At 67.2% G+C, this 57,671-nt stretch carries 44 protein-coding genes, 1 tRNA gene, 2 rRNA genes and 1 riboswitch (2 of these 48 running past the window's edge); of the genes, 19 read left to right on the top strand and 28 right to left on the bottom strand.

Annotation, left to right across the window (positions count from 1 at the left end; genetic code table 11):
• Positions 1–1,697, top strand: partial view of an AMP-binding protein gene (locus R5O87_RS15390; protein ID WP_410556234.1) — the 3' portion only. The gene continues 871 nt to the left of window position 1, outside the view; the window shows 1,697 of its 2,568 coding nt (coding positions 872–2,568); the start codon falls outside the window, past its left edge; its stop codon occupies positions 1,695–1,697.
• Positions 1,698–1,729: 32 nt separating this feature from the next.
• Here R5O87_RS15390 and R5O87_RS15385 read toward each other — a convergent pair whose 3' ends face one another.
• Together R5O87_RS15385 and R5O87_RS15380 are read right to left on the bottom strand one after the other, a co-directional pair.
• Positions 1,730–2,965, bottom strand: coding sequence for a glutamate--cysteine ligase 2 (locus R5O87_RS15385; RefSeq protein WP_410556233.1), 1,236 nt, complete (start codon positions 2,963–2,965; stop codon positions 1,730–1,732).
• 136 nt (positions 2,966–3,101) lie between these two features.
• Positions 3,102–4,625, bottom strand: a complete 1,524-nt coding sequence (locus R5O87_RS15380; RefSeq protein WP_410556232.1) for a UDP-N-acetylglucosamine 1-carboxyvinyltransferase — start codon at positions 4,623–4,625, stop codon at positions 3,102–3,104.
• 330 nt (positions 4,626–4,955) lie between these two features.
• Between R5O87_RS15380 and R5O87_RS15375 the strand changes: the two genes are divergently transcribed.
• Both R5O87_RS15375 and R5O87_RS15370 read left to right on the top strand, forming a co-directional pair.
• A complete protein-coding gene (locus R5O87_RS15375; RefSeq protein ID WP_410556231.1) occupies positions 4,956–5,900 on the top strand; it encodes a glycoside hydrolase family 25 domain-containing protein in 945 nt (314 codons plus the stop codon).
• Positions 5,901–6,069: 169 nt separating this feature from the next.
• The gene (locus R5O87_RS15370; protein ID WP_410556230.1) at positions 6,070–6,417 is read left to right on the top strand and encodes a GNAT family N-acetyltransferase; all 348 of its coding nucleotides are present in this window, start codon (positions 6,070–6,072) and stop codon (positions 6,415–6,417) included.
• A gap of 3 nt (positions 6,418–6,420) precedes the next feature.
• Here the strand turns inward: R5O87_RS15370 and R5O87_RS15365 are convergent, their stop codons facing one another.
• Genes R5O87_RS15365 through R5O87_RS15355 form a run of 3 tightly spaced genes read right to left on the bottom strand, consistent with a single transcriptional unit; the run spans position 6,421 to position 9,517 of the window.
• Complete coding sequence (locus R5O87_RS15365; RefSeq protein WP_410556228.1) at positions 6,421–7,224, bottom strand: energy-coupling factor transporter transmembrane component T family protein; 804 nt, start codon at positions 7,222–7,224, stop codon at positions 6,421–6,423.
• Entirely contained in the window at positions 7,221–8,897 is a 1,677-nt protein-coding gene (locus tag R5O87_RS15360) for an ABC transporter ATP-binding protein (protein ID WP_410556227.1), read from the bottom strand. The genes R5O87_RS15365 and R5O87_RS15360 overlap by 4 nt, the downstream gene beginning before the upstream one ends.
• Positions 8,897–9,517 (bottom strand): ECF transporter S component, encoded by a 621-nt coding sequence (locus tag R5O87_RS15355; RefSeq protein WP_410556226.1) that lies wholly within the window; start codon positions 9,515–9,517, stop codon positions 8,897–8,899. Before R5O87_RS15355 ends, R5O87_RS15360 begins: the two co-directional genes overlap by 1 nt.
• A 72-nt stretch (positions 9,518–9,589) precedes the next feature.
• Positions 9,590–9,733, bottom strand: a riboswitch (TPP riboswitch).
• A gap of 119 nt (positions 9,734–9,852) precedes the next feature.
• On the opposite strand from R5O87_RS15355, the gene R5O87_RS15350 reads away from it, so the two are divergent.
• The 3 genes from R5O87_RS15350 (at position 9,853) to R5O87_RS15340 (ending at position 13,123) form a co-directional block, all read left to right on the top strand.
• Positions 9,853–10,404 carry a heme-degrading domain-containing protein gene (locus R5O87_RS15350; protein ID WP_410556225.1) on the top strand — a complete coding sequence of 184 codons (552 nt, stop codon included), beginning with the start codon at positions 9,853–9,855 and terminating at the stop codon, positions 10,402–10,404.
• A 57-nt stretch (positions 10,405–10,461) separates the two neighbouring features.
• Entirely contained in the window at positions 10,462–10,725 is a 264-nt protein-coding gene (locus tag R5O87_RS15345; RefSeq protein WP_410556224.1) for a DUF4235 domain-containing protein, read from the top strand.
• 409 nt (positions 10,726–11,134) lie between these two features.
• Positions 11,135–13,123, top strand: coding sequence for a hypothetical protein (locus tag R5O87_RS15340; RefSeq protein ID WP_410556223.1), 1,989 nt, complete (start codon positions 11,135–11,137; stop codon positions 13,121–13,123).
• 63 nt (positions 13,124–13,186) lie between these two features.
• On the opposite strand, the gene R5O87_RS15335 is transcribed toward R5O87_RS15340, so the two are convergent.
• From R5O87_RS15335 to R5O87_RS15300, 8 genes are read right to left on the bottom strand one after another with little or no spacing between them, the layout of a single operon-like run.
• The gene (locus R5O87_RS15335; RefSeq protein WP_377992737.1) at positions 13,187–13,393 is read right to left on the bottom strand and encodes a helix-turn-helix domain-containing protein; all 207 of its coding nucleotides are present in this window, start codon (positions 13,391–13,393) and stop codon (positions 13,187–13,189) included.
• On the bottom strand, positions 13,393–13,872 hold the full coding sequence (locus R5O87_RS15330; protein ID WP_410556222.1) for a DUF2975 domain-containing protein: 480 nt from the start codon (positions 13,870–13,872) through the stop codon (positions 13,393–13,395). Before R5O87_RS15330 ends, R5O87_RS15335 begins: the two co-directional genes overlap by 1 nt.
• A 39-nt stretch (positions 13,873–13,911) precedes the next feature.
• Positions 13,912–14,328 carry a monovalent cation/H(+) antiporter subunit G gene (mnhG, locus tag R5O87_RS15325; RefSeq protein ID WP_410556221.1) on the bottom strand — a complete coding sequence of 139 codons (417 nt, stop codon included), beginning with the start codon at positions 14,326–14,328 and terminating at the stop codon, positions 13,912–13,914.
• Positions 14,318–14,596: a monovalent cation/H+ antiporter complex subunit F gene (locus tag R5O87_RS15320; RefSeq protein ID WP_410556220.1), complete on the bottom strand. Its 279-nt coding sequence runs from the start codon at positions 14,594–14,596 to the stop codon at positions 14,318–14,320. Before R5O87_RS15320 ends, mnhG begins: the two co-directional genes overlap by 11 nt.
• On the bottom strand, positions 14,593–15,138 hold the full coding sequence (locus R5O87_RS15315; RefSeq protein WP_410556219.1) for a Na+/H+ antiporter subunit E: 546 nt from the start codon (positions 15,136–15,138) through the stop codon (positions 14,593–14,595). The genes R5O87_RS15320 and R5O87_RS15315 overlap by 4 nt, the downstream gene beginning before the upstream one ends.
• The gene (locus R5O87_RS15310; RefSeq protein WP_410556218.1) at positions 15,135–16,802 is read right to left on the bottom strand and encodes a Na+/H+ antiporter subunit D; all 1,668 of its coding nucleotides are present in this window, start codon (positions 16,800–16,802) and stop codon (positions 15,135–15,137) included. Before R5O87_RS15310 ends, R5O87_RS15315 begins: the two co-directional genes overlap by 4 nt.
• Entirely contained in the window at positions 16,799–17,422 is a 624-nt protein-coding gene (locus tag R5O87_RS15305; protein ID WP_410556217.1) for a Na(+)/H(+) antiporter subunit C, read from the bottom strand. The genes R5O87_RS15310 and R5O87_RS15305 overlap by 4 nt, the downstream gene beginning before the upstream one ends.
• On the bottom strand, positions 17,419–20,526 hold the full coding sequence (locus R5O87_RS15300; protein ID WP_410556216.1) for a Na+/H+ antiporter subunit A: 3,108 nt from the start codon (positions 20,524–20,526) through the stop codon (positions 17,419–17,421). Before R5O87_RS15300 ends, R5O87_RS15305 begins: the two co-directional genes overlap by 4 nt.
• Positions 20,527–20,716: 190 nt before the next feature.
• Here R5O87_RS15300 and R5O87_RS15295 point away from each other — a divergent pair, with 190 nt between their 5' ends.
• The 3 genes from R5O87_RS15295 (at position 20,717) to R5O87_RS15285 (ending at position 23,936) form a co-directional block, all read left to right on the top strand.
• A complete protein-coding gene (locus R5O87_RS15295) occupies positions 20,717–22,120 on the top strand; it encodes an MFS transporter (RefSeq protein ID WP_410556215.1) in 1,404 nt (467 codons plus the stop codon).
• Positions 22,121–22,263: 143 nt separating this feature from the next.
• The gene (locus R5O87_RS15290; RefSeq protein WP_410556214.1) at positions 22,264–22,746 is read left to right on the top strand and encodes a cation:proton antiporter regulatory subunit; all 483 of its coding nucleotides are present in this window, start codon (positions 22,264–22,266) and stop codon (positions 22,744–22,746) included.
• Between the two features lie 5 nt (positions 22,747–22,751).
• On the top strand, positions 22,752–23,936 hold the full coding sequence (locus R5O87_RS15285) for a cation:proton antiporter (protein WP_410556213.1): 1,185 nt from the start codon (positions 22,752–22,754) through the stop codon (positions 23,934–23,936).
• A 68-nt stretch (positions 23,937–24,004) separates the two neighbouring features.
• Here R5O87_RS15285 and R5O87_RS15280 read toward each other — a convergent pair whose 3' ends face one another.
• Positions 24,005–24,679 carry a hypothetical protein gene (locus R5O87_RS15280; protein WP_410556211.1) on the bottom strand — a complete coding sequence of 225 codons (675 nt, stop codon included), beginning with the start codon at positions 24,677–24,679 and terminating at the stop codon, positions 24,005–24,007.
• A gap of 420 nt (positions 24,680–25,099) precedes the next feature.
• Positions 25,100–25,675 (bottom strand): dCTP deaminase, encoded by a 576-nt coding sequence (gene dcd / locus R5O87_RS15275; protein ID WP_003803277.1) that lies wholly within the window; start codon positions 25,673–25,675, stop codon positions 25,100–25,102.
• A 106-nt stretch (positions 25,676–25,781) separates the two neighbouring features.
• Between dcd and R5O87_RS15270 the strand changes: the two genes are divergently transcribed.
• Positions 25,782–27,614, top strand: coding sequence for a CAP domain-containing protein (locus tag R5O87_RS15270; protein ID WP_410556210.1), 1,833 nt, complete (start codon positions 25,782–25,784; stop codon positions 27,612–27,614).
• 106 nt (positions 27,615–27,720) lie between these two features.
• On the opposite strand, the gene R5O87_RS15265 is transcribed toward R5O87_RS15270, so the two are convergent.
• Positions 27,721–28,167, bottom strand: coding sequence for an SRPBCC family protein (locus tag R5O87_RS15265; RefSeq protein ID WP_410556209.1), 447 nt, complete (start codon positions 28,165–28,167; stop codon positions 27,721–27,723).
• A gap of 244 nt (positions 28,168–28,411) precedes the next feature.
• Between R5O87_RS15265 and R5O87_RS15260 the strand changes: the two genes are divergently transcribed.
• A tRNA-Gly gene (locus R5O87_RS15260) sits at positions 28,412–28,485 on the top strand.
• Positions 28,486–28,507: 22 nt separating this feature from the next.
• On the opposite strand, the gene R5O87_RS15255 is transcribed toward R5O87_RS15260, so the two are convergent.
• Positions 28,508–29,836, bottom strand: coding sequence for an MFS transporter (locus R5O87_RS15255; RefSeq protein WP_410556208.1), 1,329 nt, complete (start codon positions 29,834–29,836; stop codon positions 28,508–28,510).
• A gap of 133 nt (positions 29,837–29,969) precedes the next feature.
• On the opposite strand from R5O87_RS15255, the gene R5O87_RS15250 reads away from it, so the two are divergent.
• Positions 29,970–30,824 (top strand): LysR family transcriptional regulator, encoded by an 855-nt coding sequence (locus R5O87_RS15250; protein WP_331570848.1) that lies wholly within the window; start codon positions 29,970–29,972, stop codon positions 30,822–30,824.
• A 146-nt stretch (positions 30,825–30,970) separates the two neighbouring features.
• Positions 30,971–31,225: a hypothetical protein gene (locus R5O87_RS15245; protein WP_387098981.1), complete on the top strand. Its 255-nt coding sequence runs from the start codon at positions 30,971–30,973 to the stop codon at positions 31,223–31,225.
• Between the two features lie 88 nt (positions 31,226–31,313).
• On the opposite strand, the gene R5O87_RS15240 is transcribed toward R5O87_RS15245, so the two are convergent.
• Both R5O87_RS15240 and R5O87_RS15235 read right to left on the bottom strand, forming a co-directional pair.
• Positions 31,314–34,838, bottom strand: a complete 3,525-nt coding sequence (locus R5O87_RS15240; RefSeq protein WP_410556207.1) for a bifunctional proline dehydrogenase/L-glutamate gamma-semialdehyde dehydrogenase — start codon at positions 34,836–34,838, stop codon at positions 31,314–31,316.
• 569 nt (positions 34,839–35,407) lie between these two features.
• On the bottom strand, positions 35,408–36,868 hold the full coding sequence (locus tag R5O87_RS15235) for an amino acid permease (protein ID WP_410556206.1): 1,461 nt from the start codon (positions 36,866–36,868) through the stop codon (positions 35,408–35,410).
• A gap of 157 nt (positions 36,869–37,025) precedes the next feature.
• Between R5O87_RS15235 and R5O87_RS15230 the strand changes: the two genes are divergently transcribed.
• From R5O87_RS15230 to R5O87_RS15215, 4 genes are all read left to right on the top strand, one after another.
• Positions 37,026–38,012, top strand: coding sequence for a LysR substrate-binding domain-containing protein (locus R5O87_RS15230; RefSeq protein WP_410556205.1), 987 nt, complete (start codon positions 37,026–37,028; stop codon positions 38,010–38,012).
• 57 nt (positions 38,013–38,069) lie between these two features.
• Complete coding sequence (gene panD / locus R5O87_RS15225) at positions 38,070–38,498, top strand: aspartate 1-decarboxylase (RefSeq protein ID WP_410556204.1); 429 nt, start codon at positions 38,070–38,072, stop codon at positions 38,496–38,498.
• A gap of 113 nt (positions 38,499–38,611) precedes the next feature.
• Positions 38,612–39,538 (top strand): AEC family transporter, encoded by a 927-nt coding sequence (locus R5O87_RS15220; RefSeq protein WP_410556202.1) that lies wholly within the window; start codon positions 38,612–38,614, stop codon positions 39,536–39,538.
• Positions 39,539–39,602: 64 nt separating this feature from the next.
• Positions 39,603–40,724 carry an FAD-dependent oxidoreductase gene (locus tag R5O87_RS15215; RefSeq protein WP_410556201.1) on the top strand — a complete coding sequence of 374 codons (1,122 nt, stop codon included), beginning with the start codon at positions 39,603–39,605 and terminating at the stop codon, positions 40,722–40,724.
• Between the two features lie 2 nt (positions 40,725–40,726).
• Here the strand turns inward: R5O87_RS15215 and R5O87_RS15210 are convergent, their stop codons facing one another.
• The 3 genes from R5O87_RS15210 to R5O87_RS15200 all read right to left on the bottom strand — a co-directional run bounded on the left by R5O87_RS15210 (position 40,727) and on the right by R5O87_RS15200 (position 45,965).
• Positions 40,727–43,354 (bottom strand): trehalase-like domain-containing protein, encoded by a 2,628-nt coding sequence (locus tag R5O87_RS15210; RefSeq protein ID WP_410556200.1) that lies wholly within the window; start codon positions 43,352–43,354, stop codon positions 40,727–40,729.
• Between the two features lie 130 nt (positions 43,355–43,484).
• The gene (locus R5O87_RS15205) at positions 43,485–44,807 is read right to left on the bottom strand and encodes a right-handed parallel beta-helix repeat-containing protein (RefSeq protein WP_410556199.1); all 1,323 of its coding nucleotides are present in this window, start codon (positions 44,805–44,807) and stop codon (positions 43,485–43,487) included.
• A gap of 168 nt (positions 44,808–44,975) precedes the next feature.
• A complete protein-coding gene (locus R5O87_RS15200) occupies positions 44,976–45,965 on the bottom strand; it encodes an LLM class flavin-dependent oxidoreductase (protein ID WP_410556198.1) in 990 nt (329 codons plus the stop codon).
• Positions 45,966–46,116: 151 nt separating this feature from the next.
• On the opposite strand from R5O87_RS15200, the gene R5O87_RS15195 reads away from it, so the two are divergent.
• Complete coding sequence (locus tag R5O87_RS15195; protein WP_410556197.1) at positions 46,117–47,835, top strand: helicase HerA-like domain-containing protein; 1,719 nt, start codon at positions 46,117–46,119, stop codon at positions 47,833–47,835.
• Positions 47,836–47,964: 129 nt separating this feature from the next.
• Positions 47,965–48,957: a hypothetical protein gene (locus R5O87_RS15190; RefSeq protein WP_410556196.1), complete on the top strand. Its 993-nt coding sequence runs from the start codon at positions 47,965–47,967 to the stop codon at positions 48,955–48,957.
• Positions 48,958–49,014: 57 nt separating this feature from the next.
• Here the strand turns inward: R5O87_RS15190 and R5O87_RS15185 are convergent, their stop codons facing one another.
• From R5O87_RS15185 to R5O87_RS15160, 6 genes are all read right to left on the bottom strand, one after another.
• Positions 49,015–49,491 carry an endonuclease domain-containing protein gene (locus R5O87_RS15185; RefSeq protein WP_410556195.1) on the bottom strand — a complete coding sequence of 159 codons (477 nt, stop codon included), beginning with the start codon at positions 49,489–49,491 and terminating at the stop codon, positions 49,015–49,017.
• Between the two features lie 588 nt (positions 49,492–50,079).
• Positions 50,080–52,065 carry an NHL domain-containing thioredoxin family protein gene (locus R5O87_RS15180; RefSeq protein ID WP_410556193.1) on the bottom strand — a complete coding sequence of 662 codons (1,986 nt, stop codon included), beginning with the start codon at positions 52,063–52,065 and terminating at the stop codon, positions 50,080–50,082.
• Positions 52,065–54,239 carry a cytochrome c oxidase assembly protein gene (locus R5O87_RS15175; RefSeq protein WP_410556192.1) on the bottom strand — a complete coding sequence of 725 codons (2,175 nt, stop codon included), beginning with the start codon at positions 54,237–54,239 and terminating at the stop codon, positions 52,065–52,067. Before R5O87_RS15175 ends, R5O87_RS15180 begins: the two co-directional genes overlap by 1 nt.
• 116 nt (positions 54,240–54,355) lie before the next feature.
• Positions 54,356–54,640, bottom strand: a complete 285-nt coding sequence (locus R5O87_RS15170; protein ID WP_003803320.1) for an HU family DNA-binding protein — start codon at positions 54,638–54,640, stop codon at positions 54,356–54,358.
• A gap of 331 nt (positions 54,641–54,971) precedes the next feature.
• Positions 54,972–55,088 (bottom strand): 5S ribosomal RNA (gene rrf / locus R5O87_RS15165).
• Positions 55,089–55,248: 160 nt separating this feature from the next.
• Positions 55,249–57,671 (bottom strand): 23S ribosomal RNA (locus R5O87_RS15160); it runs 699 nt beyond the window's last position.

The following is a 57,671-nucleotide window of genomic DNA, read 5'->3' as shown; positions in this document are numbered from 1 at the left end:
CCGCCGAGCACCCCGGCGCCATCGGCATCCCGGTGCCGGGCGGCGCCTTCCGCATCGAGCCCGTGCCCGGCCTGGAGCACGGCGAACTCGTCTACACCGGACCCAATGTCATGCTCGGCTACGCGGAGACACCGGAGGATCTCGGCGCCGGCCGCACGGTCCACGAGCTCCGCACCGGGGATCTGGCCAGGAAGCACCCGGCCGGCGTCTATGAAGTGGTGGGGCGGCGCAGCCGGTTCGTCAAGATCGTCGGCCTCCGCGTGGACCTCGGCCAGGTGGAGCGAATCCTGGCCGACCTCGGCGTTGAGGCGGCGAGCGCGGGCACGGACCATGGCCTCGTCGTCGCCGTCGAGGGCAGCCACGATACGCAGCTGCTGGCCAAGGTCCTGGCGCAGGGCATCGGACTCCCCCGGGCGGCCCTGGAGCTGCACGCCGTCGAGCATCTCCCCCGCCTGGCCACCGGCAAGGTGGACTATCCGGCGGTCCTGGCACTCTCAACACCGGCGCTGTCCCACACGGGACCCGCACGCCAGCAGCCGTCCGCCGCCGGACCCGGCAACGGACCGGACACCGTGGAGCGGATCTTCCGCGACACCCTGGAGCGCACGGACATCGGCGACGGCGATACCTTCGTCTCGCTCGGCGGCGACTCGCTGTCCTACGTGGCCACGTCCGTCCGCCTCGAGCAGCTGCTCGGCCATCTTCCGGCGAACTGGCACGTGACGCCAATCCGGGACCTGGAGCAGAGCGCGGGGAAGAAGCCTGCCCGGAAGATGCGGCGGTTCTTTGCCCCGCTCGAAACCAGCATCGTGCTCAGGGCCGTGGCCATTGTGCTCATCGTCGGCACCCACGTGGGGCTGATGAAGTGGCCGGGAATGGCCCACGTGCTCATGGCGGTGGCGGGATACAACTTCGCCCGGTTCCAGCTCAGCGGGGAACGGGTCCCCCGGTTCAGGCGCCAGCTCAGCAGCCTGGCGCGGGTGGCGGTGCCCAGCATGGCCTTCATCGGCGTGGCCTATCTGCTCACCGACCGGTACACGCTGGCCAACATCCTGCTCCTGAACTCGATAGTCGGCCCCGAAGCCGTGACCACGCAGTGGCATTTCTGGTTCATCGAGGTGCTGGTCTACATCCTCCTGGGCATGACGGCGCTGCTGGCCATACCGTGGGCGGACCGGGCGGAGCGGCGGTTCCAGCTGCTCTTTCCGCTTGCCCTCACCGGCCTCGCGCTGCTCTCGCGCTATGACATCGTTGATCCCGGCATCCCCCATCCGTCGCCCACCCTCTGGCTGTTTGCCCTGGGCTGGGCCATTGCCCGGACCCGGACGTGGGTCCAGCGGTGTGCGGTATCGGTCCTGGCGATGCTCACGGTCCCCGGCTACTTCTTCGGGGACACCCACCGCGAGCTGACGCTTGTTGCCGGAATCCTGCTGCTCACCTGGCTGCCGGTCATCCCCGTGCCCAGGGGCCTGCAGCGGATCACGGTCCTGCTGGCCAGCGCCTCCCTATACGCCTACCTCGTGCACTGGCTGGTCTATCCGGTGCTGGTTGCCTTCAGTCCGGCACTGGCGGTGGTGGCATCCCTGGCGGCGGGGGTGGCCTACTGGGCGCTGTGCACGCGCGTCATGGGGCTGCTAAGCCGGAGCAGCTGGGCGTCGCTCCGCCGCCGGTTCAGCCGGTCTGCGGCCCGCTCCTGAACCGGCGGCCTGAAGCCCGCGGGATACGCGGGTCAGAGCTGGCGGACGCGCAGCAGTTCCGGTGCGTCATCGGCGTCGGGGCCGACGTACCCTTCGTCACCCTTGTGGGTGGCCCGCACGGCATGCGCGACAACGGCACCCAGCCCGCCGTCGTCGGGCTCTGCCTTGTCCAGCACCACCTGGCGGACGGTGCGCTGCTCGGCGGCGCCGGTGCCCCGCGCGAAAATCTCCCCGATGCCCTGCCGCGCCAGGTCCAGCTCCCCGTTCTCGGCCAGCACCGGTTCCAGGTAGTCCACCAGCGAGCGCACCACATCCTCGGCGGGCGCCGGCCGGAAGCTGCCGAAGTCGAGCAGCTCGCCGCGCAGGCCGAAGTTGCTGGCCTGCCATGCCGCCATGCGCAGCAGCACCGTCGGCACGGGCGCCGGCTCCACACCCTCGCGCCATTCCCGGCACGCCGATTCCACGAGGGCACGGACCAAGACGGCGATCAGGGCCGCATCCTCGGCGCGGAGGCAGACGTCCGCCACCCGCACCTCCACGGTGGGATGGTTCCGGGAGAGGCGTGCATCGAAGTAGATCATGCCCTCGTCCAGCACCACGCCGCTGTCCAGCAGCCGGGTCACCACGCGGCGGTAGGAGGACACGCTGCCGTAGATGCCGGACGGGCCCGACGACGGCCAGCGGTTCCACGCCTGCGTCCGGTAGCTCTCGAAGCCGGTTTCCAGGCCGTTCCAGAACGGGGAGTTGGCGCTGAGCGCGATCAGGACGGCCAGCTTGTCCCGGATCCTGTCCAGCACGGCCACGCCCTCGTCCGGGGATTCGATGTAGGTGTGGACGTGGAAGCCGCAGGTGAGCTGTTCCTGGGCGGTCAGGCCGAACCGTTCCAGCATCCTGGCGTAGCGCGGATCCGGCGTGGTGTGGCTGGAGAGAGCCAGCGGCGAGGTGGCGAGGGCGGCGATCCGCGCGCCGTGGCCCTGCGCGGCCTCGTCGGCCAGGGCGCGGCCGGCGCGGATCTGGCGCAGCAGTTCCGCGTGGTCCAGGCACGGGCGGGTCTGTGTCTCGATCTGCTCAAGCTTAAGCTCGGCGCTCAGGCCCATTTCGTCGTCGTCGCACGTGGTTTCGGGCTTTTTCTTCACCAGCCGGGGCTTGCCCGGGGCGTCGTCGGCGGCGAGTTTGCGGCCCGCCAACAGGGCATCGGCGAGCGCCAGCGGTTCTCCGCTGACCGGATCAACGATCAGGAGCTCTTCCTCCACGCCAAAAGTCCGCATGCCTACATTGTGCGCCAGGCCAGCGAAAACGTCCCCGACATGACGAAGCGCGAACGGACACTTGTGGCCCTTAACCGGGTGATTAAAGGGGCCGCAAGTGTCCGTTCGCGCTTCGAATCGGCGCTGCGAGGAAGGGTCAGTCCTGGAAGTACTCGATCTTGGCGCCGATGGTGTTGAGCCGCTCGGCGAGGTCCTCGTACCCGCGCTCAATGACGTAGATGTTGCGCAGTTCGGACACGCCGCGGGCGGCCAGCATGGCCAGCAGCAGGCAGGCGGCGGGGCGCAGCGCGGGCGGGCAGCCCACCTCCGCGGCACGCCAGCGCGTGGGGCCGTTGACGTAGATGCGGTGCGGGTCCAGCAGCTGGATCCGGGCGCCCAGCTTGTTCAGCTCGGTCAGGTAGATGGCGCGGTTCTCGTAGACCCAGTCGTGGATCATGGTCTGGCCCTCGGCGTTGCCGGCGATCACCGCGAAGAACGGCAGGTTGTCGATGTTCAGCCCCGGGAACGGCATCGGGTGGATCTTGTCCTCCGGTGCGCGCAGCTCGGAGGGCTTGGTGGTCACGTCCACCAGCCGGGTGCGTCCGTTGCGGGCCATGTACTCCCCGGAGACCTCCAGCTGCTGGCCCATCTGCTCCAGCGTGGCCAGTTCGATCTCCATGAATTCGATGGGCACGCGGCGGATGGTCACCTCCGAGTTGGTGACAATGCCGGCGGTGATGAGGCTCATCGCCTCGATGGGGTCTTCCGAGGGGAAGTATTCGATGTCGACATCGATCACCGGCTTGCCGGTGATCTTCAGCGTGGTGGTGCCGACGCCGTCGATCTCAACGCCCAGCCGCTGCAGGTAGAAGCAGAGGTCCTGGACCATGTAGTTGGGGCTGGCGTTGCGGATGACCGTGGTGCCGCAGCGGTGGGCGGCGGCCATGATGGCGTTTTCGGTCACGGTGTCGCCGCGCTCGGTCAGCACGAAGGAGCGGTCGAGCTCGTCGGTGGGCGGTGCCTGCACGGAGTAGAACCCTGAGCTGGCCTCCACGGACAGGCCGAACTGCCGCAGTGCCTGCATGTGCGGCTCCACGGTGCGGATGCCCAGATCGCAGCCGCCGGCGTACGGCAGCCGGTACTCTTCGGTCTCATCCAGCAGCGGGCCCAGCAGCATGATGACGCTGCGGGTGCGGCGTGCGGCCTCAACGTCCATGGACTCGAGGTCAAGGTCGGCAGGGCGGCGAAGCTGGAGGTCGTTGTCGTTGAGCCAGGTGCATTCGACACCGATGCTGCTCAGCACCTCCACTATGCGGTTGACTTCCTCGATGCGGGCAAGCCGGCGCAGCGTCGTGGTGCCGCGGTTGATAAGGCTCGCGCAGAGCAGGGCCACCCCGGCGTTCTTGCTGGTGTTGACGTCAACGGAGCCGGAGAGCGTCCGGCCGCCCTCCACGCGAAGGTGGGTCATCTGCGACTTGCCGAGCTGGACGATGCTCCGGCCGAAGATCGCCTCCAGCCGCTGGATCATCTTCAGGCTCAGGTTCTGTTTGCCCTGTTCCATCCGGGCCACGGCACTCTGGCTGGTGCCTAGTTCCGCGGCCAGCTGCCCTTGGGTCCACCCCTTCTGGCCGCGGGCGTCGCGGAGCAGGAGGCCGACATGTTCAGCGGTCTGTTGAGTCATGGATAAAAATATATCAGTTATGAGTTATTTCGTCGCCTTCTGCGGCCCATATCCGGGCGAGAAGCCCTTGACATACCCGTTACATGCATAAACTTTCAGTAACGGGTCAGCGCCGTGTGACAGAATCCGTCTCGGCCTTCCCGATCCGAGTCAAGCACCCGGCGCCCGCCTTGACCTCGGCGCGTATCCGGGAGCAAGCTAGCGGTACCTGTTGCGGCCATAAGGGAACGGGAGGCCGCCCTGTCCATTTTCAGCTCCGCTGTACTGATCGGGAGGCGCCCGGCAGGGCGCCGGGCTTCAGCGCTGCTGTCATTTGCCGTCGCAACCGCCGTGGGTTTTATCCCGGGTCCAAGGCTCGACGACGGCGCGCCGCCGGCACCCGAATCAGCGGTCGCCCAGGCGTCGCCCACGGCTACCGCCACCCCCGGCGGCGCCCCGCAGGCGCAGCCGCCCGCGCCCCGGCAGTCACCGCAGCCGGCAACCCGGAAACCCGCGCAGCAGCCAGGGTCCGGCCCCGCCCGGCCTGGCACCGAAGCGTCCGGCAACGAAGCATCCGGCACCGAAGCGTCCGGCAACGGAAGACTCCTGGGCAACGACGTTTCCTGGCCGCAGTGCAGCGACGACCTGCCCGATGACCCCGCGTTTGCCATTGTCGGGGTCAACAACGGCCTGGCAAACACCACGAACCCGTGCCTCCACCAGCAGCTTGACTGGGCGGACGGTTCGGCCGGCGGGACGGGCCAGCCACGCCTGGCGCTCTACGTGAACACGGCCAACCCCGGACTGCGGGGCTCCTGGTGGCCGACGAACAACGAATACGGCGGCCAGACCGTGTCCAACCCGTACGGCACGTGCCAGGGGCAGGAGGACGCCGCGTGCGCGTACATGTACGGCTATGCCAAGGCCTTCGACGACGCCTACCTCCGCACTATCTCCGAACCTGGGACCTACCTCTGGTGGCTGGACGTGGAGACTGGCAACAGCTGGTCCGGCGACAGGAATGCGAACCGGGCGGACCTCGAGGGCATGGCGGACTTCTTCCACAGCATCGGCGCCAGGGTGGGCATCTACTCCTCCGCCCGGCAGTGGGGACAGATCGTCGGCGAGGTGGGCTCGGCCAGCAGCCTCTACTCCCTGCCAAGCTGGCTTGCCGGGGCGCACACCGCCGCCGAGGCCGAGGACATGTGTTCGGCGGAGCCCCTCACCGCGGGTGGCAACGTGGCCCTCACGCAGTTCGTGGCCGACGGTTTCGACCACAACCACTCCTGCCTCTGAGGCGCAGCACTAGACTCGGCCCACGGATCACACCTGCCACGTCCGCCGGGCCGCACCCGGAGACGCTGAGGACCTGGCCCGGCTCCATCTGGAATGCTGGCGCGAGACCTACGCGCACCTGCTCTCACCGGGCTTCATGGCCAGCCAGGGCGTGGAAGGGCGGCTGGCTATGTGGCGGCATCTTCTGGCCGGTCCGCATGCGGCCCGGCAGTTCGTAGCGGACGACGGCGGGAAGCTGGTGGGGTTTGCCGGCTCGCTTCCGGCCGAGGACGGCGTGCGGGAGCAGACCGAGCTCTGGGGCATCTATGTCCTCGCCTCCCACCATGGCAGGGGGCTGGGCCAGGCCCTGCTCGATGCCGCGCTCGGGAACGAGCCGGCCGGGCTGTGGGTTGCCGAGGAAAACCCGCGCGCCCAGGCCTTCTACCGGCGCAACGGCTTTGCCTTCACCGGCGCCAGGGACACAATCGACGACTGGGAGGGACTGGCCGAGGTCCGGATGGCCCGGCCGGCAGCTTAACTCCTAGGAGCCTTCCAGCCACACCATGTGCCAGGTGCCGGCCCACAGCGCGGCGGCCACGGCGCCGGCGGCGATGAGGACTCCGCCGAGCACCACCCAGATGTCCAGCACGCTGTACGTGGACACACGCGCCCAGGTCCGGCTGGCGCCGCCGAACCCGCGGGCCTCCATGGTCACCGCAAGCCGTGTGGCGCGGCGGATGGCCTGGACCAGGAGGCCGAAGCTCTGCCCGAGGGTGGCCCGCACCCGCTGCCACGGATTGCCGCGCGATCCCACCCCGCGGGCGCGCCGGGCCATGCCGATGGTCTGCCATTCCTCCGCCATCAGCCCGACCAGCCGCATCGCGGCCAGGGTCCCCAGCACAAACCGGTGCGGCAGCCGAGCCTTCTGGGCCAGGGCGTCCGCCAGGTCGGTGGGATCGGTGCAGCTCATCAGCAGCACCGCGGGCAGGGCGATGGCCAGTCCCCGGAGCAGGAACCCAAGCCCCAGCTGGAGGGAACCTTCGCTCATGGACCAGAGGCCGACGTCGAGCAGTATCCTTCCGCTGTCCGGCGCCAGGATGGAAGTGCTCCACCCGCCCACGGCGGCAGCCAGGATCAGCGGCCAGCCGCGCTGCCAGAGCAGCGAGAAGGTCAATCCGGCCAGTGGAAAGACCAGCAGTTCACAGGCCAGCGCCACGGACGCTGACATCCAGTCGATGGACAACGCCAGGGCCAGGGTGATCAGGAAGACCGCGGCGAACTTGGCCAGCGGATTGGCACGGGTCAGCACCGCCCGGTTTCCGGCGAGTGCCAGTGCTTCCCTCATGTCGCCGCCTGTTCTGATGTCGGTGCGGCTTCTGATGTCGGCACGGTGTGTGATGTCGGCACGGTGTGTGATGTCGGCACGGGCCGTGGCTCGGGCCGGCCGCGCGACCCCAGCCTGAGCTCGGTGCCGCCGAGCACATGGGTGAACTCCTCGTCGTGGGTCACGGACACCACGGCCGTGCCGGCGTCGAGCAGTTCGGAAAGGAACGAGGCGAGCTCCGCCCAGGTGTTGGCGTCCTGGCCGAAGGTGGGCTCGTCCAGGACCAGCACCTGCGGGTTCGCGGCCAGGACCGTGGCCACGGACAGCCGGCGCTTCTCCCCGCCGGACAGGGTGTAGGGGTTGGCGTCCACCAGGTGCGTGAGGCGCAGGCGCTCCAGCAGCTCGTCGACCCGCTCCTTTCCGTGCCCCAGGTGGCGGGGGCCGAAGAGCAGTTCGTCCAGGACGCGGCCGGTGACGAACTGGTGCTCGGGCTCCTGGAACACCGTGCCGATCCGGGAGATCAGCTGCTCGGCCTTCCACTTGTACGGGTCGATGCCGGCGCCGCCGCTCAGCTCCACGGCCGCGGAGACCTTGCCGTCCACGGGCCGCAGCAGCCCGGCGAGGGTCAGCGCGAACGTGGACTTGCCGGCGCCGTTGGGACCGGTGACGGTCAGCGCCTCCCCCGCCCTGACCTGTGCCGTGACGTCGCGGAGGACGGGCTCGGGCGGCACCGAGCGGAAGCCGCGTCGCCGGGGCCGTTCCCGTGACACGGCGAGTTTTTCGGCGGCGAGCAGCAGCTGGCCGCCGTTTCCGCTGGACGGACCGGCGGCCGAACGGCGCCGGGTTTCGGGAACGTAGCCCGGGACCCACACACCGGCGGCAGTGAGCATCCCGCGGGCCTGTTCGAGGACCTCGTCAGGCGTCCCGTCGATCAGCACCGCGCCGTCCGTGGCGGATCCCGGCTGCAGCACCACGATGCGGTCCACCAGGTCTTTCCACGCGGCCACCCGGTGCTCCACCACCACCAGGGTGGCCCCGGTCTTGTCGAGGCAGCGGCCCACGGCATCCCGGACCTCCAGGACGCCGGCGGGGTCGAGGTTCGCGGTCGGCTCGTCCAGCAGGATCAGTCCCGGCCGCATCGCCAGGATGCCGGCGAGCGCCAGGCGCTGCTTCTGGCCGCCGGACAGGGCCGACGTCGGGTGGTTCAGCGGCAGGTGGGCGAGTCCGACGTCGTCCAGTGCCTCGTGCACGCGGCGCCAGATCTCGTCGCGGGGCACCGAGAGGTTTTCGGCGCCGAACGCGACGTCGTCGCCCAGGCGGGAGAGCACCACCTGGGTTTCCGGGTCCTGCTGCATGAGTCCGGCACGGCCGCGCTGGGCGCGCGGCGGCGCACCGTCGATGAGCAGCTCGCCGCTCTCGTCGGCGTCGTCAGGGTCCGGCGCCCCGGTGCCCCGCGGACCGCGGTCGTCCGCCGGACTGCCGCCCGAGTCGCTGTCCCCCAGCACGCCGGCCAGGGCATGGAGCAGCGTGGACTTGCCGGCCCCGGAGGGGCCCAGCAGCAGGACCCGCTCGCCGGGGCGGATGTCCAGGTCCAGGGCGTGGACGGCGGGCTTGGTGCGGCCGGCGTGGCGCCAGCCCCAGCCGCGGGCGTGTACCGCGGCGGGGCGGACGCCGCCGTCGTAATGTGCCGGCATCAGGAGAAGACGGGCTCCGTGGCTGCCTTGCGGGAGGCGAAGGAGCTCAGGACACCGGTCTTGGCCAAGCCGCGGGTGGCGACCCAGGACAGGGCACCGGCGATGACAGCGCCGGAAATGGCGCAGAACACGATGTACGCGAGCTTGTCACCGGCGGTGTACGCGATGTTCCAGCCCCACGGCGCGAAGGAGTCGTTCAGGCCGCAGAACAGGCCGGCGCCAGCACCCGCAAGCAGCGATGCCGGGAGGTTGAACTTCCGGTACACCAGGGCGGCGAACACGAGCTCCGCGCCCAGGCCCTGGAGGACGCCGGAAATCAGCACGGTGGTGCCGTACTGCGAGCCCATAAGGAGCTCGCCGGTGGCTGCGACGGTTTCGCAGAACAGGGCAGCGCCGGGCTTGCGGATGATGAGCATGCCCAGCACCGCCGGGATCATCCAGCCGCCGGCGTACAGGCCGCTCAGCGGCGGGTAGACGGCGTTGACGGGAGTGGAAATGAGGTTGGCGCCCTGGGACCACGCCCAGAAGATGACGCCGCCGGCAACGGCAATGAGTGCCGCGACCACGATGTCCGCCACGCGCCAGTTATAACTGGTCTTCTTGATTGCTGCAGTTGTCATGATGGTCCTCCTGAGGAACAGGAGGGGAAAGCGTTCCCCCGGCTGCCGGTGGCTGGACCACCTGCTGCCGGGCGCTCTGAGAACTCGACTCCCTTGCGCCGGTACTAGCCGGATCAGGTTCGAGGGTCTGCGGCTGTCCGCACTCTCAGCGCCCATCCGCGGTTGCGCTGGCAGTTGCCTTTGCATCCCGACGGCGGCGCTCCCCTGTCGTGATAAATCTGCCCTTGTGGGCTGGTCCAGTTTACACCCCGGCGGTCCCGGAATCCCGGGGCTGCCGTCACAATCCGGGACTCTTCCTGCGCCGCCCGGACTGCCGCCCGGAGTACATTGGGGCCATGACGCTACAGGACTCCGGCAGCGCTGCCCTGCCCGCCTTTGACCCCGATTCCGCCGAGGACCAGCCGGCGGGATCCCTGGAAGCCCTGATCGGTCGGATCGAGGGTGAAATCGCCGAGCTGCAGTTCCCGAGGTTCAGCAAGGACGACGCCCTGGCGCTCGGCCTGGAACTGGTGGAGCGCGGCAAGGAGGACAACCTGCCCATCGCCATCGACATCACCAAGGGCGAACAGGTTCTCTTCCACGCGGCCCTCGAGGGTGCCACCCCGGACAACGAGGGCTGGGTGCGGGCCAAGCAGCGGACTGCCGTGCGCTACGAGGAACCGTCACTGCTGGTGGGCCTGCGCGGCCGGACCGGCGGCGGGCGGATCGAGGACAACGCCTGGTTCGACCAGTCCGCCTACGCTGCCCACGGCGGGGCCTTCCCCATCTATGTCAAGGATGTCGGAGCGGTGGCCGTGGTCACGGTGTCCGGGCTGCCGCAGAAAGCGGACCATGACCTCGTGGTGCAGGCCTTGCGGGAAATCCACCGGTCCATGCGGACAGGCTAGCGCTGCATGCGGATAGGCTAGGGAAAGACCAGTGTTCACCACGCGAGGAGTTCCGGAATGAGTTTCTTGATCAAGCTGCTTGGCACGGGCATCAGCCTGCTGGCAGGATTCGCCGGCACCAAGGCCGTCGACACCATCTGGGAAAAGGTCACCGGGCAGAAGCCTCCCAAGGGGGACAAGGACGACGTCCCCACCACGCTGCGCACAGCCCTGACGTTCGCCCTCATCTCGGCGTCCGTAAGCGCGGTCATCCAGGTGCTCGCCAACCGCGGCACACAGCGGGCCATCACCCGCTTCGCCAAGACCCAGGACATCGTCTAACTGCCGGACCTGAAACGGCCTGTGGGCCCGCAACCCCCAACCGGGGTGGGGTGTCTGCCGCCACGTTTCGTGTCCGGACCGGGTTTCCCCCAGGACCGGACCGGGATTCCCCAAATTCGGCAGACCATACTGTTTTTTGTTCTGAACCCGGCAGTGCTGATGACCTCGGCCGGACTCACAACAGCCGGACCCGGCGCCGCAGACCCGCGGTGCCGGGTCCGTTCGCATCCTGCACCGCAGGCGGCCGGCCCGGGCCGCCTGGCACGCCTTGGCAAGGACAACACGGGTCCCCCCACACCGCCGTAGAAAGCCTTGGATTCCAAGGTTTTTCCAGCCTCCTGCCCGAACGTTTTTCCAACCCCCGCCGCCTTTAGTGGATGCCATCAGCGTTTCTTCGAGGAGACACAAGATGGTATCCACCCCACATTTCCTGTCGGCCCGGCGCCTGACCCCACGACATCGGGCCCCCCGCCCGGCATCCCGCCGGCGTGCAGTTGCCGCCGCCACCGCCCTGCTCCTGGCAGCGTCCGGTGCCGGAACATCCCTGGCCGCCACACAGGTGACCGTAAAGAACCCCGGCGGGCTGACCGGCGTCGGGCCCGTCAACACCGAGTACGGCTTCCCGTCCTGGTACGAGGACAGCAACAAGACCCGGGTCGAGCTCTGCCTCGACGCGGAGAACCCGCTGTGCGGGTTCCTGCCCGGTGACATTCCGGACGGGACCGCCCCCATATCCTTCCCGGACAACTTCCCGGAGGAGGCGTTCTACATGCTTGCCGGCTCCGAACTGACGCTGCCCGGCGGCGGACGCGCCGTTCTGGTCCTCGGCCTGGAGGCGGCTTTCGCCAACACGGTCACCCAAGGCGACCAGGTGGTGTTCGGCCGGCAGCGCATCGTGGTCAAGGGCGGCCCGGCCAACAGCACCCTGACGTTCCAGCACCCCTACGGCACCATCAGCATCGACACCGACGGCGCCGGCGACGGCAAACTCGTCGAGGACATCTCGCCCGCCGTGGGCAACTTCAGCACGGCACTGAAGAGCAACATCGGCCCGTTCCTGAAGTGGGATCCGGCCGCGGCACCGGCAGCCCCCGAGGGGTACCTCGGCGACCCGGCCCAGGACCACACCGTCGTCGGCAGCCCGTTCAACTACAACAAGTTCTCGGTCAGCGGCGGCGGCCTGTCCCTGGAGACGGACCAGTTCACCGTGCAGGGCAAGATCTCCACCAACCAGGGCGTCAGCGGCGACAGGGCCGTCCTGAACGGCAGCATGATCGACGTGTTCGCCAGCAGCGGTAACGGCGCCCAGCTCCAGGTCGACGGCCAGGCCGGCGTTTTCGAGACCACGCCCATGCTCAGCGACCCCGACACCGGCCGGTACTACGCCCGCGTCCAGTTCACCGGGTCCGCTCCTTCCACCGTGAAGGTCACCAACATCGGCGACAAGCCGGCCAGCAGCAGCCAGATCAGCGTCACCAAACCGAGCGGGATCATGGTCACCAAGGCGGTCTACGACGGAACCACCCTGACCGTCGGTGCCGTCTCCAGCGTCGGCTACCCGCTGACCGTCACCGGGCTGGGCACCCTGGAGGCACCGGCGACCGCCGGAGCGCCGGCTGAAAAGTCGTTCGCAGTGCTGGCTCCCCCGGCCTCGGTAACCGTGAAAACGGCTGACGGCGGTGCGGCTTCCCTGCCGGTGACCGTCTCCGGCGGCGCCGCAACCCCGGCGGGGCTGGACCCGGTAACCCCCGCACCGGACCCAGGTCCCGTCGTCGATACCGGCAGCGGTTCCGTTCCCGGCCAAACGCAGCCGACGACGGCGGTAGCCACCGCCGCTTCGACCTCCGTGACCCGCGGCGGAACCGTCCAGCTGGACGGCAGCGCCTCCACCGGCGCCGCCAGCTACAAGTGGCTCCAGGTCAGCGGACCGGCCGTCACCTTCTCCAGCGACACCGCCGCCAAGCCCACCATCACCGTCCCGTACTACGCCAGGACCACGGATACGGCACCGCTGACGGCCAAGTCCAACGATCCCATCCAGCTCCAGCTGATCGTCACAGACGCCAACGGCATCGGCAGTGCCCCGGCAACCGTGAACCTGACGGTCCAGACGGACACCGTCGCCGTCGCGGGATCCCGCCACCGGCTCGGCACCGAGCTGCGGGTCACGGGCACCTCAACACTGGCAGGCAACACCGCCGTCCTGATCCCCGCCCCCACGGTGATCATCTACGACACCACTCCCGGCCGCGCCGTCAGCAAGATCGGCACGGCCCAGGTGGACACCCTCGGCGCCTGGTCCTACCGGGCCAAGCCGGGACCGAACCGGCAGATCACCAGCGTTCTGGTCCAGTCCAGCCGCGGCGGTACCGCCACCGGGGTGCTCGCAACCCGGTAAACCCAGCAATCCGCCGCTACCGGCCAGGGCCCCGCCTGCACAGCAGACGGGGCCCTGGCTCTTTCAGTCCTCGACCCACTCGAGCAGGTCGCCGGGCTGGCAGCCGAGCACCCGGCACATCGCCTCCAGCGTGCTGAAGCGCACGGCCTTGGCCCGGCCGTTCTTCAGCACGGCCACGTTTGCGGGCGTCAGGCCCACCCGGTCTGCGAACTCGCCCACGCTCATCTTCCGTTTTGCCAGCTCGACGTCGATGCGCACCACGATCGGCATCAGATCACGGCTTCCATGTCGGTCCGCAGCACCGTGGCCTGCCGCAGCAGCGCGCGCATCACCACCATGAGCAGCCCGATGACAGCACCGCCGACCAGCATCAGCATCAGGATCATCGGCACTCCGGGATCGTCGGCGTTCAGCACGATGAAGAGGAAGAGGCCGGCCAGCAGGACCCAGGCGGTGAGCACCGCCCACACAATCGCGTCCACCCAGGCCAGGGCCGCCTTGCTGAAGATGCGGTCCCGCTTGACCATGGTGAGGAGTTTCCAGGTGCTCACGATCACCACCTGCACGCAGGCCACCTCCACGACCGCGAAAATTGTCAGCGGCCACCGCAGGGGCGCATCGGCGGGGTTCTCCTGCGCCATGTGGGCGAACTGTCCGGGCAGGGACAGGGTCTGGAACACCAGCAGCAGGCCGAAGGCCATGACCAGCAGGATCCGAAGCGCGGCTACCGCCAGGTTTGTCTTATGCATGCATCGAGTATCGCTGGCTTCCTATCGATTTTCAATCGCTTACGACGGCGGGTGATGACCGCCGTCGTCCTCGTCCGAACCCCGGGCCGCCTTGGCGGCCTTCAGCACCACGGCCTCCAGATCGTCGGTACTGAGCAGTTCCTTGTGGAGGTGTTTGGTGCGGTAGCCGGCGCGGCCCACCATGTGGGCAGAGACAGGCACGGTGAGCAGCTGGAAGATCCAGGCCACCAGCAGCACGGGCCACACCCACCACGTGCGCAGCTGCAGCCCAACCGCTGCCAGCAGCAGGAACAGCCCCAGCACCTGCGGCTTCGTGGCGGCGTGCATGCGGCTCATCAGGTCCGGGAAGCGGAGCAGGCCAATGGCGGCGGCGAGGGACATCAGGGCGCCCACCACCATGAAGACCGCCGAAACGGCATCGATCACGGTATCCACGGCGTTGGGCTCAGGACTCATTGGGCTGCTCCCGCCTGTCGGCGACGAAGCGGGCCACCGTCACTGAGCCGATGAACCCGATCACGGTGATGGCCACCACCAGCATCAGGTTGTTCAGGTGCCGGTTCACGGCCATGTCGATGCACAGCGCCGCGCCGAGGATGGCCAGCAGCACGTCCGCCGCGAGGACCCGGTCCAGCAGCGAGGGGCCACGGGCAATGCGGATGATCGCGCCCGCGGCGGCGAGGGCCAGCGCCACGGCCGTGACGGTGAGGACCAGCTCCATCATGCGGCAACCTCCTGGTTCAGGGCGGCAAGCTCTTCCTTCGTTCCCATGATCCGGATGAGCCCCGCCTCGGTGTCGCGGACCTCCTTGCGCAGCTTGAGGACGTCCTCCCCGTTGCGGACGTTCAGTCCATGGATGTAGAGCGTGGAGGTGGACCTGTCCACCTCCACCACGAGAGACCCCGGGATCAGGGAGATCACGTGGCCGGTCGCCGTCACCATCAGGTCCGAATGACTGCGCAACGGAACGGCGACGACGGCGTTGGTCACCCTGGGCCCCTGGGTCAGCGCCAGGTAGAACACCTGGCAGCTGGCGGCCACCACCTTGCCGAGGAACACCGCCGCGAACGGAACAGCGCGCAGCACGTTGAAGCGGCCGCTGAGCTCCACCGGCGGCAGGTAGAACAGGCGTGCCACCGCAATCGCCAGCAGGGCGCCGAAGAGCAGGTTGCCTGGGCTGAAGTCCTGCCAGAGCGCTCCCCAGACGATGACCAGCCAGACCAGCAGCGGCAGTTCCTGCCGCAGGGACACCCTTTGCCGGCTCACTTTTCGCCTCCGCCCAGGGCCAGGGCCGGGACCGGCGCGCCGTCACCGAGCACCGCCTGGATGTAGGCGGACCTGTCCAGCATGGCCGCGGCGGACTGGTCCGCCACCTGGAAGAGCGGGCCGGCGAAGACCGTGAGCGCCACTCCCAGCACCACCAGGCCGAGCGTGGACCCCACCATGGTCCGCGGCAGCAGGCGCACCGCCGTCGTGCCGGTTACCGGTGCCGTACCGGGTTCCGATGCCGTCCCGGGAGCGGCTTCCGGGCTCGATTCCCGGCTCGACTCCCGGCTCGACTCCAGGGCGGGGACCGCCAGCAGGACGGGGTCGGGGTGCTCCGCGTCCTCGGCCTTGCGCCAGAACGCACGGTTCCATACGCGGGCAACGGCCAGGAGGGTCAGGAGGCTCGTCAGCACACCGCCGATCACCAGCGCGTAGGCCAGCGGCGTGCCCAGGCCGATGCCGGCCTGCATCAGGCCCAGCTTGCCCAGGAAGCCCGAGAACGGCGGGATGCCGGCCAGGTTCATGGCGGGCACGAAGAACAGCAGCGCCAGCAGCGGGGACAGCTTGGCCAGCCCGGCCAGCCGGTCCACCGAGGAGCTGCCGCCGCGGCGCTCAATCAGCCCGGTGACCAGGAACAGGCTGGTCTGGATGGTGATGTGGTGCGCCACATAGAACACCGCGGCGGCGAGGCCGGCCACGGAGGACATCGCCAGGCCGAACACCATGTAGCCGATGTGGCTGACCAGGGTGAAGGACAGCAGACGCTTGATGTCGCTCTGGGCGAGCGCACCCAGGATGCCGACCACCATGGTCAGAAGCGCCACCACCATCAGGGGCGTGTTGAGGCTGTCGCCGGGGAAGAGGAGGGTTTCCGTGCGGACCATGGCGTAGACACCCACCTTGGTGAGCAGGCCGGCGAACACGGCCGTGACGGGCGCCGGAGCGGTGGGGTACGAGTCCGGAAGCCAGAAGGACAGCGGGAACACGGCGGCCTTGATGCCGAAGGCCACCAGCAGCATGACGTGCAGGAGCGTCCTGGTTCCCTGGTCCAGTTCGGACAGCTTGATGGCAAGGTCCGCCATGTTGATGGTGCCGGTGGCGCCGTAGACCATGGCGATGGCAATCAGGAACAGCACCGATGAGACCACCGAGACCACCACGTAGGTGACGCCCGCCCGGATGCGCGGGCCGGTGCCGCCGAGGGTCATCAGCACATAGCTTGCCGTCAGCAGGATCTCGAAGCCGACGTAGAGGTTGAACAGGTCCCCGGAGAGGAACGCATTGGAGACGCCGGCCACGAGGATCAGGTAGGTGGGGTGGAAGATCGACACCGGGGCGTCCTGGTCGCCGTCGGCCATGCCCTGCCCGGTGGCGTACACGAGGACGGCGAGGCTCACCGCGGAGGACACCACGAGCATCAGCGAGGAGAACTGGTCCACCACCATGACGATGCCCCACGGCGGCACCCAGCCGCCGATGTTCACCGCGGCCGTGCCGCCGTTCCAGACGGACGCCAGGAGCAGGCACTCCAGCAGCAGGGTGAGGGAGAGCAGGCCAATGCTGACGGCGCGCTGCGCGCGCGAGTGCCGGATCAGCACGAACGTCAGGGCGGCGCCCAGGATGGGAAGTACGACGGCGAGCGGGGCAAGGCTTGCGAGGTTCACTTCGCGCCTCCGTCCGTAGCCGTGCCTTTTTCTGTGCCCGTGTTCGTGTCGGTGGGGATGTTGCCGGATCCCGGTTTTTCCTCCAGCGCCGCGTGCTCGGCCAGGAGCGTCCGTCCGCCCGCCTCGACGGTCGCCGTCGGCCCGTCCGTGGCGGAACGGTCTGCGGCAGTACCGTCCGCTCCGGCACCGTCCGGCCCGCGCATGGGCAACGGGAACTCGGAGGTTTCCACGGGGATGACGGCGTCGTCCTCGGCGTCGAAGCTGGGGGTTTCGGCCACGCGGCGGTCCTCGATGTCGTCCTGGATGTCGTCCTGGCGGGCAAGCACCCAGGTCCGGTAGATGATGCCCAGCATGAAGGCGGTGACCGCGAAGGATATGACGATGGACGTCAGGATCAGCGCCTGCGGCAGGGGGTCATTGTAGGACGCAGGGTCCGTGTCCTTGCTGAAGAAGGGGGCCAGCCCGGCGTAGCCGCCGGTGGCGAGGATCAGCAGGTTGGTGGCGTTGGCCAGCAGCATCAGCCCCAGCAGCACCCGCGTGAGGCTGCGTTCCAGGATCAAATAAATGCCGCAGGCGTAGAGGGCGCCCATGACGGTCAGCAGGGTCAGGTTAACGGTCATGCGGTGCCGCCTCGGGTTGATCCGGCCGGAACGCCGCCGGGCACCTCTTCGCTGCCCCCGTCGCCTTCCTGCGCGTCCTGCTGCGCCCCCTCCTGCAGGGGGCGTTCTTCGAAGTGCTCGTCGATCTCGGCGCCCAGGCTGCGGAGCACATCCAGCACCAGGCCGACAACGACGATGTACACGCCGGTGTCGAAGATGGTGGAGGTGACGAACTTGATGTCGCCGAAGACCGGCAGCCAGAACTCGATGATGGCGCTCTGGAACACCTGGCCGCCCAGCAGGACGGGGGCGGCGCCGGACAACGCGGCTGTGGCCAGGCCGATCCCGAGCAGGGTGCCCGCGCTGATGGGGGTGGCTTCCCGCAGTTCGAAGCGGCCGCCCGCAAGGTAGCGCAGGGTGAGGGCCAGTCCGGCCATGAGGCCGCCGGCAAAGCCGCCGCCGGGGAGGTTGTGTCCGGCCAGCAGCAGGTAGAGGGAGAAGATGATCATCGAGTGGAAGACCAGCCGGGTGACCACTTCGAAGATGATGGAGCGGCGCTCCGGCGCGAGCGTGCGCCCGGCAACGAGCCACGGGTCCCGCGCGGCCGCGGCGAACTTCCGGGTCAGCGCCAGGGCGGCGCCGTCCCGCGACGACTTGTCCACGCCGTGCCGGCGCCCGACGGTCCCTTCAGCCACGGCGGACGCCGTACGCAGCCGGTCCCCGCGTCCCCGGACGAAGATGAGGCTTGCCACGCCGGTGGCGGCCAGCGCCAGCACGGAAATCTCACCGAAGGTGTCCCATGCGCGGATGTCCACCAGGGTGACGTTGACGATGTTGAGGCCGCCGCCGCCCTCGTACGCCAGCTTGGGGAACTCGAGGGAGACCGGCGTCGCGATGCGGGCGCCCATGGCGTGGATGGCGGCGAAGACCATGGTGACACCGAAGGACAGGCCGATGATCACGCGGACCACCCGGTACTTGCCCCGGGTGCGGTCCCGCAGCTCCGCCGGAAGGCTGCGCATGGCCAGCACGAACGCCACCAGGATGATGGTTTCGACGAGCATCTGCGTCAGGGCCAGGTCCGGGGCGCCCTGCAGCGCGAACATCAGCGCAATGCCGTAGCCGGTGACGGAGACCATGAGCACGGCAAGGAAGCGCTTGTTGGCCCGGACGGCGGCGAGGGCCCCGATCACGATCCCGGCTCCCGCCACCAGCTGCAGGGGCGAGTTGGGGTCGACGAAGTACAGACCCTCGGGAAGGGGCTTGTTCGCGGCGATCAGGGCGGACAGGGGAAGCACGAAGGCGACGCTGAGGATGACGGCCAGGTAGAAATACAGCGAACCACGCTGCGTGCGGCCGGTGATCCAGACGGCGGCGTCGTCCAGGGCGCCGATGGTCAGCTGGTAGCCGCGGTCGGCGTCGAACCAGGCCGGAACGGCGCTCTGGATCCGGTCCACCGCCGCCCGCCCGTAGAACATCGCCGCGCCGGCGGCGAAGGTGACGGCGGTCAGGCCCAGGGCGGGGGTCAGCCCGTGCCACAGCGCAAGGTGACCTGCGGCGCCCGCCGCAGTGCCGGCGTCGTGCGTTCCCTCGGTGAGCGGTCCCCCGGTGAACAGCGCCGCGTACGGCTGGATCCAGGCATCCACCGGAACCGGCCACAGGCCGTAAATGATGGTGAGACCGCTCAGGACGGCAGGGGCTGCGAGGAAGGACGGCCGGATGGCCTTGAACGGGGTGCGCTCGACTCCCGGCTTCACGGCGAAGGCGCCCCACATGAAGCGCGCGCTGTAGGCGAAGGTCAGCACGGAGCCGAGCACCGTGCCCGCCAGGACCACCGCACCCCAGGGCCCATAACCGGGCTCGGCGGCGAAGTGCACGAACGCCTCGAGGACCGACTCCTTCGCGACGAACCCGCCCAGCAGCGGGATGCCGGCCATGGAAGCGGCGCCGATGCCGGCCACGATGCCGAGGGCCCGGGAGGAGCGGAAAACACCCGAGAGCTGGCGGATGTCGCGGGTGCCGGACTGGTGGTCGATGATGCCCACCACCAGGAAGAGCGTTGCCTTGAACAACCCGTGGGCGAGGAGCATGGCGAGGCCGGCCAGCGCGGCGTCGGGCTTGCCGAGCCCCACCACCATGGTGATGAAGCCGAGCTGGCTCACGGTGCCGTAGGCCAGGATGAGCTTGATGTCCGTCTGGCGCAGTGCCCGGTAGCCGCCCACCAGCATGGTGGCGAGCCCCAGACCGAGGACCACCGGCAGCCAGTAGGCCGTCTCCGTGAAGCCCGGCGCGAGGCGCGCCACGATGTACACGCCGGCCTTCACCATCGCTGCGGCGTGCAGGTACGCGCTGACGGGAGTCGGCGCTGCCATGGCGCCCGGAAGCCAGAAGTGGAAGGGAACCAACGCGGATTTGGTCACCGCACCGGCCAGGATGAGGACGACGGCGGCTCCCACGGCTCCCGCCGCCGGCCCGGACACCAGCTGCGCTGCCTGCTCGAGGATGGCCGAGATCCGGTAGGTGCCGGCGCTGGCGCCGAGCATGATCAGGCCGACGAGCATGGCCAGGCCGCCGGCGGTGGTGACCATGAGGGCCTGCAACGCGGAGCGGCGGGCGGCAAGCCGTGTCCGTGCGTAGCCGATCAGGAGGTAGGACAGGACCGTGGTGAGTTCCCAGAAGATGAACATCATCAGCAGGTCATCCGCGGTGACCAGCCCGAACATTGCCCCGGCGAATGCCAGCAGTTGCGCGCCGAAGCCGCCGAGGTAGCTGTCCTTGTCCTTGAAGTACCGGGCGCAGTAGACCAGCACCAAGGCGCCGACCCCGAGGACCAGCAGCGACATGACCCAGGCCAGGGCGTCCATGCGGAAGGCGAATTCGATGCCGAGGCTTGGGATCCACGGGACTGTTTCGGCCGGGGCTCCGCCTGCTGCGGGGGCTCCGGTGTTTGCAGCTCCAGTGTTTGCAGCTCCGGTGCCGTAGACGGCGGCGTGCTGGAACAGGAGCCAGATGAATGAACCGGCAGGTACCGCGGCCAGCGCATAGAACGAGTTGCGGCCGAACTTCCGGAAGATGAACGGCGCCACAGCGGCAACCGCAAAGTGCACGGCAAGGACTGTGATCACTGGTATCTCCGCAAAGTCAGAATTCGGTTATCAAAAGTTGGAGCAGGCGGTCATGCGTTGGGTTCGGTTCCGACAGTTTATCAAGGGGGTAATGACAGTTTTCCCAGTGATGGCGGGCCGGAAGGCAAGTTTCGCCAGTCTGCGGGAGAGTTTCCGTTCCATGTTCGCTCCGGGCGGATAGCATCGGCCTATGAACTCCGCAGCCGCATCCGAGGCGACGCAGCCGTCGTCGGACCTTGAAGCAGGCCAGCAGGCCTCCAGCAAGGGCCGCGTCCTGGCCTGGGCGGCGTGGGACTGGGGGTCCGCGGCGTTCAACGCGGTCATGACGACGTTCGTCTTCACGGTCTACCTGACGTCCCAGGCGTTCGGCGGCGAAGACCGCGCCTCGGCGGTGCTCGGCGGAGCGCTGGCCATTGCGGGGGCGGCCATCGCGCTGCTCGCGCCCGTCACGGGCCAGCGGTCCGATACCGGCGGCCGACGCAAGCTCTGGCTGGGAGTGAACACGGCCGCCGTCGCGGTCCTGACAGCACTGTGCTTCTTCGTGTTTCCGCGGCCGGAGTTCCTCCTGCTGGGGGTGTCCCTGATCGCCCTGGCCAACATCTTCTTCGAGTTCGCCGGCGTCAACTACAACGCCATGCTGGCGCAGATTTCGACGCCGCGGAACATCGGCAAGGTCAGCGGGTTCGGGTGGGGCATGGGCTACCTCGGCGGCATCGTGGCCCTGCTCATCGTGCTGCAGCTTTTTGTGCAGCCGCACTTCGAGTGGTTCGGCGCCTCAACGCAGGACGGCCTCAACATCCGGCTGGTGGCGGTGTTCTCCGCCCTGTGGTTCTTCATCTTCGCGCTGCCGGTCATGTTCGCGGTGCCGGAGCTGCCCAAACCGAAGCGCGCGGCGAGGCTCGGGTTCCTGGCGTCGTACGGGCTGCTGGCGCGGAGGATCAAGGCGATCTACCGGACCAGCCCGCACACCATCTTTTTCCTGCTGGCCAGTGCAATCTTCCGGGACGGACTGGCTGCGGTCTTCACCTTCGGCGGGATCATCGCGGCCGGCACCTTCGGCTTCGCACTGCCGCAGGTCATCTTTTTCGCGATTTTCGGCAACATCGTGGCAGCCGTGGGCGCGATCATCGGCGGCTTCCTGGACGACAGGGTGGGGCCCAAGACCGTGATCATCGGATCCCTCACCGGCCTGCTGGCAGCCGGGACAGTGATCCTGGTGCTCGGCAACGACAACCACACGTTCTTCGGCGTGGCCTGGTCCGGGGCCACGACATTCTGGGTCTTCGGCCTGTTCCTATGCCTGTTCGTCGGGCCTGCCCAGTCCTCCTCGCGCGCCTACCTCGCCCGGCTGGCCCCGCAGGGCGAATCCGGCGAACTCTTCGGCCTGTACGCGACCACCGGCCGCGCGGTCAGTTTCCTCGCCCCTGCGCTGTTCACGCTGTGCATCACCGTCGCCACTCCCCTGGTGGCCCAGGGGGAAGCGCAGCGCTGGGGCATCCTGGGCATCATGGTGGTGCTGCTCGCGGGGCTCCTGGTCCTGCTGCCGGTCAAGGCCCCGAGCGAAGCCGAGATCGCCGTCGTCCCGCAGTCCTGACCGGCCCCGCCCCTGCTCGTCCCTCAGTCCTGAGCGCGAACGTACACTTAAGCCCCGCCTGCGGGCGCGAACGTACACTTAAGCCCCCGGCAGGGCCCCGCAGATTCAATCGAAATCGCAGGTTCGCGGACTAGGCTGATGTTATGTACATGGAAGAGACAGACCTCCCGGGCTTGGGCAGGCGCAAGGACTTCATGACAGCATCCGGCCGGCGCATCGGGGTGGTGGAACTGCGCGAGGGCCAGACCGAGCTGTTCGTGTCCACGTGGGATGACCCGGACACGTGCCAGGCCTCGATTCCGCTGACCGGCGAGGAAGCGGCCTGCCTGGGGAACCTGCTGGGAGGCCAGCACATTGCCATGACACTGACCGAGGCCCACCGGGAAGTTCCCGGCATCGCCACCCGGCAATTCTCCATTGCCGCGGACTCCCCGTTCCAGAACCAGCCCATGGGCAAAGCCCGCATCCGCACACGGTGCGGCGTTTCGATTGTGGCGATCATGCGTGAAGGCGAGGTGATTCCTTCGCCGGGTCCCGACCTCCTGCTTCACCCCGGCGACCTGCTCGTCGCCGTCGGCACGCAAGAGGGGCTGGACGCTGCGGCCGACATCCTGCGCAACGGCTGACCCTCATGGACCGCGTGGCCCTGTCCCTCATCGAACTGGGGGCAGTTGTGTTCTGCCTCGGCCTGCTGGCGAGGCTGGCGGGTCGGATCGGGATGTCCCCCATTCCGCTGTATCTCGTGGGCGGGCTGTGCTTCGGCGCCGGTGGCGTCGTGGAGCTGAGCGGCATGAAGGAGTTCTCCCACCTCTCGGGTGAGATCGGCGTCATCCTGCTCCTGCTTATGCTCGGACTGGAATATACGGCGACGGAGCTCGTGACGGGCCTGCGCAGATCGTGGAAGGCCGGCATCCTCGACTTCGTCCTGAACTTCATTCCCGGCGCCGCGTTGGCTGCCCTTCTCGGGTGGGGAGTCGTGGGCGCCATGGTTATGGGCGGCGTCACGTATATATCGTCGTCGGGCATCGCGGCCAAGGTCATCACGGACCTTGGCCGTATCGGTAACCGCGAGACGCCGGTCGTCCTCTCCATCCTGGTCTTCGAGGACCTGGCCATGGCGATTTATCTGCCGATCCTCACCGCCACGCTTGCCGGGGTCAGCTTCCTGGGCGGCCTGCAGACCGTGGGCGTCTCGCTGGCTGTGGTCACCGTGGTCCTGCTGGTCGCCCTCCGGCACGGGCACCACGTCTCCAAAGCCGTGCACAGCGAGAATTCTGAGGTCTTCCTGCTGAACCTCCTTGGGGCCGCGCTGCTGGTATCAGGAGTGGCGGCGGTGCTGCAGGTGTCCGCCGCGGTAGGCGCCTTCATGCTCGGCATCGCGATCTCCGGCGCCACGGCCCACAGTGCAACACGGATCCTTGAACCGCTGCGGGACCTGTTTGCCGCCATCTTCTTCGTGGCGTTCGGACTCAACACGGACCCCACCTCCATTCCGCCGGTGCTGGCGTGGGCGCTTGTCCTGGCGGTTATTACAGCCGCCACCAAGATCATCACGGGAGTGTGGGCCGCCAAGCGTGCCGGCATCGCGCGGCCGGGCCGCTTTCGCGCCGGGGCCGCGCTGATAGCACGCGGCGAGTTTTCCATCGTCATCGCCGGCCTCGCCGTGACGTCCGGCGTGGTCACGGACGAGCTCGCCGCCCTCGCCACGGCGTACGTTCTCATCATGGCGGTCATGGGCCCGCTTGCTGCCCGCTACGTCGAGCCCCTCGTCAAGAAGTTCTCCCGCCCAGCGCGGCCGGAACCCGTCCGGGCCTGAGCTGCGTCGGGCCCTTGGCATCGAGACGTGAGATCCCGACGCTTTCGACGCCGCTAAGCGACGAGATCTCACCTCTCGGCGCGCCATCCGCACCGGACCAGCGCGTCCAGCACGCGCTGGGCGCATCCGTCGAAGCCCCAGGTCCTGACCTGCGACGCCGTGATCGTCACCGACGTCCAGCCGATCGCCGCGATGGACTCGTCCCTTCGGATGTCTGATTCGCGCTGGCGCAGTTCGAGGTGGTGCCGGCCGTCGTAGTTCACGGCCACCTTGTACCCGGGGAAGGCCATATCCGGCCAAGCCAACTCCCAGCCGGTTTCATCCATGACCACATAGCTCAACACCGGTTCGGGTAAGCGAAGTCTGCCCAGCGCCAGCCTAAGCCGGGTCTCGGGTGCCGAGTCAGCTCCCACTCTGGCCAGACCCAGCGCAGTCTTGGCGTTGCGGATTCCCCGCGCACCGCTGCCGCGCTCCACCTGCTGCTGCAGATCGGCCATGGAACACAGGGCCGGTTTCCGCGGGCCGAAGCTTCGGGACTGGCTGCAGATGAAGAAGTCGGCCGCCACCACCAGGTCCTCGAGCCCAAGAATGGCTGCGAGATCCAGCCATGTCCGCGCCGGGACCGTGATGGGAATGCCGTCGAGCTCCGTGAGGTCGGTGTCCAGCAAGTCGAGCCGGTGGCCGGCAACGCCCTTGCGCACGGGGCGGTTCCCGCCGTCGAACCGGGCTAAGTGCACCCGCAAGTCAGTCTGCACACTCCAAGGTAGCGGGCATCTCCACAGCCGTCCGGCGGTCCCCAGGCAGCAGGCAGTCGACGGACAGAGTCCGGAGAGCAGCCGGCAGGTATGCGCGAAATCCTGTTCGACGCCCCACGGAACGCGGACCCCGCGGCTTGCCACCCGAAGGTCACTGCGCCAGGCGCGCTGGGCGGCAACATCAGCGGAACGTTGCTCATCGAGCGTGAACGACCTGCCGGCGAGCAGGCCAGGCAGCGGCGGCGGCTTTCTCATGCGCCATTGTGTGCACGTCCGGGCAGGTCCCCCGCGGTTATCCACAGTGTGGAGGAGAGGTGACGCGCGCGCTCCGCCATCGAGGGGTGAGATCTCGACGCTTACGAGGCCGCAAAGCGTCGAGATCTCACCTCTCGGCGCAAAAAGAGGCCGCTAAATGTCGGTCCGGTGGAAGTTCAGGTGGCTGCGGCTGGCGGTGGGTCCGCGCTGGCCCTGGTAGCGGTTGCCGTACTCGCCGGAGCCGTAGGGGAACTCCGCGGCGGAGGTCAGCCGGAAGAAGCAGAGCTGGCCGATCTTCATGCCCGGCCAGAGCTTGATGGGCAGCGTGGCCATGTTGGACAGCTCCAGCGTGACGTGCCCGGAGAAGCCGGGGTCGATGAAGCCGGCCGTTGAGTGCGTCAGCAGTCCGAGGCGGCCGAGCGAGGACTTGCCCTCGAGGCGGGCCGCGATGTCGTCCGGCAGTGTGACGGTTTCATAGGTGGAGCCGAGCACGAACTCGCCCGGGTGCAGGATGAACGGTTCGCCCTCCTCCACCTCCACCAGCCGGGTCAGCTCGGGCTGCTCTTCGGCGGGGTCGATGTGGGCGTACTTGTGGTTGTCGAACAGCCGGAAATAGCGGTCAATCCGGACATCCACCGAGGACGGCTGGACCATCGCGGCTTCGTACGGATCGAGGACGATCCGTTCGGAATCAATTTCGGCACGAATGTCGCGGTCAGAGATCAGCACACCCTCAAAAATACCATTGCCGCTCCCCTGCCCTGCCGCTAGTGTTGCGTGAACAATCAGGCTGGCGGTCTCACGTCACACGGCCAGAAATAGAGCTGGGGATATTTTGAACAGGATTGCGGCCAAGGCCGCTGTTGCACTCGCCTGCGCCCTCGCGCTGGCGACGCCCGCGGCCAACGGCCTGCCAACCATGGCAACCGCCAGGAGTTCCGCCACGGCTGCCGCCGTGAACGCCGCCCGTGCGCAGCCTAGGACAACGCCCGACGGCGGCGGGCCGGCCACCGCGGCACCCTCACCGGGGCTCCCACTCACCGGAGCTGCTGACGCCGCCCCGCACGCCGCGACACGGACGGGGACGGGGACCCCGGCGGCCGCCACTTTCCCGGCCCCGGCGACGGTACCGGCCGCCGTCACCGCCCAGGAGGGGCCCGCCGCGCCAAGCCACATCACTCAGCCCTCGCCCGCACAGCCCGCACCCGCGCAGCCTGCTCCAACCCTGACCACCCGACCCGCAGCAGAGGGCCCGCCGGAGCCGGCCTCCATTCCGCCGCTTTCCGCTCCCGCCGATGCCTTCGCCACACCGCACTACGCCGCACCGAAAGACACGGCCCGGACGGGCCAAGGCGCCGCTGCAAAGGGCCTGCTGACACCGCAGGCCCTGGTGCCGGACAGCAACGCCGCCCAGGTGGCCTCCGTCTTCAACGCCATCAACACCTACCGGGCGTCCCTGGGCCTTCCCGCAGTCAAGTACCACGCGACCGTTGCCGGCATGGCGCAGGAGTGGTCTGACAGCATTGCGTCCCGGGAGGTCATTGAACACCGGGCCAACTTCTGGACGGATGCCCGCGCCCTGAGCCCCACCAACGGCGCGGGCGAGGTGATTGCCGTCCGCTGGGACCGCGACGCCGCCCAGCTCGTCGAGTGGTGGAAGAATTCGCCGGCGCACAACGCCATCCTCACGGACCCGCGGTTCAACGTCGTCGGCATCGGCATCACCTTCACCGACGGAAACTGGCAGACGACGCCCAACCGCTACACCATGTGGGGCGTGGTGAACTTCTTCGGCTACACGGCCCTGCCCGCCGGCACCACGGCTGCTCCGGGTGCCAGCACCCCGGGTCCCGTGCAGCCGACCGATGTGTGCGAGCCCCTGGTGAAGCACATGCCGCCCACGCTGGATCTGGCCACGGCCGCCATCAGGAGCGCCGGGGACATCGTGTCGGTGGACGCGGCGGGGCAGCTCATCAACCGGCCCGGTCTGGGCACCGGACAGTTCGGCCCGCCCGAAACCATCGGCTCCGGCTTCGCGGCCGCCCGGCAGGTTTTCGTTACCGACTGGGACCGCGACGGCGTTTTCGACGTGCTCGCGCAGTGGTCCGACGGCCGCCTCACCCTGTATCCGGGGCAGCTCGCGGGCGGGTTCCTGCCGCCGGTCACGCTGGGGCAATCCGGCTGGGCGGGCATGACCCTTGCCGTCGGCGGGTGGTGCTCCACCAACCGGCTTCCCGAGCTCCTGGCCCTCGACGCCGATGGCAGCCTCTGGCTCTACCCCAACCGGGGCACCGGCGACCTGATCCAGCGGACCCTCATCGCCTCGGGCATCGCCGCCACCCGGCTCGCCATGGTGGATTACGACGGCGACGGGTTCCAGGACCTGCTGGCCCGCCAGGGCGACGGCACAGTTCTGCTCTACCGGGGTTCCGGCGGCCCGTCCCCCAAAGCCGAAGCCCGGACACTGGTCGCGAGCGGCTGGGGCGACGTGGCAGCCATCCGCGCACTGCACGGCGTCACCGGCGCCTACTCCACCGGCCTGGTCCTGCAGCGCACCGGCATCGCCGGGCAAGCCGGCCCCGTGCAGTACTGGAACCTCGACGGCGGAGTCCTGTCACCGCCGTCGTCCGTCCCCGGCATGTGGGCGGGCCAGCAGCTGGCCCAATAAGCGCCCATCCCACCAACTCCTTGGAGTTTTTGTCCAGATATCGCGAGTTAGAGGCCCTTTAACTCGCGATATGTGGACAAAAACTCCACGCGGGCGAGCGGAAGTCTCAGTCCGCCGTCGTGCGTTGTTCGATGACGGCGGGCAGCTTGGCGAGCTGTCCCACCGCGGCCCGGAGCTGGCGCCGGTATGCCGGCCGGAGGAAGCTCCAGAAGCCGAGCGTCGGGGCCTCAAGTGCGAACCGCACCCGCGTCCCGGCGCTCTCGCTGCTGAGGTAGAAACCGCCGCGCAGGAGGGACGGACCGGCCACCACCTGGAACTGGATTTCGGCGCCCGGCCGGGCATGGGTGATCTCGTAATCGCGCGCCACCGGACGGCCATGGGGCCCGTCAACGGTGACCTGGTACCTGGCCCCCACGCTGCCGGCGCTGCCCGAACTGAGCCCCACGCTCCGGACGTCGGCCTGCCATCTGGGCAGATTCGCGCCGTCCAGGAGGAAGGACCAGACCGTCATGGCGTCGCGCGCAACGAGGACCTCGTGTTCTGCACGTGCCATGGGGATCCTTTTCCGACGTCGGGCCTGCCTTGCGTAGCCCGTTCCCCTTACTGCAGCTAACGAGATTCAGGATAGTCACCCTCGCCGATGCTGAGCCGCGCACCGCCGGGGCCTTTACCGAACAGTTACGGGAGCCAATTTCGGCAGCGTTTGCCGGCGCGCCCCGACTCGGGATCCAGATGGCCGGGGTCACGGTACAACTGCGCTAAGCTAGGTTCTGCCCCGGGCAGTTTCCGGGGCGACTGCGGCTGTAGCTCAATGGTAGAGCGCTAGCTTCCCAAGCTTGATACGCGGGTTCGATTCCCGTCAGCCGCTCCAGACCACCCTTGAGACCCCGGCCCTACGCCGCGCGGCGCACCACCCGCAGCAGTCCCCGCCGGCTCCGCAGGTCCACCTTGAGCGTCAACTCACCTTTGCGGGCAAGCACGACGGCGACAGTCGCCGCGGCGAGCGCCGGTACCCCGCCGGCCACCAGCAGGCCGGCGTGCGGATCCAGGTGCTCGGCGATGAAACCGATCATGGGCCCGCCGAGGGCCTGGCCGCCGATGAGCACCATGATGTACAGGCTCATCACCCGGCCGCGGATGCCCATGTTGGAGCTGGTCTGCACCAGCTGGTTGGACGCGGTGAGGAACATCAGGCACCAGAACCCGGACAGCACCAGTGCGGCGCCGAAGAGCGGCAGGGTGGGGACGGCGGCGGACAGGCAAAGCATCAGCCCGTACATGCCGGCCGCCAGGACCACCGACCGCAGCCGGAGCTGCCGCCGCCGGGTGGACGCGACCGCGCCGGTCAGCGCCCCGAGGGCCACCAGCGCATTCAGCATCCCGTAGCCGCCCGCGCCGATGCCGTACACGCGGTCCGCGAAGGCGGCGAGCAGCACCGGCAGGCTCATGGCGAAAACGGAGATGAACCCCACCATGAGCCAGGGCCAGTAGATGGTGGGCTTGCTCAGCGCGTACCGCAGCCCTTCACGCAGCATGCCCTTGGACTTGGGCGCCGGCGAACTGACGAACAGCTCGTCCCGGCGCAGCAGCAGGAGCATGGCCACCGTGGAGCCGCAGGCCGCGGCGTTGGCGGCGAAGGCCCAGCCGGCACCGACGGCGGTCAGCAGCACCCCGGCGATCGCCGGACCGATGAGCCCGCCCAGCTGGAAGGTCGTCGAGTTCACGCTGATGGCGTTGCGCAGGTAGCGGGGGCCCACCAGTTCGTGGACGAAGACCTGCCGGGCCGGCTGGTCCAGGACGGTGACGAGGCCCAGGACCAGCGCGATGGCGTAGACGTGCCAGACCTCGATCCTCCCCGTGAGCGACAGGGCGGCGAGCGCAGCGGCCAGGACAGCCGCGGCGGACTGGCACAGAATGAGGATCTTGCGCTTGGAGAACCTGTCCGCGACCATCCCGCCCCACGGGCCCAGCAGCAGTGAGGGCAGGAACTGCAGCGCCACGGTGAAGCCGACGGCGGTGACGGAGCCGGAGAGCTGGAGCACCAGCCAGTCCTGGGCGATCCGCTGCATCCAGATGGCGATGACGGCAATGAAGTGGCCCGCGGCGAATAGCCTGAAGTTGGGGACCCGGAGCGAGATGAAGGTGTGACGCCACGGAAGGCGTTCACTGACGACGGCGACGGGCTGGGTGACGGTGGCCAGTGGCGGCGGTGGGGGTGTCACAGGAGATTCCTCAGCTGAGCGGTCCGATGGGGGATGCCCTCAACGCTATGGCCCGCACTTCTGATTGTGGAAGACTATTGCTCCTATAACTATCATTGCTGAACGTAATGACTAACGCCGTCGAGGAGGGCGTATGTTCGAACCGGCCCAGCTCCGATCTTTCCTCGCCGTGGCCGAAACGCTGAGCTTCACCAAGGCGGCGGAGCGCCTGGGCCTGGCCCAGCCCACGGTCAGCCAGCACGTGCGCAAGCTCGAAGCCGCCGCCAAACGGACGCTCATCAGCCGGGACACGAGGGACGTCAGCCTGACGGACAACGGCGACGCCATGGCCGGCTTCGCCCGCAGCATCCTCGCCGCCCACGACGCCGCCGCCCGCTACTTTTCCGGTTCGGCCATGCGCGGGCGCCTGCGCTTCGGCACGGCCGACGACCTCGCCATCACCGGCCTGCCGCGGATCCTGCGCGAGTTCCGGCAGATCTACCCGCAGATCAACCTCGAGCTCACGGTCGGCCAGAGCGACCAGCTGTACAAGCGCCTGAACTCCGGGCAGCTGGACCTCGTCTTCGTGAAGTGGGTGGCCGGCGCCAAGGACGGCACCGTGGTCCAGCACGACACCTTTTCCTGGGTGGGCCTCGAACAGACCGCCCTGGAACCTGGCCATCCCGTGCCGCTGATCGCCTATCCCGCACCGAGCCTGAGCCGCAAGCTTGCCATCGACGCGCTCGAATCCGTGGGCAGGACCTGGCGCATCACGTGCACCACCAAGCAGATCAGCGGAGTGCTGGCGGCCGTCCGCGCCGGGATCGGGGTGGCCGTGATGCCGTCCTCGCTGGTGCCGGAGGACCTGAAAATCATCACCCGCCGCTTCGAGCTGCCGCCGGTGGGGGACGTCGATTTCACGCTGATCAGGAACCCGCTGGCGAACGCGGAGGTCATTGACGCCCTGACCCAGGCCATCATGGGCAGGACGCTGAAGAAGCCTGTATAGGCGGGCTGCGGCCGGAAAATGATTGATAACGGTTCGCAGTTGGCTTATGCTGTGAATGTTGCGGTCATGCAGCGGCTGTCAACACACAGGTTTCGAAAACGGACATGCTTTGGCAATGAAGCCCGTGTGTCCGGGATAGGTACGCCGTGACCACAGCCGCAAACCCCCGCTATACCCGCCACTCCATGACCATGGACGCCGAATACGTCGGCCAGCCCAATTGCGAAAAGTGCGGAACTGACGAGTTCATTTATCTCGAGTCCTTCGTGCCGCCCAAGCACCGCCAGGACGGCACCGTTCGGAAGCTGGGCGAAGTCGCGTACACTTGCACGCGCTGCGAGGACTTTTCCGCACACAGCGTCCCGGCATCGTGGGCACCACCCGGCTGGTATCTGGGTTAAGCAGCAACAGGCAAAGAGAACGGGCGGGCACCTTATGGGTGCCCGCCCGTTCTCTTTGTCTGGTGAGACTCGCTGGTTCAGCGAGACCCTAGATCAGTGAATCGGAGAGGTGGTTCGGGGTGCCGAACCGGTGGGCCGTGATGCTGACGGCCTGCTCGTGCAGGAACGGCAGCATTTCGATGCGGCCGGCCTCCGTCACCTCGTGGGCGTAGATGGCCAGGTCCGGCCGGCCGCCGGTCGCTTCGGCCAGGTCGGCAGCGGAGCCGCCGATCAGGCGGATGCGTCCGCCGGACAGCTTGTCCGCCGCGGCGAGGCGGCCGGCGGATGCCAGCCACGCGGCGTCGTCCTCCACCGTCACGGGGATGTCCAGCCCGGTGAGCACCGCACGCAGCTGGGCGGGAAGTTCGACGCCGGACGAAACGGTGACCGGGGCGCCGGCAAGTACGCCGGCGGCTACTGTCCGGACGAGCGCACGGAGGGATTCGCCGTCGGACAGCCGGACGGTGACCGGCAGCGGACGGTAGCGGAAGATGTTCCGCTCGGCGCTGAGGTTGGAGACGTCCTTGGCGGTGCCGAATTCGTCCGCCCAGGCGAGGGCGTCGGAGCCCAGCGCCCGCTGCAGCGCTTCGGTGTCGGCTGTGCTGAGTTCGCCCTTCACGGCGTCGAGGAGGCGCTGCACCCTGCGGTTGGCGATGCCCGCCGCGGCACCCTGGGTGCTTTCGGCGCTGGTCCAGTCGCCGAGGCCGGCGAGGTAGTTGGGCCCGCCCGCCTTGGTGCCGGCGCCGACTGCCGACTTCTTCCAGCCGCCGAACGGCTGCCGCTGCACGATGGCGCCGGTGATGCCGCGGTTGATGTAGAGGTTGCCGGCCTGGATCGTGTCCAGCCACACTCCCAGTTCGTCGGTGTTGAGGGAGTGCAGGCCGGCGGTGAGGCCGTACTCGATCTGGTTCTGGATGGCGATGGCCTCTTCCAGGGTGTCCGCGGTCATGACGCCGAGGACGGGACCGAAGAATTCGGTCAGGTGGAAGTAGGAGCCGCGCCTGACGCCGTAGCGCACGCCCGGGCTCCAGAGCCGGCCGGTGCCGTCGAGCTTGCGGGGCTCAACCGCCCAGTTCTCGCCGTCGCCGAGGGTGGTCAGTGCGTTGAGCAGCTTGCCCTTCGCCGGCTCAATGATCGGGCCCATCTGGCTGGTGGGATCCTGCGGGTAGCCCACCTTCAGGGAGGTCACGGCGTCGATCAGCTGGTTGTGGAACCGCTTGGAGGTGGCCACCGAACCCACCAGGATCACCAGCGAGGCCGCGGAGCACTTCTGGCCGGCGTGGCCGAAGGCGGAGTAGGCAACATCCTTCGCGGCGAGGTCCAGGTCAGCGCTGGGGGTGACAATGATGGCGTTCTTGCCGCTGGTTTCGGCCAGCAGCGGGAGGTCCTTGCGGAACGACCGGAACAGTTCGGCGGTCTCGTAGCCGCCGGTGAGGATGACGCGGTCCACAGCCGGGTGGGAGATCAGCTGCTGGCCGAGCTCGCGTTCACCCAGCTGCACCATGGTGAGCACGTCACGCGGAACGCCTGCCTCCCACAGAGCCTCGATCATCACGGCACCGCTGCGGCGGGCCTGCTTGGCCGGCTTGATCACGACGGCGGAGCCCGCGGCGAGCGCCGCGAGCGTGGAACCGGCGGGGATGGCCACCGGGAAGTTCCACGGCGGGGTCACCACGGTGAGCTTCGCCGGAACGAACGTGGCGCCGTCGACCTGGTCCAGCTTGCGGGCGGACTCAGCGTAGTAGTGGGCGAAGTCCACGGCCTCGCTGACCTCGGGGTCGCCCTGGTCGATGGTCTTGCCCGTCTCGCTGGCCATGACCTCGAGCAGCTCCGCGCGGCGGGCCTCGAGGACGTCGCCGGCGCGGTGCAGGATCTCGGCGCGTTCGGCACCGGACAGCGCACCCCACGCCTTCCCCTTCTCAACAGCCGTGGCGATCACGGTGTTGAGGGTGTCGGCGTCGCTGATGGTAGCCGCCTCAACCGAGGCGTTGCCCAGGGTCGACGTCGGCACCCGGTCCAGGATGGCCCGGCCCCAGTCGCGGTTGGCGGGCAGGGACGGGTCGGTGTCCGGGGTGTTCTGGAAGCCGGTACGCGGCATCAGCTCTGCTGGGTGGCTGCGGTTCTGCAGGCGGTTGGGCGGCGGCACCTCGTCGTCGAGCTCTTCCAGGGAGGACAGGAAGCGCTGCTTTTCACGCTCGAACAGCCCTTCGTTCTCGCTGAGCTCGAAGACGGCGGACATGAAGTTTTCCTGGCTGGCGCCCTCTTCGAGGCGGCGGATCAGGTAGGCGATGGCGACGTCGAATTCGGCCGGGTGCACCACGGGTGTGTAGAGCAGCAGGGAGCCGACGTCCTTCTTGACGGCTTCGGCCTGGCCCTGCGCCATGCCGAGCAGCATCTCGAATTCGATGCCCGACTCGACGCCGCGCTGCTTGGCCAGCAACCACGCGAAAGCGATGTCGAACAGGTTGTGGCCGGCGACGCCGATCCGGATGTTGCTGATCCGGTCCGGGTGCAGCGCGTAGTTGATGACGCGCTTGTAGTTGATGTCCGAGTCAAGCTTGGTGCCCCAGGTGGCCAGCGGCCAGTCGTGCAGCGAGGCTTCCACCTGCTCCATGGGAAGGTTGGCGCCCTTGACCACGCGGACCTTGATGGCCGCGCCGCCGTCTGCGCGGCGGGCGGCTGCCCATTCCTGCAGCCGGATCATGGCGGCGAGGGCGTCGGGGAGGTAGGCCTGGAGCACGATGCCGGCTTCCAGGTTCTTGAACTCGGGCTTGTCCAGGATTCGGGTGAAGACCGCGATGGTCATGTCCAGGTCCTTGTACTCCTCCATGTCCAGGTTGATGAACTTGGGCTTGGGGAAGGAAGCGGCACGGGCGAACAGCGGAGTGAGCTTCTCGACGACGTGCTCCACCGCCTCGTCGAATGCCCAGGCTGAGTGCGGCGCCACGGTGGAGGACACCTTGATGGAGACGTAGTCCACGTCCGGGCGGGCCAGCAGGGTGTGGGTTCCCTCGAGCCGGCGGGACGCCTCGTGCTCACCGAGCACGGCCTCGCCGAGCAGGTTCACGTTGAGCTTGATGCCGTCCTTGCGGATCTTGGCGATGGCCGGGCCGAGCTTGGTGTCGGTGGCGTCGACGATGAGGTGGCCCACCATTTCGCGGAGGACCTTGCGGGCCACGGGGATGACGACCTGCGGCAGGACCGGGGCCATGCGGCCGCCCACCTGGACAGCGCTGCGCATGTACCAGGGCAGGAAGGCGGGAACCTTCGGGGCGAGGGCGGCGAGGTTGCGGGCGGCGACGTGCAGGTCCTCGGGACGGACCACGCCGTCGACGAAGCCCACAGTGAAGTCCAGGCCGTTCGGGTCCTTGAGAACACCGGCGAGCTGCTCGGCGGAGGCGTCCACGGGAACCTTGCTGGCTTCGGTCAGCCAGTGGCGGACGAGGGCGATTGCGTCGGTGGCCAGAGCGGTCGCTTCAGCGACGTCGGACCCTGCCGAGGGGGTGGCGACGGCGCCGGATACAGTGGCGCCCTTGCCTGCCTGCACGCGGTGATCCGTTGCGGTGTTGGTCATGGCTTTCCTCGTTCTTTCAGTGCGATTGGATCGTCTTATTCATCAGTATGAGCCTCGCGTCCCTTAAGATAAAGCGATCTTTCCTGAGCAATACACATTAGGAATACCGATCGTTCTGTATTTGCCTCACGGCGCCCGAAACGACGCCCCTTCGCCGCCGACGCAACACGTGAGGAAGCGTTTCAAAAAACCCGGCAGGATCTGATCGAGCGTCGGGGAATTCCTTGCAGGATCTGATCGAGCGTCGCGGAGCCCAAACGCTCTCTCAGCTCCTGCCGCCTTACATCCAACGCTCTCTCAGCTCCTGCCGCCTTACATCCAACGCTCTCTCAGCTCCTGCCGCCTTACATCCAACGCTCTCTCAGCTCCTGCCGCCTTACATCCAACGCTCTCTCAGCTCCTGCCGCCTTACATCCAACGTTCTCTCAGCTCCTGCCGCCTTACATCCAACGCTCTCTCAGCTCCTGCCGCTTTTCCCCAATCGCTCCGTCGGTACCTGCCGCCAAAGGAAGAACCCTCCCGCACCTGAGTGCGGGAGGGTTCGTCGTTATGGCGCCGAAGGCGAGGGGCTACACGGGCGTGTGCATCTCCACGGCTTCGCCGTGCCGCGGGCTGTTCGGGTTCATCAGGGAGTGCCGCTTGCCGTAGCCGAAGTAAATGACCAGGCCGATCACGAGCCAGATGAGGAACCGCAGCCAGGTCTCCCAGTGCAGCTGGAACATCAGGAATCCTGAGGCGAGGACACCGAAGGCGGGAACCACGGGCATCAGCGGCAGGCGGAAGGTGCGCGGCGCCTCCGGCTTGGTGTAGCGGAAGATGATCACGGAAACACACACCACCACGAACGCGGCGAGGATGCCGATGTTGGTGAGGTCGGCGACGGCTTTGATCGGGAACACGCCGGCCAGCAGCGCCGAGGCAATGCCGCCGATCCAGGTCACGCGTTGCGGGGTGCCGTGCCGGTCGGTCTTCGAGAACCAGCCGGGGAGGAGCCCGTCGCGGCTCATGGAGAACCACACGCGGGTGACGCCGAGGAGGAAGGTGAGCATCACGGTGAGGATGGACAGCACGGCGAACACCGAGATGATGGTGGCGATAACGGGAAGGCCGACGCCCTGGAACGCCGAGGCGAAACCGGCGGCAGGATCGATGTCCTTGTAGTTCTGCATGCCGGTAAGCACAAGGGTGGCGGCTACGTAGAGCAGCATGGCGATGATGAGGGACAGAACGATGGCCTTGGGCATGTGCTTCTTGCCGTCGGTTGCCTCTTCAGCCGCGGTACTCATGGCGTCGTACCCGAACACGGCGAAGAACACGGTGGCCGAGCCGGCCACGACGGGGCCAAAGCCGCTGGGCATGAACGGGGTGAAGTTCTGGGTGTTGATGTAGAAGACGCCCAACCCGATGATGAACAGGATCAGGACAACCTTGATGGCCACGGCGATCAGCTCAAACCGGCCGAAGGTCTTGGTGCCGCGGGAGAGGATCCAGGTGACCAGCAGACAGACGAGGATGGCGGGGATGTTGATGATGCCGCCCTTGCCCTCGTCCACGGTGGACGTCATCCAGGCGGGCATGTGGATCCCGATGCCGGACAGGAAGGCGTCAAAGTAGCCGGAGATGCCGATGGCCACCACGGCCACGATCGCGATGTACTCCAGCAGCAGGTCCCAGCCGATGAACCAGCCGATGATTTCGCCCAGGGCCACGTAGCCGTAGGTGTACGCAGAGCCGGCACGGGGAATCATGCCGGCGAATTCTGCGTAAGACAGGGCCGCGGCAGCCGAGGCCAGGCCCGCAATCAGGAAGGAAATCAGCACCGCGGGGCCGACGCCGGGGGTGTCCGCGCTGCCGTGCGCCACAAGGCCTGCCAGCGAAAAGATGCCGACGCCGATGATGCCGCCGACGCCGATGGCGGTCAACTGCCACAGCCCGAGGGACTTGAATAGGCCGCTGTGCTTGTTCTCTACTTCGATGTCGTCAATGGGCTTGCGCCTCAGGATTGACTGCGAGGGATCTGTTGTACTCATCGGGACTCCTGCGTAGGTGCGGCCCCATCATTTCGCCCTGTGATGGGGGTAACTCAATCTGTTCAGTATGCAAGCAGTGTTGCATTAGATAAAGTGCATACTTCTAACCAGTATTCATTAGTCCGACTATTCATTTGTGCAATCCAAGGAACAGTCCATGCTTGATGTCCGCCGATTGAGGCTGCTCCGCGAGCTGAAGATCCGGGGCACGCTCGCCGAGGTGGCAGCAGCCCTGCAGTACAGTCCATCCTCAGTTTCGCAACAATTGGCCCTGCTTGAGAAGGAAGTGGGGGTGGAACTGCTCAGAAAAACCGGCCGCCGCGTGCAGCTCACCCCGCAGGCCGAGGTTCTCGTGGCGCACACAGCCCACCTGCTGGAAACCCTCGAGCAGGCCGAGGCGGATCTGGCCGCCTCCCTGACCACCGTCTCGGGCACGGTACGGATCGCCGTCTTCCAGTCCGCAGCCCTGGCACTGATGCCGGACGCACTGACCCGCCTCGCCGCGACCTACCCCGAGGTCCGGATCGAGATGACGCAGCGCGAACCCGAGACGGCGCTGCATGAGACGTGGGCGCGCGACTTCGACCTGGTCATCGCCGAGCAGTACCCCGGCCACGCGGCGCCCCGCTACCCCGAACTGGACCGTGTACGTCTCACCGGGGACGCCATCCGCCTCGCAGTGCCGCCGCCCGCCCCGGGCAGGGCGAACGTCGAGTCACTCGCAGACACCGCGGAAATGCCCTGGGTGATGGAGCCGCGCGGCGCGGCGTCGCGGCACTGGGCCGAACAAGCTTGCCGGAGCGCCGGCTTCGAGCCGGACGTCCGCTTTGAAACAGCCGACCTGCAGGCCCAGATCCGCCTGATCGAGTCCGGAAACGCCGTCGCCCTGATGCCGGATCTGGTGTGGACCGGCCGGGGCACCACGGCCAAGCTGCTGGACCTTCCCGGCAAGCCGAGGCGGACGGTCTTCACCTCCGTGCGGCGCTCCGGTGCGCAGCGGCCCGCCATCCTCGCGGCCCGGGAGATCCTTGCCTCCACTGCCGCCTCCATTGCGGCCGCCCAGGAAATCGACACCGGAGCGGACGCCTCCGGCGCCCCGGCGGCAACCCCCGCAACCACAACAACAGGCGGCGAAGCCGTGTAGCGGGGTGTTCCCTGGCTCACAGCCAAGCGTTGACCCCGGCGCTAGACTGTTGACGTTATGAATCGCACAATGTTTAAGTCCAAAATCCACCGGGCCACTGTCACGCACGCGGACCTGCACTACGTGGGTTCGGTCACCGTTGACCTGGACCTGCTCGACGCTGCCGACATCCTGCCCGGCGAGCTCGTGGCCATTGTGGATGTCACCAACGGCGCCCGCCTCGAGACCTACACCATCGCGGGCGAGCGCGGCTCCGGCGTCATCGGGATCAACGGCCCGGCAGCCCACCTGGTGCACGAGAACGACACCGTCATTCTGATCACCTACGCGCAGATGACCACCGACGAAGCCAAGGCCTACCAGCCCAAGGTTGTCCACGTGGACAAGGACAACCGCATCATCCAGCTGGGCAATGACCCCGCCGAGGGTCTCACCCCGGGGCTGCTGCGGCCGCCGTTCGCGCTCAACAACGCGGCGCTCAGCTAATCCAGGCTCACAGCGAGATCCCTGCCACAACGTGAACCGTGGCTGAATAAATCTGATTAGGCTGGGATGGTGGATGCCACCCCCTGCCTCAGCCTGCCCCCGACGGCTACCCCGTGCTAGGCGTCCTGGCAGGCTTTTTCGTGGTGTGGTCCATCATCCTGGTGGGCATGTTCGTGGGCAGGCGCAAGATCCTGGGCGAAAATGCCCGGCAGGTCCTGAGCGGGCTGACCTTCTTCGTGGCCAGTCCCGCGCTGCTCTTCGAGACCCTGAGCCGGGCGAGCCTGCGCGACGTTTTCGCCGCCCCGCTGCTCGTGGCGGCTGTCGGCGCCGTCACCACCGCGGCACTGTTCTTTGTCATCGTCAGGTTCCTGCTCAAGCGCAGCATTCCGGAATCGCTAATGTCGTCCATGAGCTCCTCGCTGGCCAACTCCGCGAACCTGGGCATCCCGATTGCCGTGTACGTCCTCGGCGACGCCAGCCATGTCGCTCCCCTGCTGATCTTCCAGCTGGCGTTTTTCACGCCGATGTTCCTCATGGCCCTCGATGCCACCACGAGCTCGCACCGGACCACGCCGCTGCGGTTCGTGATGCTGATCCTGAAGAACCCGATGATCGTCGGTTCGGCGCTTGGCCTGCTGGTCGCGGGAACGGGATTTCAGGTCCCGGCGCTGCTGCTGGAGCCCATCCACCTGATCGGCGGCGCCGCAATTCCTGCCATGCTGATGGCCTTCGGCATGAGCCTGAACGGGTCGAAGCCGCTGCAGGCGGCCGCCGGCCGGAGGACCGATGCCCTGCTGGCCAGCGGCTTCAAGCTCTTCGTCCACCCGGCAATCGCCTATCTCTTTGCGCGCTTCGCCCTCGGGCTGGACGGCCCGGCGCTGTTCGCCGTGGTGGTGACGTCCGCCCTGCCCACCGCGCAGAATGTGTTTGTCGCCGCCAGCCGGTACAAGGCCGGGCTCACGGTCGCGAAGGACACCGTCCTGATCACCACCATCGTGGCCGTGCCTGCGATGATCGGTGTGGCCCTGCTTCTGGCATAACTGCCGCCCATCCCAAAGCCCCGTGCCTGACCGCTCCGCGGCTGCCGCCCGATTTGGAGGAACCTTGAACACCACCCTGGACACCGTGATCATCGGAGGCGGAGCCATGGGTTCCGCTGCCGCATGGGCGCTGGCCGCCCGCGGCCGGGACGTGACCCTGCTCGAGCAGTTCACGCCCGGCCACCACAAGGGTGCCTCGCACGGCGCCACCCGGAACCTGAGCCTTGCCTACGCCGAGCCCGAGTACATAGCCATGCTGGCCGAAACGCTGAAACTCTGGGCCGAACTCGAAGACGAGAGCGGCGAGCAACTGCTGGCGCGCACCGGCGTCGTCAATCACGGCCCCGGCCCCCGCCTCGGTGAGATCCACGCGGCCCTGGGCAGCGCCGGCCTGCGCGCGGACTTCATCCCGCTCGCCGAAGCCGGCGAGCGCTGGCGCGGCATCCGCTTCGACCAGCAGGTGCTGCACATGCCCGACGCCGGCCAGCTCAACCCCGAGGCCGCCCTTCCGGCGTTCCAGCGGCTCGCGGCAGGCAACGGCGCGGCCATCCGGCACGGCGTGAAGGTTGTGGGGCTGGACATACTCGACGACGGCGTCCGGCTCACCGTGGACGACGGCGGACGCACCGAGGTGCTCACCGCCCGGCAGGTGGTGGTCACCGCAGGTGGCTGGACCTCCAAGCTGCTCGCAGGCTCAGTCGCCATCCCGCGGCTGACCGTCACCCAGGAGCAGCCTGCCCACTTCGGCATCACCGACGACGGCGCCATCTGGCCGGGCTTCAACCACTTCCCGGGCGAGGACGGGGACTATGCGGGTTTCTACTCCCCCGTGTACGGCATGCTGACCCCCGGCGAAGGCGTCAAGGCGGGCTGGCACGGAGTGGGGCCCGTGGTGGATCCGGACCGGCGGTCCTACCTGCCCGAGCCGCGCCAGCGCGCAGCCCTGCAGCAGTACGCGAGGGACTGGCTGCCCGGCGTGGACGCCGACGCCATGACCGACATCAGCTGCACCTACACCACCGCCCCGGACCACAACTTCGTGCTTGACCGGATCGGCCCCGTGGTTATCGGGGCGGGCTTCGCGGGCCACGGTTTCAAGTTCACGCCGGTGGTGGGCCGGATCCTCGCGGACCTGGCCACCGGTGAGAGACCGGCGCCGGCCATCTTCGCTGCCGCCCGAGCTTAGGTTCAGCTCCGCTGGTGCCCATCCAGGAGCCGGGCGCAGCGGATGAACCCGAGGTGTGAATACGCCTGCGGGTGGTTCCCCAGATGCGTCTCGGTGCCCGGATCGTACTCCTCCGGAAGCAGCCCCGTGGGGCCAAACAGGTTGACCAGCTGGTCGAAGAGGTCCCAGGCGTCGGCGATCCGGCCCACCGCCACGTACGCCTCGATCAGCCAGGTGGTGCAGATGTGGAAGCCGCCCTCCAGGCCCGGCAGGCCGTCGTCGTACCTGTACCGGAAAACCGTGGGTCCCACCCGGAGTTCCCGCTCCACGGCCGCGACGGTGTCCAGGAATCTCTGGTCGCTGACGTCGAGCAGTCCGGACAGTCCTATGTGCAGCACAGCGGCGTCGAGGTCCGGGCTGTCGTAGGCGACGGTGTAGGACGCGGCGGTGTGGTCCCATCCCTCACGGAGCACCTCGTCCCGGATGGTGGCGGCCGTGTCCGCCCAGGCAGGGTCGGGGCTGCGGCCATGCCGGGCGGCCGCGCGCAGGGCCCGGTCCAGGGTCACCCAGCACATCACCTTGGTGTAGACATGGTGCCTCGGCGCGCGCCGCGCCTCCCAGATGCCGTGGTCCGGTTCGTGCCACCGCGCCAGCACGGCGCTGGCCATCTGGACCAGCAGCTCCCAGTGCCCGTCAGCCAGCGAACGTCTGGACTCGCTCAGCCCGTGGATCAGCTCCGCAATCGGGCCAAAGACATCGAGCTGGACCTGGTGGTCCGCGGCGTTGCCGATCCGCACGGGACGCGAACCCGCGTATCCGGGAAGGCTCTCGATGATGGCCTCCGTGGACAGCGGGGCACCGGTGACGGAATACAGCGGATGCAGCCATTCCGGCCCGGGGGCGTTCGCCAGGATCCCGGTCAGCCAGCTGAGGAAACCGTCGGCCTCCGCCGTTGATCCCAGGTCCACCAGGGCGTTGACGGTCATGGATCCGTCGCGCAGCCAGCAGTAGCGGTAATCCCAGTTGCGGGTGCCGCCGATGCCCTCCGGAAGGGACGTGGTAGGGGCCGCAAGCACCGCGCCGGTGGGCTCATGGACCAGCGCGCGCAGCACCAGTGCCGAGCGCCGCACGAGGGACGGCTTGACGGACGGCAGGCTCAGGCCCTGTACCCAGCGCCGGGAATGATGCGCGACGGCGGCCCTGCGGTCCGCTTCACCGGTCCCGTCAGCGTGCTGGGGCTCCGTATCGCCGCACCTGAGGTTGAGGACCACCGGTCCGTGCTGCAGATTAACCTCGGCGGTGGCTGTTGCGTGCCGCCCGTCCGAAGTGATGGCAAACGTGACGTCCGGCGCCAGCAGGATGATGGGGTCGGAGGTGCCGACCACGTGGAGCTCGCTGCCGCGGGCCTCCATGCTGAAGGGCGCATTGGCGTAGTCGGGCCGGGGTGCGAAGACGATCCGGGCCGCCCCGGTGCCTGACAGCACCCGGACCAGGCTGGTGATGCCTTCCGGGGCGGGCTCAAGATAATCGGTGACGGTGACGTCCGCCCACCGCGTTTCCACGATCATGGTGCTGTCCACGTACCGCTGGCCAAGAACCCGCGATGCCTTGATTGGTTCCACCGAGAAGTGCCCGGCGGCGTCGCCGCCCAGGATGTGGGCAAAGAGCGAGCCCGAGTCCGGCAGGGGATGGCTCATCCAGCAGATCTTGGCCTCCGGCGTCACCAACGCGGTGGAGGAGCCGTTCCCGATCATGGAATGCCGCTCCAGGCCCACGGCGTCCTCGCCGAAAAGCCAGGCCCGGCGCAGCTCGAAGAGGATGCCGAGCACACGTGCGAATGATTCCGGATCCTTCAGCCGGTGTTTGGTCTCAGATGGCATGTCCCCTACCCACAGCCCCATGTCCGGACCGCGGAGTGTGGCCATGGCCAGTTCGTCGCTCACCGCGTCCCCGGCGTACAGGGCGGCGCTCACCCCCAGGCGGGCCCTCAGGTGGTCCAGGGCATCGGCTTTGGAGGGCTGCAGCACGGAGAGGTCCAGGACAGAGCCGTCCACAATGAAGAAGAGCCCGAGGGCCCGGGCAACTTCCTCCGCCTTCCTGGCACACCGGGCCACAACGTCCGGGGCGGCGGACCGGGTGTGGACAGAGACGGCAACGGGCTTTCGTTCGATGCTGATTCCCTTGTAGGCGCCCACCGCTTCGAGCAGGGCCTGGTTGGCCTGCTGCAGCACCGACTCGGTGGCGAGGGACAGTCCGTGCGCGAACCCCATGTCGAACTCCGCACCGTGCGAGCCCACCAGGTGGACTTCGGCGGGAAGCCTGGAGACGGCGGCGAGGTCACGCAGGGACCGGCCGGAGATGACCGCAGCGTGCGTGTTGGGCAAGGCTGCCAGGGCCCGGAGGGCGATGGCCGCGCTGCCCAGCGGCAGCGTCTCCGTGGAGATGCCCTCGGCGGCGCACAGGGTTCCGCCGTAATTGCAGGCGACGAGCAGCCCCGGCGTCCGGGCCAGGATCTTCAGTTCGCCGAGCAGCTGGGGCGTGAGCCCGTCGTCGGCCGCCTCCGACTGGACGAAGGCCCGCAGCAGGCCCAACGGAAGGGATTTGGTCAGTAGTGCGGAATCGGCCACCGTCTGGTTGAGCGGAGTGGGCATGCGCGGCAATCCTTCGGATGATCCCCAATCGGACTTGGACACCTAAAGTGTCCGGCGCAGCCGTTTCCCCTGAATATCCCGGTTATTGCGTTCGTGTTACTTTGCGGGCCCTGCCCTTGCGCGCCGCCGGTCAGCAGTTGGGCGAATCGTATTCGTAGGCCCCGGCATCAGCAGCGGCCGTTCCGGCGCAGTCCCCGTTCTGCACGGCGGGGGCCTTCAGAAGGTCCACCGTGTAGGTCGTGGTGCCGGCCCTGTCGATGGCAGGACTGGTGCCCGTCAGGCGCAGGTCCGCCGGAGCACTCGCGAACCGGACCGGCGCCGTCGTCGACGTGCTGTTCGGGGTGACGTTGACGGGGCCGTTCAGGACATTCTGCTTCTCGGTCCAGCCGGAACCGTTGATCCACAGGGAGTTCCTGACGCCCACCAGGATGTTGGCGCGGATGACCGTCGACGCAGGGCAGGTCGCGTGGCACACGATCGCCTGCGACTGCGCGCCGGTCAGGTAGACCGTGTTGAACTCAAAGACGGTGCCGTTGGAGGGACCGAACGACGTTCCGTTTCCGCGGGCAATCAGGCCCTTGGCCTCGGAGCAGTTGGCGCCGCAGGTTGAGCGGATGAGGTTGTACCGGAACGTGTTGCCGTCCGCCGTGCCCGAGGACTTTCCCAGTTCGGAGAAGTTGTTGTTGTCCAGCGACACATTGTGGTGAATGTTGTTCCGGTTGCCGTTGTAGATCTCGAACGCACCGCCGTCCTGGTTGTAGTCATAGGACTTGCCGGTGGACCCGCTGACGGTGTTGCCGGAAAACTCGTTATCGCTGCCGTTAATCAGTACGCCAAAAGCCCCCGAATCATCGCTGCAATTCACTGCGGCCGATGTCCCGCAATTACTGCCCGGCGTATTTACATTCATCACGTTGTTGTTGGTAAGCGAATTTCCCGTGTATTTGCCGAAGTCGGAGCCGGTTCCGACCTTCAGCCCCACGGCGTTGTACGAGGCGCTGGTGTTCCGCACCGTATTGCGGTCTCCGGTGACGCTGACTCCGGCGTAGCCGCAGGTCACGGCGCGGAAGCCCTCAAGAATGGTGTAGTTGCCGTTGATCCTGATGCAGTTTCCGGATTTTCCGCCGGTGACGATGGGGGCGTTGCCCGTGCCGTAGCTGTTCAGCGTGATGGGGGCGGCGGAGGTTCCGCTTTGAGCGGTGACGATGCCGCCGCTGAAGGTGTCGCCGCGGCGGAACCTGACCGTGTCGCCGGGCTTGAGAACCGCCTGGTTGACCTTTGACAGCGTCTCCCATGCCGAGGTGCTGGCCGTGCCGGAGTTGCTGTCACTGCCGGCGGCGCTGACATAGTACGTGGTGCCCGCGGCCGACGCCGGAGCAGCAGCTCCGGCAATCAGCCCGCTGACCATTAGGCAGGTCGTGAGAACGGCCGCGGCCGTGGACTTGATCTTCAATTTTTTCCCCAGGCATTTAAGATGGCGGCCTGGGTCGGTAGTGATTTGAGACCGCTACATTCAACCCAGCCGGCAACAAGTGTTTGTATTTGAGACCCTTGCGCCCTTAAAGCTAGGTTCCGCCTCCGGCGGAGTCAACAGATATCAGTTGAAAATTGGGGCCTTGGCTCAGACGCTCACCAGGCCGGCTACCTCTGCAAGGAGCTCCACCGAGCGCAGCCGCTCTGCGGTTCCGGTGCTCTGGTGCGCCACGATGAGCTCGTCGGCGTCGGCGTGCCGGGCAAAGCCGTCCAGGTAATCCAGCACGACGTCCGGGGTGCCCACGGCTGAGTACTTCATCATCTGCGACACATGCTGTCCCTGCGGGGAGTCCAGAATCATGTCCGCTTCGTCGTCGGTGAATTGCCGGCCGCCGCCGAAGAACAGGGAGACGCGTGCCCGCATCGTGGCGCGCAGGATCTCCTGGGCGTCCGAGGCAGCATCGGCAGCCACCACGTTGACGCCGGCGATGACGTGCGGCGCGGACAGCTGCTCCGACGGCTTGAACTCCCGGCGGTATACGGCGACGGCGTCCTGCAGCGCATTCGGCGCGAAGTGGGAGGCGAAGGCGTACGGCAGCCCCAGCTGGGCGGCGAGCCGGGCCCCAAACAGGGAGGAGCCCAGGATGTAGAGGGGCACGTTGGTTCCCCTGCCCGGCGTAGCCTCCACGCCCTGCACGCGGGTAGGCCCGGTGAGGTAGCCCTGGAGCTCCAGGACGTCCTGCGGAAAGGTGTCGGCCGAATGCGGGTCACGGCGCAGGGCGCGCATGGTGTTCTGGTCGCTGCCGGGCGCACGGCCGAGGCCCAGGTCGATCCGGCCGGGATGCAGCGTCTCGAGCGTGCCGAACTGCTCGGCGATGGTGAGCGGGGAATGGTTGGGCAGCATGACCCCGCCGGCGCCCAGTCTGATGCTTTGGGTGTGCGCGGCAACGTGGGCGATCAGCACAGACGTGGCTGACGACGCAATGGAGGACATGTTGTGGTGCTCGGCGTACCAGACGCGCCGGTAGCCGAGCTTTTCCGCCAGCTGTGCCATGGCGACGCTCCCGGCAAAGCTCTCCGCCGCCGTCTGGCCCTTGCCGATGGTTGCCAGGTCGAGGATGGAGAGGGGAACAGTCACGGCAGGATGGCCTTTCGTCGGGGTCTGCGGCTGCCGGGCCCGCGGGGGTCCGGCACGTTGGGAACAACGACGGCGGAGCCCGGGTTATTTCTTTCGCGCCGGTGACGCTGTCCACATATCCCGCCCATTGACCTCCCGCTATGCTGGCGGCATGGCCAACAAGTCCACCGCAGATAAAGTAGCCACCATCCAAAAGGGATATGCCCTCGAGGGTGCCACCATCGAGCTGGGCGCCGCCATCGTCGACGGCGAACTGCACAAGGACGCTCCGGTCCGGCTGCCCCTGTCCATGATGAACCGGCACGGGCTGGTGGCGGGCGCCACCGGCACGGGCAAGACCGTCACCCTGCACATGATGGCCGAGCAGCTCTCAACAGCCGGCGTGCCCGTTTTCCTGGCCGACATCAAGGGCGACCTCTCCGGGCTCGCCACGGCTGCCGCCGGCAGCGACAAGCTGGCCAAGCGAACCGAGAGCATCGGGCAGGCATGGTCCGGGAAGACGTTTCCGGTGGAGTTCCTGGCCCTCGGCGGGGACGGCGACGGCGTCCCGGTCCGCGCCACGATTACCTCGTTCGGGCCCATCCTGCTGTCCCGCGTCCTCGAGCTGAACGACACCCAGGAATCAAGCCTCCAGCTCGTGTTCCACTTCGCGGACAAGAACAACCTCGAGCTGGTGGACCTGAAGGACCTGCGCGCCGTCATCCAGTTCCTCATCTCCGACGAGGGCAAGGAGGCGCTCAAGGAACTGGGCGGCCTGTCCAAGGCCACCGCAGGCGTCATCCTCCGTGAGCTGGTGACCCTCGAGGCGCAGGGCATGGAGCGGTTCTTCGGCGAACCCGAGTTCGACACTGCCGAGCTGCTCCGGACGGCACCTGACGGGCGCGGTGTCATCAGCTGCCTGGAGCTGCCCACGCTGCAGACCAAGCCGATGGTCTTCTCCACGTTCCTTATGTGGCTACTCGCCGACCTGTTCGAGGACCTCCCCGAAGCCGGCGACCTCGACAAACCCAAGCTCGTGTTCTTCCTGGACGAGGCACACCTGCTCTTCAGCGATGCGTCCAAGGCCTTCCTGGAGGCCATCACCACCACCGTCCGCCTGATCCGCTCCAAGGGCGTGGGCATCTTCTTCGTCACGCAGACCCCGAAGGATGTTCCTGCGGACGTCCTCGGGCAGCTGGCCAACCGCGTCCAGCACGCCCTCCGGGCGTTCACACCCGAGGACGCGAAGGCCCTCAAGGCCACCGTCTCCACATTCCCGGTCAGCGACTACGACCTCGAGGAAACCCTGACGTCCGCGGGCATCGGCGAGGCCGTCATCACGGTCATGAGCGAGAGAGGCGCCCCGACGCCGGTCGCCCTCACCCGGCTGCGGGCACCGGAATCCGTCATGGGTCCCAGCAGCCCCGACCTGGTCAGGAGCACCGTGGCGGGATCGGCGCTGCTCGCGAAGTACGGCACTGCGGTGGACAACGTCTCAGCGTACGAGAAGCTGACAGGCAAGACCGGCGCGCCTACGGGCGCTGCGGCACCCGGGCAGCCCCCGGTGCCGTCGCCCGAAGTGTTCGTTCCCAGCAGTCCTGACCCAACAGCCATCGACGACGAAGCCCGGTGCATCGAGGAGGAGATCCTCGGCCGTCCCAGCAGCAGGCAGCCGCACAGCCAGCCCAGTACCCGGCAGCCCGACAGCATGCCCGGTCCCCCGGCCAGGCGCCAGGCTCCCCCGTCCGGCGGCATGATGGACGACATCACCGGCGCCCTCGGCGGGGTCCTTGGCAGCGGCCTGAAAAGCATGGCGCGGTCCATGGGAACGCAGCTGGGCCGGGAGCTCCTGCGGGGCGTTTTCGGCACCTCGTCCCGGCGCCGCCGCTAGCGGAAGGCAGCGCCGGAAGCGGCCGGTGAGCCCCCGCCGTCGGACATTCCTGCACCCTGGCTGAGCGTCACGGGGACCGCCCCTACTCCAGAGTTGCCTGGCGTTGCAGGTAACGTGGGGTGCGTGCAAATGAGTCAAGCGTTGGTGAAGACGGCGGCCGGATGGCTGCTGGGCCTCATGCTTGCCATCGTTGGCGCCATCATTTCGGTCAATCTGGTCAACTCTTCCGTGGCCAGTCCGCAGCAGCCCGTGCGCGAATATCTTGAGGCCCTGCAGCACGGCGAAGGCGAGCGGGCGCTGGGCCTGCTCCGCGCGTCGGTGCCGGACGCGGACCCCTCCATGCTCGACGGAACGGCCCTGCAGACGTCGGCGTCGCGGATCACGAACGTCAAGCTCGGCGCCGCAGTTGCGCGCGGCGGCAACCGGGTGATGGTGCCGATGGACTACACCATCGACGGCAGCCAGCTGCACACCGAGTTCCTGCTGGAGAGCACCGGCACCGAATGGCTGTTCTTCCACAAATGGTCTTTCGTGCCCACCACACTGCCCACCGTGGACGTGACGGTGGTCAACTCCAGCGAGGCAACAATGAACGGCGTGCCGGTGAACATGCCCGGCGGCCACAACAGCTTCTCGGTGTTCTACCCGGGTGAGTACGAGGCGTCCCTCAACGGCCAGTACTTCGCGGCTCCGCCCACCCGGGCCACGGTCTCCGGGCGGGAGGCCCCCGCCGCGCCGCTGAACCTGCTGACGCATGCAACGGACGAGCTGAACCAGGCGGTATCCGCCCGGGTCAAGGAATTCCTCGACAAGTGCGCGGCGGAAGCCGGCCAGCAGCAGCGGCTCCAGCCCGACTGCCCGTTCTACCACGTGACCAACAACCGTGTGGTGGACGGGACCATCAAGTGGAGCATCACCGAGTACCCGAAGATCACCATCGAACCGTTTGACGGCAAGTGGGTGGTGGCGCCGCTGGACGGCAAGGCCAAGATCACCGCCCAGCAGATCGACCTGTTCACCGGAGCCGTCTCGCCGCTGGACGAGGAGCACGACTTCAGCTTCACAACCCGTTTGGACATCGACGGCGACACCATCAAGGTCACGCCGCTGCTCACCTTCTAGGCCCTGCCCTCCGCGGTCGGCTGGGCTGGCCCATCTTCACCGGCCAGTCCCCCATCATTACGGCCTCAGCAACCGCGTGTACGGCCCGAAACCGGGCTGGTCCGGCTGCGGCCAGCGTGATGAACCACGGGCTAGGACCTCCCGCACCTGCGCCAACATCGCTTCCGGCGCGTGAACGACGTCGTCATAGAAGAAGCGAAGGACCGGCAGTCCCCGCACGGCGGCGGCATTGTCCCGCCGCCGGTCCTTCTTGAACTGTCGCGACTCGAGGTGGAAGGCGACTCCGTCGAGTTCCACGATGAGGAAGCCTTCCAGCAGGAAGTCCACGGTTCCGATCCCATCGAGCCAGACCTGGGCCTCGGTGGCGATCCCCGCCTCACGGAACAGAACGCGGGCCAGAGTCTCCAAGAGTGAATCGGAGCCCCGTTCCACCCTTGCCAGTACGTCCCTGGCCTTCCCGCAGCGGTTACCGGTGAGATGCCCGCGCAAAAATGTGGGGTCGATGTCTCCGCGGTTGTATGCGCACTCCACCATCACCAGCGATTCCAGAGGCGGCAGGCAGAGCAGGGATTGGAGCAGAACGTCTGGTAGCGGGGCGACGGTTCCGTGGCGTCTCGGTTGCGTCAGGGCAAGTCGGTGACTGACGCAACCGTCTGCTGCCCGGCCGTTGCTGTGCCAGTAATGGGGCTGCGTTGCCGGACGGAGCTGCCACAGACCGAACCTCGGAGCGGCTGAAATGCAAGTCAGGAGGCCACGCACACGTCCCGCCGCCACCAGTTCAGGGTCCGCTCCGGCCACGGCAAGCAGCCCGCGCTCAAGCCGCAAGACCGCACCGCCCCGGACTGCACGGCGAATACTTACCTCTGAGGCACCCCTGGCCAGCACGTCCCGCGTCAGCAGCACTCCGCCAGCGGATTTGATGATGTACGCGGGATCCACACCTCCACCCTGCCTGCCGCAGGGCCCCCGTGTGCGGCGTTATATGTTCTATGTGAACAACCGCTGTTCCCCGGTGGCCGGGCAGGCCCAGTTTTGGACCCGATCCAACGACGGCGGCCCGGCTTTCGCGTCACAAGGGCGGAAAACCGGGCCGCTTCAGCCGTGCGGAGCCTTAGGGGGACCTCAGTCCATGCCGCGGAGGTCCAGCACCAGATCCGTGTCGCCGTCGGCCTGCAGCACCACGGGGATGCCCCAGTCCTGCTGGTAGAGGTGGCACGCGGCGTGGTCCGGGATCTCGCCGTCCTCGGTTTCCGGGCCGTCGCAGGCAGCTGCACGGGCCGTAATGTGCAGCACGCCCTCCGGAACGTCGGAGGCCAGCTCGAGCGTACGGAGCAGGCCCACGGAGGTCCCGCCGCCGGACACCAGCAGCTCAGGCGGGGTGGAGGAGATCTTCAGCTGGGTGGGGTCGCCCCAGCGGTCATCGAGCTTCTGGCCGGTGGGCGCCGTGAAGCGGACCGTAAGCTCCAGCAGGCCCGGCGCCACAGGGCTCTTGGGCCGGTGCGTCTGGGCGGCACCCTCGTCCACCTGCTGCGCTTCCTTGGGGATGGGCACGTACACGAGCTGGTGCTTGTTCGCCTCGACCACCACCAGCAGCGGCTCGGAGCCGGCCGTGTGGGTATGGTCGACGATCACGTCGGACGGCTCGGCCAGGCCCCGCGCCAGCGTGGACACGGTTCCGGCGGCCGGGTCGTAGCGGCGCACAGCACCGTTGTAGGTGTCGGCGATCGCCACGGAGCCGTCCGGCAGCACGGTGACGCCCAGCGGGTGCTGCAGGCGCGCCTCGGACGCCTCGCCGTCACGGAAGCCGAAGTCGAAGAGTCCCTTACCCACGGCGGATTCAACGGTGACGGTTCCGTCGTCGTCGATCACCAGCTTGCGCAGGGCGGAGGTCTCGGAGTCGGCCACCCAGATGTTTCCGTCGGCGTCCTCGGCCACACCGGACGGCTGCGCGAACCATGACTCGTGGGCGGCGCCGTCGAGCAGGCCTTCCAGCCCGTTGCCGGCAACGATCGAGACATCCCCGGTGAGCGGTTCGTAGCTGAAGATCTGGTGCACGCCGGCCATGGCGATCACCACGGCGTTCAGCTTGCTGGACCAGACGACGTCCCACGGCGAGCTGAGGGCAACATCCAGTGGGTGGTCGCCCAGCCGTCCGGTGAAGCCGGCCGCGTCCTCGTCCACGCGGGCGGGGCCGGTCTCAAGGAGCCGCTGCACGCCGCTCCCGACCAGGGTGGTGACGGTTCCGTCTGCGAGCGACAGTCCCCGCAGGCGGTGGTTGACGGAGTCGGCAATTACGACGTCGTAGCCCGTCTTCGCTGCCACGTCTTCCGGCAGCAGGACAAGACCCTGGGGTTCGTTGAACCGGGCGGTGCCGGCGGCACCGTCGGCGTGCCCCTTCTCCCCGGAACCGTACGTGTTTAGCACGGTGTGGAAGTCGGTGCCGAGCTCCAGAACGCGGTGATGGCCGGTGTCGGTGACCAGCCAAGTGCCGGCGTCGGACGCGGTGCTGGCGGCAGCACCGGCGTCGGACGCTGAACCCCGGCCGGACGGAAGGTAGAGGGCCTTGCCCGGGAACCGCAGGGTTCCCGACGTCGGCTCCGGGGCCACATAGGGGCCGCTGCCGCGGTGCAGGGTGCCGCGGGCCTCGTGCTCTGCGATCAGCTCGGGAATGAGCACGCCCAGGCCGTCAGCGTGGCCTTCGCCCGACAGGTGCGCCACGATATAGCCCTCGGGGTCGATGACCACCAGTGTGGGCCAGGCGCGGGCCGTGTAGGCCTTCCAGGTTTCCAGCTCGGGGTCGTCAAGGACCGGGTGGTGGATCTCGTAGCGCTCCACGGCGGCGGCCAGCGCGACAGGATCGGCCTCGTGCTCGAACTTCGGGGAATGTACGCCCACGGTGACCAGGACGTCGGAGTACTTTTCCTCCAGGGGCCGGAGCTCGTCCAGCACGTGGAGGCAGTTGATGCAGCAGAAGGTCCAGAAGTCGAGGAGCACGATCTTGCCGCGCAGGGCTTCCAGGTCCAGGGACTTGCCACCGGTGTTCAGCCAGTTGCGGCCCACCAGTTCGGAGGCGCGGACCCGGAGGTGGGTGCGTACGGTTTCGCTCATCAGCGTCCTTCCAGCTTTGAGTTGCGTTCAGCCAGCTTGGCGTCGCGTTCAGCCAATTTGGCAAACATATCGTTGTAAGCGGTGAGATCGGCGTCGTTATTCCTGTCGGCCGCCCGGTCGGTGCGCCGAGTTTCGCGTTCGTCGGACCTTGACCACATGATGGCGACGCCGATCGCCACCAGCACTGTGGGCACTTCGCCGATGCCCCAGGCCACGGCGCCGCCCATCTGCTGGTCCAGCAGGGCAGAGGCCCCCCAGGTGCGGCCTAGGTTGCCGAAGTAGTCCGCGGCCAGCAGGTTGGTGCCGCCCATGATGGACACGCCGAAGAAGGCGTGGAAGCCCATGGTGGCGAGCAGGAGCAGAAGCCGCAGGGGGTACGGCGCGCGGCGCGGCAGCGGGTCGGTGCCGATCATACTGAGCACGAAGATGTAGCCCGTCAGGGCAAAGTGCAGGTTCATCAGCTCGTGGCCCACGTGTTCCCGCATCGCGAGGCTGAAGGCGTCCGAGTAGTAGAACAGCACGATGGAGCCGGCGAAGTTGGCCGCCGCGAACAGCGGGTGGGTGACCACCTGCGAGAACTTCGAGTGTACGAACAGCAGGAGCCATTCCCGGAGGCCGCGGGACCCGTCCTTCCTCGCCGGAAGCGCCCGGAGCGCCAGCGTCACGGGGGCGCCGAGCACCAGGAAGATCGGGGCCACCATGGTGAGGGCCATGTGGTCCACCATGTGCGCCGAGAACAGTACGCGGCCGTATACCGACGGCGGTCCCGACGTGATGTAGGTCAGCACCAGGACGCCGATGATCCAGTTCGTGGTGCGGAACCAGGCCCACTTGTCGCCTCGTGCGCGGACCTTGGCCACGCCCAGGAGGTAAGACACGAGGCCGAAGATCCCGACGGCGATCCAGAGCCAGTCCAGACGCCATTCGGTGAACCAGCGTTCGGGCGTCAGTTCCGGCGGCAGCTCGTAGCCCGAGAGGATGAAGGCCGGGGATGCATCCGCGGCGTAGGTGGTGGGCTCCGGGGGCGCTGAACGGCCCAGCGCGACGGCGATGCCGGACGTGGCGCCCATGATGAGGAGTTCGATGAGGATCAGCTGCCAGAGGACCCGGCGTGCGGACAGGGACGCCCCGGCCCGGGCCAGCTGCGGGATGACCCACTGCCGGTGCATGAAGCCGATTCCGCCCAGTACCAGTGTGGCGGCCGACTTCGCCAGGATCAGCTGCCCGTAGGCCGAGTCGAACAGGGCAGTCCAGCTGGTCACGCGGATGCTGGCATTGATGACACCGGATGCGAAGACCAGCGCGAAGGCGAAACCGGCGAGCGAGGAGAACCGGCGGAGGACCGGTTCGGTGATGTCCTGGCCGCCCGGCTGGGACACCTGGCCGCTGCGGGCCACGTTGCGGGCCAGGCTTCGAGGCGCGAGGCTGCCGGAGAGGAGGGCGAGCAGGATGATGCCGCCCACCCAGACGCTGACGCCCACCAGGTGCAGGCCCAGCGAGTTGATGGCGCCCTCGTGGTCGCTGGAGCTGGCGGAGTGGCCGATCAGGGCGGTGGGAATTAGACCGATCAGCGCCAGCAGCAGCGTGAACGCGAGACCCGTCAGCGACCGCACGCCGAAGAGGGCGGTTGTCACGACGGCGGCGATGATCGTGACTGCCAGCCAGGCGCGCCCGGTTTCAATGTCAGTCATGAAGTACACGAGGGCACGGGTGAATTCGGCATCCCCGGAGATGCCCTGGCCCGCCACGTCGGAGTATGTCAGCACCAGGACGGCGATGGCGGACAGCGTCCACGCCACGCCTGCTGCAGCCGCAATGGCCAAGGCGCGGGTGAAGGCCGGGTGCTCGGGAACATCGGCGTCCTTCGAGCGCGCGTCACCGAGTCTGTGCGGCAGGATGCCTGCGGCGAAGATGAGCCCGCCGATTACCGTTGCCAGGGAGACGTTGTGGATGGCCTTGCTGACCGGCAGGCCCCACCGGACCAGCGCACCGGGGTCGGAAACCTCGCGGGCGGCTGCGGCACCGGAGAAGAGCAACGCGGCCACCAGTCCCAGGAAGAGGGCACCGAGCCCGGCCAGCTGCCAGGTCCGCTGAATGCCGAAGGCACTGTCAGTGGCCCGCGTGCCCGAATCGGGTGCGGGTTGCGGAGTCAGGGGTTTTGCTGCTGAGGGCACCTATCCATTGTCCGCTACCGTCGCCAAGGCGGCGAATCGGGGGTTTGCCGGATCCGGGGTTAAAGCAAGAGGAGCGGCACCCGCACGGGGTGCCGCTCCTCTGGGCTGGGTAAAGACTACTTCTTGGAGACAGCGGCCTTCAGCTTGGAGCCAGCGGTCAGCTTGACGCTGTGGCCTGCGGCGATCTGGATGGTCTCGCCGGTCTGCGGGTTGCGGCCAGTGCGGGCTGCACGGTCGGTGCGCTCAACTGCGAGCCAGCCCGGGATGGTGATCTTCTCGCCGGCGGCGACAGAAGATTCGAAAACCTCGAACAGTGCATCGAGCACGGAGTTGACGGCTGCCTGGCTGGTGCCGGCCTTGCCTGCTACCTCGGAAACAAGTTCACTACGGTTCTTAGCCATGTATGTCCTCCTGGACGCTTTTGATTCTGGATCCTGCATGCGGCGTGCGTGCAAGCCACTGTTCGAAAACTTACCAGCTTGCACCCCTGAGGGGGACAAATTCCGCGTGTTTCCGCGACTTTTTGACCTAAATCACCGGTATTTCGAGGATTTCCAGTCGAATGGGGCCTCCATCAGGGTTCCTCGCTGGCCATTGGCGCCTGATGGTTGACGAGACACCGGTCCCTGGCTGCTGCGGCCCCGCCCCGGATGACTTATGCCAGGTCAGCTTAAATGCGGGAGAGCCCCGACCGTGTGGTTGGGGCTCTCGACCGTTTTTTCTCTAATGGTTGTCCGGCGGTGACCTACTCTCCCACACCCTCCCGGGTGCAGTACCATCGGCGCTGTGGGTCTTAGCTTCCGGGTTCGGAATGGGACCGGGCGTTTCCCCCACGCTATGACCGCCGTAACCCTTGCTCCCGGCACCGTGGGGCGATGGGCCCTGGTGTGGGAAATCTGTGGTGTTACAACTGTGGTGTTGTATTCAGTTATCTTGGTTCCCGTGAAACCCGTGGGCGGGTTTGTTGGTTGGGAACCACATAGTGGACGCAAGCATGCATTGATTCTTGTGTGGTGTAAGTTGTTGGCCTATTAGTACCGGTCAGCTTCACGAGTCGTTAGTCCTCGCTTCCACATCCGGCCTATCAACCCAGTGGTCTGGCTGGGGGCCTCTCACACACAAGGTGTATGGAAATCTCATCTCGAAGCGAGCTTCCCGCTTAGATGCTTTCAGCGGTTATCCCATCCGAACGTAGCTAATCAGCGGTGCACTTGGCAGTACAACTGACACACCAGAGGTTCGTCCGTCCCGGTCCTCTCGTACTAAGGACAGCCCTTCTCAAATTTCCTGCGCGCGCAGCGGATAGGGACCGAACTGTCTCACGACGTTCTAAACCCAGCTCGCGTACCGCTTTAATGGGCGAACAGCCCAACCCTTGGGACCTACTCCAGCCCCAGGATGCGACGAGCCGACATCGAGGTGCCAAACCATGCCGTCGATATGGACTCTTGGGCAAGATCAGCCTGTTATCCCCGAGGTACCTTTTATCCGTTGAGCGACGGCCATTCCACAATGTACCGCCGGATCACTAGTCCCGACTTTCGTCCCTGCTCGAGATGTCTCTCTCACAGTCAAGCTCCCTTGTGCACTTACACTCGACACCTGATTGCCAACCAGGCTGAGGGAACCTTTGGGCGCCTCCGTTACTTTTTAGGAGGCAACCGCCCCAGTTAAACTACCCATCAGGCACTGTCCCTGACCCGGATTACGGGCCGAAGTTAGATGTCCAAAGTGACCAGAGTGGTATTTCAACGATGACTCCACCCGAACTGGCGTCCGGGCTTCAACGTCTCCCACCTATCCTACACAAGCCACTCCGAACACCAATACCAAACTATAGTAAAGGTCTCGGGGTCTTTCCGTCCTGCTGCGCGTAACGAGCATCTTTACTCGTACTGCAATTTCGCCGAGTTTATGGTTGAGACAGCGGGGAAGTCGTTACTCCATTCGTGCAGGTCGGAACTTACCCGACAAGGAATTTCGCTACCTTAGGATGGTTATAGTTACCACCGCCGTTTACTGGGGCTTAAATTCCAGCTTCGCCGTGAGGCTAACCGGTCCTCTTAACCTTCCAGCACCGGGCAGGAGTCAGTCCGTATACATCGTCTTGCGACTTCGCACGGACCTGTGTTTTAGTAAACAGTCGCTTCCCCCTGGTCTCTGCGGCCCCGATCCCCTCCCACCAGCAAGTGGTGTTCAAGGTTGGGCCCCCTTCTCCCGAAGTTACGGGGGCATTTTGCCGAGTTCCTAACCATAATTCTCTCGATCGCCTTAGTATTCTCTACCTGATCACCTGTGTCGGTTTGGGGTACGGGCGGCTAAAACCTCGCGCCGATGCTTTTCTAGGCAGCATAGGATCACCGAATCCCCCCTTTACGGGAGTCCCGTCAGATCTCAGGCACATGAACAGCGGATTTGCCTACCGTTCGCCCTACATCCTTGGACCGGGACAACCATCGCCCGGCTCGGCTACCTTCCTGCGTCACACCTGTTAATACGCTTGCCTCCCAGGATCAGGTCCCGCGCTCCACCAAAACCCTTCACCCACAAGGGGCGTCGGGCAGGTTTCGGGCGGTTAGTATCCCCTGTTCAACATGGGCGGTTTTTCGCCGGTACGGGAATATCAACCCGTTGTCCATCGACTACGCCTGTCGGCCTCGCCTTAGGTCCCGACTTACCCAGGGCAGATTAGCTTGACCCTGGAACCCTTGATCATCCGGCGGACGGGTTTCTCACCCGTCTTTCGCTACTCATGCCTGCATTCTCACTCGTGTAGGCTCCACCGCTGGTTTACACCGCGACTTCACCGCCCACACGACGCTCCCCTACCCATCCACACTCCTGAACCACAAAGGCTTGGAAAATATGTGAATGCCACAACTTCGGCGGTGTACTTGAGCCCCGCTACATTGTCGGCGCGGAATCACTTGACCAGTGAGCTATTACGCACTCTTTAAGGATGGCTGCTTCTAAGCCAACCTCCTGGTTGTCTTCGCAACTCCACATCCTTTCCCACTTAGCACACGCTTAGGGGCCTTAGTTGGTGGTCTGGGCTGTTTCCCTCTCGACTATGAAGCTTATCCCCCACAGTCTCACTGCTGCGCTCTCACTTACCGGCATTCGGAGTTTGGCTGACGTCAGTAACCTTGTAGGGCCCATTAGCCATCCAGTAGCTCTACCTCCGGAAAGAAACACGCAACGCTGCACCTAAATGCATTTCGGGGAGAACCAGCTATCACGAAGTTTGATTGGCCTTTCACCCCTACCCACAGCTCATCCCCTCCATTTTCAACTGAAGTGGGTTCGGTCCTCCACGACGTCTTACCGTCGCTTCAACCTGGCCATGGGTAGATCACTTCGCTTCGGGTCTAGATCACGCCACTGCAACGCCCTGTTCAGACTCGCTTTCGCTACGGCTTCCCCACACGGGTT

This window comes from Arthrobacter globiformis, assembly GCF_046536215.2.
Lineage (GTDB): Bacteria > Actinomycetota > Actinomycetes > Actinomycetales > Micrococcaceae > Arthrobacter > Arthrobacter globiformis_E.
This window is presented reverse-complemented; position numbering and strand designations above follow the sequence as displayed.

Bases quoted from the DNA above. Each gene is read 5' to 3' on its own strand.
- R5O87_RS15385 (WP_410556233.1), bottom strand. From the start codon at position 2,965: ATGCGGACTTTTGGCGTGGAGGAAGAGCTCCTGATCGTTGATCCGGTC.
- R5O87_RS15380 (WP_410556232.1), bottom strand. From the start codon at position 4,625: ATGACTCAACAGACCGCTGAACATGTCGGCCTCCTGCTCCGCGACGCC.
- R5O87_RS15370 (WP_410556230.1), top strand. From the start codon at position 6,070: ATGTGGCGGCATCTTCTGGCCGGTCCGCATGCGGCCCGGCAGTTCGTA.
- R5O87_RS15365 (WP_410556228.1), bottom strand. From the start codon at position 7,224: ATGAGGGAAGCACTGGCACTCGCCGGAAACCGGGCGGTGCTGACCCGT.
- R5O87_RS15360 (WP_410556227.1), bottom strand. From the start codon at position 8,897: ATGCCGGCACATTACGACGGCGGCGTCCGCCCCGCCGCGGTACACGCC.
- R5O87_RS15355 (WP_410556226.1), bottom strand. From the start codon at position 9,517: ATGACAACTGCAGCAATCAAGAAGACCAGTTATAACTGGCGCGTGGCG.
- R5O87_RS15350 (WP_410556225.1), top strand. From the start codon at position 9,853: ATGACGCTACAGGACTCCGGCAGCGCTGCCCTGCCCGCCTTTGACCCC.
- R5O87_RS15345 (WP_410556224.1), top strand. From the start codon at position 10,462: ATGAGTTTCTTGATCAAGCTGCTTGGCACGGGCATCAGCCTGCTGGCA.
- R5O87_RS15340 (WP_410556223.1), top strand. From the start codon at position 11,135: ATGGTATCCACCCCACATTTCCTGTCGGCCCGGCGCCTGACCCCACGA.
- R5O87_RS15335 (WP_377992737.1), bottom strand. From the start codon at position 13,393: ATGCCGATCGTGGTGCGCATCGACGTCGAGCTGGCAAAACGGAAGATG.
- R5O87_RS15330 (WP_410556222.1), bottom strand. From the start codon at position 13,872: ATGCATAAGACAAACCTGGCGGTAGCCGCGCTTCGGATCCTGCTGGTC.
- mnhG (WP_410556221.1), bottom strand. From the start codon at position 14,328: ATGAGTCCTGAGCCCAACGCCGTGGATACCGTGATCGATGCCGTTTCG.
- R5O87_RS15320 (WP_410556220.1), bottom strand. From the start codon at position 14,596: ATGATGGAGCTGGTCCTCACCGTCACGGCCGTGGCGCTGGCCCTCGCC.
- R5O87_RS15305 (WP_410556217.1), bottom strand. From the start codon at position 17,422: ATGACCGTTAACCTGACCCTGCTGACCGTCATGGGCGCCCTCTACGCC.
- R5O87_RS15295 (WP_410556215.1), top strand. From the start codon at position 20,717: ATGAACTCCGCAGCCGCATCCGAGGCGACGCAGCCGTCGTCGGACCTT.
- R5O87_RS15290 (WP_410556214.1), top strand. From the start codon at position 22,264: ATGTACATGGAAGAGACAGACCTCCCGGGCTTGGGCAGGCGCAAGGAC.
- R5O87_RS15285 (WP_410556213.1), top strand. From the start codon at position 22,752: ATGGACCGCGTGGCCCTGTCCCTCATCGAACTGGGGGCAGTTGTGTTC.
- R5O87_RS15265 (WP_410556209.1), bottom strand. From the start codon at position 28,167: ATGGCACGTGCAGAACACGAGGTCCTCGTTGCGCGCGACGCCATGACG.
- R5O87_RS15250 (WP_331570848.1), top strand. From the start codon at position 29,970: ATGTTCGAACCGGCCCAGCTCCGATCTTTCCTCGCCGTGGCCGAAACG.
- R5O87_RS15240 (WP_410556207.1), bottom strand. From the start codon at position 34,838: ATGACCAACACCGCAACGGATCACCGCGTGCAGGCAGGCAAGGGCGCC.
- R5O87_RS15235 (WP_410556206.1), bottom strand. From the start codon at position 36,868: ATGAGTACAACAGATCCCTCGCAGTCAATCCTGAGGCGCAAGCCCATT.
- R5O87_RS15230 (WP_410556205.1), top strand. From the start codon at position 37,026: ATGCTTGATGTCCGCCGATTGAGGCTGCTCCGCGAGCTGAAGATCCGG.
- panD (WP_410556204.1), top strand. From the start codon at position 38,070: ATGAATCGCACAATGTTTAAGTCCAAAATCCACCGGGCCACTGTCACG.
- R5O87_RS15210 (WP_410556200.1), bottom strand. From the start codon at position 43,354: ATGCCCACTCCGCTCAACCAGACGGTGGCCGATTCCGCACTACTGACC.
- R5O87_RS15195 (WP_410556197.1), top strand. From the start codon at position 46,117: ATGGCCAACAAGTCCACCGCAGATAAAGTAGCCACCATCCAAAAGGGA.
- R5O87_RS15190 (WP_410556196.1), top strand. From the start codon at position 47,965: ATGAGTCAAGCGTTGGTGAAGACGGCGGCCGGATGGCTGCTGGGCCTC.
- R5O87_RS15185 (WP_410556195.1), bottom strand. From the start codon at position 49,491: ATGGTGGAGTGCGCATACAACCGCGGAGACATCGACCCCACATTTTTG.
- R5O87_RS15180 (WP_410556193.1), bottom strand. From the start codon at position 52,065: ATGAGCGAAACCGTACGCACCCACCTCCGGGTCCGCGCCTCCGAACTG.
- R5O87_RS15170 (WP_003803320.1), bottom strand. From the start codon at position 54,640: ATGGCTAAGAACCGTAGTGAACTTGTTTCCGAGGTAGCAGGCAAGGCC.